General features: G+C 61.3%; 49 protein-coding genes (2 of these 49 only partly in view). 28 read left to right on the top strand and 21 right to left on the bottom strand.

The genetic code is table 11. From position 1 onward, the window contains the following. Both MRBLMA1_RS08765 and MRBLMA1_RS08760 read left to right on the top strand, forming a co-directional pair. Positions 1-279, top strand: partial view of a TetR/AcrR family transcriptional regulator gene (locus MRBLMA1_RS08765; RefSeq protein WP_363736161.1) — the 3' end only. Its footprint begins 369 nt before the window's first position; 279 of the gene's 648 nt are visible here — the last part of the coding sequence; its start codon lies off the left edge, out of view; it ends in the stop codon at positions 277-279. Between the two features lie 171 nt (positions 280-450). Next, positions 451-2,610: a TonB-dependent receptor gene (locus MRBLMA1_RS08760; RefSeq protein ID WP_363736159.1), complete on the top strand. Its 2,160-nt coding sequence runs from the start codon at positions 451-453 to the stop codon at positions 2,608-2,610. Positions 2,611-2,685: 75 nt separating this feature from the next. Here MRBLMA1_RS08760 and MRBLMA1_RS08755 read toward each other — a convergent pair whose 3' ends face one another. From MRBLMA1_RS08755 to MRBLMA1_RS08745, 3 genes are read right to left on the bottom strand one after another with little or no spacing between them, the layout of a single operon-like run. Next, positions 2,686-4,896, bottom strand: coding sequence for a molybdopterin-containing oxidoreductase family protein (locus tag MRBLMA1_RS08755; RefSeq protein WP_363736158.1), 2,211 nt, complete (start codon positions 4,894-4,896; stop codon positions 2,686-2,688). 8 nt (positions 4,897-4,904) lie between these two features. Beyond that, positions 4,905-5,876 carry a TauD/TfdA dioxygenase family protein gene (locus MRBLMA1_RS08750; protein WP_363736156.1) on the bottom strand — a complete coding sequence of 324 codons (972 nt, stop codon included), beginning with the start codon at positions 5,874-5,876 and terminating at the stop codon, positions 4,905-4,907. Then, positions 5,870-7,858: an FAD-dependent oxidoreductase gene (locus MRBLMA1_RS08745; RefSeq protein ID WP_363736154.1), complete on the bottom strand. Its 1,989-nt coding sequence runs from the start codon at positions 7,856-7,858 to the stop codon at positions 5,870-5,872. The genes MRBLMA1_RS08750 and MRBLMA1_RS08745 overlap by 7 nt, the downstream gene beginning before the upstream one ends. Before the next feature lie 104 nt (positions 7,859-7,962). Here MRBLMA1_RS08745 and MRBLMA1_RS08740 point away from each other — a divergent pair, with 104 nt between their 5' ends. After that, positions 7,963-8,862, top strand: coding sequence for a LysR family transcriptional regulator (locus MRBLMA1_RS08740; protein WP_363736153.1), 900 nt, complete (start codon positions 7,963-7,965; stop codon positions 8,860-8,862). Here the strand turns inward: MRBLMA1_RS08740 and MRBLMA1_RS08735 are convergent. Continuing rightward, on the bottom strand, positions 8,859-9,701 hold the full coding sequence (locus MRBLMA1_RS08735) for a LysR family transcriptional regulator (RefSeq protein ID WP_363736152.1): 843 nt from the start codon (positions 9,699-9,701) through the stop codon (positions 8,859-8,861). The genes MRBLMA1_RS08740 and MRBLMA1_RS08735 overlap by 4 nt on opposite strands. A gap of 85 nt (positions 9,702-9,786) precedes the next feature. Here MRBLMA1_RS08735 and MRBLMA1_RS08730 point away from each other — a divergent pair, with 85 nt between their 5' ends. From MRBLMA1_RS08730 to MRBLMA1_RS08720, 3 genes are all read left to right on the top strand, one after another. After that, the gene (locus MRBLMA1_RS08730) at positions 9,787-10,641 is read left to right on the top strand and encodes a sterol desaturase family protein (protein ID WP_363736151.1); all 855 of its coding nucleotides are present in this window, start codon (positions 9,787-9,789) and stop codon (positions 10,639-10,641) included. 156 nt (positions 10,642-10,797) lie between these two features. Further along, positions 10,798-12,072 (top strand): hypothetical protein, encoded by a 1,275-nt coding sequence (locus MRBLMA1_RS08725; protein WP_363736150.1) that lies wholly within the window; start codon positions 10,798-10,800, stop codon positions 12,070-12,072. Positions 12,073-12,476: 404 nt separating this feature from the next. After that, positions 12,477-15,050, top strand: coding sequence for a TonB-dependent receptor (locus tag MRBLMA1_RS08720; RefSeq protein WP_363736149.1), 2,574 nt, complete (start codon positions 12,477-12,479; stop codon positions 15,048-15,050). Positions 15,051-15,102: 52 nt separating this feature from the next. Here MRBLMA1_RS08720 and MRBLMA1_RS08715 read toward each other — a convergent pair whose 3' ends face one another. Continuing rightward, positions 15,103-15,924, bottom strand: a complete 822-nt coding sequence (locus MRBLMA1_RS08715) for a helix-turn-helix domain-containing protein (protein ID WP_363736148.1) — start codon at positions 15,922-15,924, stop codon at positions 15,103-15,105. Positions 15,925-16,356: 432 nt separating this feature from the next. Here MRBLMA1_RS08715 and MRBLMA1_RS08710 point away from each other — a divergent pair, with 432 nt between their 5' ends. The 6 genes from MRBLMA1_RS08710 to MRBLMA1_RS08685 all read left to right on the top strand — a co-directional run bounded on the left by MRBLMA1_RS08710 (position 16,357) and on the right by MRBLMA1_RS08685 (position 23,104). Next, positions 16,357-17,214, top strand: coding sequence for an SDR family NAD(P)-dependent oxidoreductase (locus tag MRBLMA1_RS08710; RefSeq protein ID WP_363736147.1), 858 nt, complete (start codon positions 16,357-16,359; stop codon positions 17,212-17,214). Further along, positions 17,211-17,642 carry a carboxymuconolactone decarboxylase family protein gene (locus tag MRBLMA1_RS08705; protein ID WP_363736146.1) on the top strand — a complete coding sequence of 144 codons (432 nt, stop codon included), beginning with the start codon at positions 17,211-17,213 and terminating at the stop codon, positions 17,640-17,642. The genes MRBLMA1_RS08710 and MRBLMA1_RS08705 overlap by 4 nt, the downstream gene beginning before the upstream one ends. Before the next feature lie 79 nt (positions 17,643-17,721). Continuing rightward, positions 17,722-20,046 (top strand): TonB-dependent receptor, encoded by a 2,325-nt coding sequence (locus tag MRBLMA1_RS08700; RefSeq protein ID WP_363736145.1) that lies wholly within the window; start codon positions 17,722-17,724, stop codon positions 20,044-20,046. 86 nt (positions 20,047-20,132) lie between these two features. After that, complete coding sequence (locus tag MRBLMA1_RS08695; protein WP_363736144.1) at positions 20,133-21,137, top strand: phytanoyl-CoA dioxygenase family protein; 1,005 nt, start codon at positions 20,133-20,135, stop codon at positions 21,135-21,137. A gap of 115 nt (positions 21,138-21,252) precedes the next feature. Continuing rightward, positions 21,253-21,900 (top strand): TetR/AcrR family transcriptional regulator, encoded by a 648-nt coding sequence (locus tag MRBLMA1_RS08690; RefSeq protein ID WP_363736143.1) that lies wholly within the window; start codon positions 21,253-21,255, stop codon positions 21,898-21,900. Between the two features lie 121 nt (positions 21,901-22,021). Then, positions 22,022-23,104 carry a phosphotransferase family protein gene (locus tag MRBLMA1_RS08685; protein ID WP_363736142.1) on the top strand — a complete coding sequence of 361 codons (1,083 nt, stop codon included), beginning with the start codon at positions 22,022-22,024 and terminating at the stop codon, positions 23,102-23,104. A gap of 92 nt (positions 23,105-23,196) precedes the next feature. On the opposite strand, the gene MRBLMA1_RS08680 is transcribed toward MRBLMA1_RS08685, so the two are convergent. Continuing rightward, complete coding sequence (locus MRBLMA1_RS08680; protein ID WP_363736141.1) at positions 23,197-24,135, bottom strand: SDR family NAD(P)-dependent oxidoreductase; 939 nt, start codon at positions 24,133-24,135, stop codon at positions 23,197-23,199. 139 nt (positions 24,136-24,274) lie between these two features. On the opposite strand from MRBLMA1_RS08680, the gene MRBLMA1_RS08675 reads away from it, so the two are divergent. Together MRBLMA1_RS08675 and MRBLMA1_RS08670 are read left to right on the top strand one after the other, a co-directional pair. After that, a complete protein-coding gene (locus MRBLMA1_RS08675; RefSeq protein WP_363736140.1) occupies positions 24,275-25,030 on the top strand; it encodes a tyrosine-protein phosphatase in 756 nt (251 codons plus the stop codon). Between the two features lie 12 nt (positions 25,031-25,042). Then, positions 25,043-25,945 (top strand): NADP-dependent oxidoreductase, encoded by a 903-nt coding sequence (locus tag MRBLMA1_RS08670; RefSeq protein WP_363736139.1) that lies wholly within the window; start codon positions 25,043-25,045, stop codon positions 25,943-25,945. Between the two features lie 35 nt (positions 25,946-25,980). Here MRBLMA1_RS08670 and MRBLMA1_RS08665 read toward each other — a convergent pair whose 3' ends face one another. Both MRBLMA1_RS08665 and MRBLMA1_RS08660 read right to left on the bottom strand, forming a co-directional pair. Beyond that, the gene (locus tag MRBLMA1_RS08665; RefSeq protein ID WP_363736137.1) at positions 25,981-26,772 is read right to left on the bottom strand and encodes an SDR family oxidoreductase; all 792 of its coding nucleotides are present in this window, start codon (positions 26,770-26,772) and stop codon (positions 25,981-25,983) included. Between the two features lie 205 nt (positions 26,773-26,977). Continuing rightward, on the bottom strand, positions 26,978-27,607 hold the full coding sequence (locus MRBLMA1_RS08660; RefSeq protein WP_363736136.1) for a TetR/AcrR family transcriptional regulator: 630 nt from the start codon (positions 27,605-27,607) through the stop codon (positions 26,978-26,980). Positions 27,608-27,691: 84 nt separating this feature from the next. Here MRBLMA1_RS08660 and MRBLMA1_RS08655 point away from each other — a divergent pair, with 84 nt between their 5' ends. The 3 genes from MRBLMA1_RS08655 (at position 27,692) to MRBLMA1_RS08645 (ending at position 30,241) form a co-directional block, all read left to right on the top strand. Beyond that, on the top strand, positions 27,692-28,306 hold the full coding sequence (locus MRBLMA1_RS08655; protein ID WP_363736135.1) for an EthD family reductase: 615 nt from the start codon (positions 27,692-27,694) through the stop codon (positions 28,304-28,306). A gap of 11 nt (positions 28,307-28,317) precedes the next feature. After that, the gene (locus MRBLMA1_RS08650) at positions 28,318-29,112 is read left to right on the top strand and encodes an SDR family NAD(P)-dependent oxidoreductase (protein ID WP_133651251.1); all 795 of its coding nucleotides are present in this window, start codon (positions 28,318-28,320) and stop codon (positions 29,110-29,112) included. 154 nt (positions 29,113-29,266) lie between these two features. Further along, positions 29,267-30,241 (top strand): SDR family NAD(P)-dependent oxidoreductase, encoded by a 975-nt coding sequence (locus MRBLMA1_RS08645; RefSeq protein WP_363736132.1) that lies wholly within the window; start codon positions 29,267-29,269, stop codon positions 30,239-30,241. Positions 30,242-30,386: 145 nt separating this feature from the next. On the opposite strand, the gene MRBLMA1_RS08640 is transcribed toward MRBLMA1_RS08645, so the two are convergent. The 6 genes from MRBLMA1_RS08640 to MRBLMA1_RS08615 form a co-directional block, all read right to left on the bottom strand. After that, on the bottom strand, positions 30,387-31,622 hold the full coding sequence (locus tag MRBLMA1_RS08640; RefSeq protein ID WP_363736131.1) for a cytochrome P450: 1,236 nt from the start codon (positions 31,620-31,622) through the stop codon (positions 30,387-30,389). A gap of 119 nt (positions 31,623-31,741) precedes the next feature. Then, a complete protein-coding gene (locus MRBLMA1_RS08635) occupies positions 31,742-32,059 on the bottom strand; it encodes a 2Fe-2S iron-sulfur cluster-binding protein (protein ID WP_363736130.1) in 318 nt (105 codons plus the stop codon). 22 nt (positions 32,060-32,081) lie between these two features. Continuing rightward, complete coding sequence (locus MRBLMA1_RS08630; protein WP_363736128.1) at positions 32,082-33,323, bottom strand: cytochrome P450; 1,242 nt, start codon at positions 33,321-33,323, stop codon at positions 32,082-32,084. Positions 33,324-33,377: 54 nt separating this feature from the next. Continuing rightward, positions 33,378-33,962: a TetR/AcrR family transcriptional regulator gene (locus MRBLMA1_RS08625; RefSeq protein WP_363736126.1), complete on the bottom strand. Its 585-nt coding sequence runs from the start codon at positions 33,960-33,962 to the stop codon at positions 33,378-33,380. 73 nt (positions 33,963-34,035) lie between these two features. After that, positions 34,036-35,631: a GMC family oxidoreductase gene (locus MRBLMA1_RS08620; protein WP_363736125.1), complete on the bottom strand. Its 1,596-nt coding sequence runs from the start codon at positions 35,629-35,631 to the stop codon at positions 34,036-34,038. Beyond that, a complete protein-coding gene (locus MRBLMA1_RS08615; RefSeq protein WP_363736124.1) occupies positions 35,631-36,764 on the bottom strand; it encodes a serine hydrolase domain-containing protein in 1,134 nt (377 codons plus the stop codon). The genes MRBLMA1_RS08620 and MRBLMA1_RS08615 overlap by 1 nt, the downstream gene beginning before the upstream one ends. Before the next feature lie 90 nt (positions 36,765-36,854). On the opposite strand from MRBLMA1_RS08615, the gene MRBLMA1_RS08610 reads away from it, so the two are divergent. Next, positions 36,855-37,604 (top strand): enoyl-CoA hydratase/isomerase family protein, encoded by a 750-nt coding sequence (locus MRBLMA1_RS08610; RefSeq protein WP_363736123.1) that lies wholly within the window; start codon positions 36,855-36,857, stop codon positions 37,602-37,604. Between the two features lie 24 nt (positions 37,605-37,628). On the opposite strand, the gene MRBLMA1_RS08605 is transcribed toward MRBLMA1_RS08610, so the two are convergent. Together MRBLMA1_RS08605 and MRBLMA1_RS08600 are read right to left on the bottom strand one after the other, a co-directional pair. Further along, the gene (locus MRBLMA1_RS08605; protein ID WP_363736122.1) at positions 37,629-38,402 is read right to left on the bottom strand and encodes an SDR family NAD(P)-dependent oxidoreductase; all 774 of its coding nucleotides are present in this window, start codon (positions 38,400-38,402) and stop codon (positions 37,629-37,631) included. A 77-nt stretch (positions 38,403-38,479) separates the two neighbouring features. Next, positions 38,480-39,757 carry an MFS transporter gene (locus tag MRBLMA1_RS08600; protein WP_363736121.1) on the bottom strand — a complete coding sequence of 426 codons (1,278 nt, stop codon included), beginning with the start codon at positions 39,755-39,757 and terminating at the stop codon, positions 38,480-38,482. A gap of 382 nt (positions 39,758-40,139) precedes the next feature. Between MRBLMA1_RS08600 and MRBLMA1_RS08595 the strand changes: the two genes are divergently transcribed. The 3 genes from MRBLMA1_RS08595 (at position 40,140) to MRBLMA1_RS08585 (ending at position 43,176) form a co-directional block, all read left to right on the top strand. Continuing rightward, a complete protein-coding gene (locus MRBLMA1_RS08595) occupies positions 40,140-40,853 on the top strand; it encodes a TetR/AcrR family transcriptional regulator (protein WP_363736879.1) in 714 nt (237 codons plus the stop codon). 573 nt (positions 40,854-41,426) lie between these two features. After that, positions 41,427-42,200, top strand: a complete 774-nt coding sequence (locus MRBLMA1_RS08590) for an SDR family oxidoreductase (RefSeq protein ID WP_363736119.1) — start codon at positions 41,427-41,429, stop codon at positions 42,198-42,200. Between the two features lie 115 nt (positions 42,201-42,315). Further along, a complete protein-coding gene (locus tag MRBLMA1_RS08585) occupies positions 42,316-43,176 on the top strand; it encodes a MaoC/PaaZ C-terminal domain-containing protein (protein ID WP_414714686.1) in 861 nt (286 codons plus the stop codon). 160 nt (positions 43,177-43,336) lie between these two features. Here MRBLMA1_RS08585 and MRBLMA1_RS08580 read toward each other — a convergent pair whose 3' ends face one another. The 5 genes from MRBLMA1_RS08580 to MRBLMA1_RS08560 all read right to left on the bottom strand — a co-directional run bounded on the left by MRBLMA1_RS08580 (position 43,337) and on the right by MRBLMA1_RS08560 (position 49,811). Next, entirely contained in the window at positions 43,337-45,532 is a 2,196-nt protein-coding gene (locus MRBLMA1_RS08580; RefSeq protein ID WP_363736115.1) for a molybdopterin-containing oxidoreductase family protein, read from the bottom strand. Positions 45,533-45,727: 195 nt separating this feature from the next. After that, positions 45,728-46,537 carry an SDR family NAD(P)-dependent oxidoreductase gene (locus MRBLMA1_RS08575; protein WP_363736114.1) on the bottom strand — a complete coding sequence of 270 codons (810 nt, stop codon included), beginning with the start codon at positions 46,535-46,537 and terminating at the stop codon, positions 45,728-45,730. A 118-nt stretch (positions 46,538-46,655) separates the two neighbouring features. Further along, positions 46,656-47,843 carry a CaiB/BaiF CoA transferase family protein gene (locus tag MRBLMA1_RS08570; RefSeq protein WP_363736113.1) on the bottom strand — a complete coding sequence of 396 codons (1,188 nt, stop codon included), beginning with the start codon at positions 47,841-47,843 and terminating at the stop codon, positions 46,656-46,658. Between the two features lie 128 nt (positions 47,844-47,971). Further along, a complete protein-coding gene (locus MRBLMA1_RS08565) occupies positions 47,972-48,775 on the bottom strand; it encodes a crotonase/enoyl-CoA hydratase family protein (RefSeq protein WP_363736112.1) in 804 nt (267 codons plus the stop codon). Between the two features lie 226 nt (positions 48,776-49,001). Next, entirely contained in the window at positions 49,002-49,811 is an 810-nt protein-coding gene (locus MRBLMA1_RS08560; protein ID WP_363736110.1) for an alpha/beta fold hydrolase, read from the bottom strand. Between the two features lie 663 nt (positions 49,812-50,474). On the opposite strand from MRBLMA1_RS08560, the gene MRBLMA1_RS08555 reads away from it, so the two are divergent. The 7 genes from MRBLMA1_RS08555 to MRBLMA1_RS08525 form a co-directional block, all read left to right on the top strand. Further along, the gene (locus tag MRBLMA1_RS08555) at positions 50,475-51,770 is read left to right on the top strand and encodes an aromatic ring-hydroxylating oxygenase subunit alpha (protein ID WP_363736108.1); all 1,296 of its coding nucleotides are present in this window, start codon (positions 50,475-50,477) and stop codon (positions 51,768-51,770) included. A 14-nt stretch (positions 51,771-51,784) separates the two neighbouring features. After that, complete coding sequence (locus tag MRBLMA1_RS08550) at positions 51,785-52,285, top strand: aromatic-ring-hydroxylating dioxygenase subunit beta (RefSeq protein WP_363736106.1); 501 nt, start codon at positions 51,785-51,787, stop codon at positions 52,283-52,285. Positions 52,286-52,373: 88 nt separating this feature from the next. Then, positions 52,374-53,528: an acyl-CoA dehydrogenase family protein gene (locus MRBLMA1_RS08545; RefSeq protein WP_363736104.1), complete on the top strand. Its 1,155-nt coding sequence runs from the start codon at positions 52,374-52,376 to the stop codon at positions 53,526-53,528. Positions 53,529-53,533: 5 nt separating this feature from the next. Then, on the top strand, positions 53,534-54,508 hold the full coding sequence (locus tag MRBLMA1_RS08540; protein WP_363736102.1) for an acyl-CoA dehydrogenase family protein: 975 nt from the start codon (positions 53,534-53,536) through the stop codon (positions 54,506-54,508). A 61-nt stretch (positions 54,509-54,569) separates the two neighbouring features. Then, positions 54,570-56,627, top strand: coding sequence for a 3-hydroxyacyl-CoA dehydrogenase NAD-binding domain-containing protein (locus MRBLMA1_RS08535; protein ID WP_363736100.1), 2,058 nt, complete (start codon positions 54,570-54,572; stop codon positions 56,625-56,627). After that, complete coding sequence (locus tag MRBLMA1_RS08530; RefSeq protein ID WP_363736098.1) at positions 56,617-57,045, top strand: YybH family protein; 429 nt, start codon at positions 56,617-56,619, stop codon at positions 57,043-57,045. Before MRBLMA1_RS08535 ends, MRBLMA1_RS08530 begins: the two co-directional genes overlap by 11 nt. A gap of 547 nt (positions 57,046-57,592) precedes the next feature. Beyond that, positions 57,593-57,671 carry the 5' end (the start) of a TonB-dependent receptor gene (locus MRBLMA1_RS08525; RefSeq protein WP_363736096.1) on the top strand. 2,348 nt of this gene lie beyond the right edge of the window, so the window shows 79 of its 2,427 coding nt (coding positions 1-79); the start codon lies at positions 57,593-57,595; its stop codon lies off the right edge, out of view.

Raw genomic sequence — 57,671 nt, 5'->3', positions numbered from 1 at the left:
ACCCTGCTCCAGATCGCCGTGGCGGAGGGGCGCGATTTTCCCCATCTCGGCGCGCAGCTTCTGGCCAATGCCTATATGGGTTTCCGGCCGATCAGCGATTATTTCGAGGAGTTGATGGCAAGGGGAATCTTGCGCCCGGGCGATCCGCAGGATGCCGCTTTCGACCTGCAGGGCCTCATCACCCATGGCTTCCGCGTGATGGTGGACGATATCGCCTTTGTCCGCCGCCCGGGCCGCGCCCGCGAAATTGCCGAACGGTTCCTGCGCGGCTGGGCCTGAGACGCCCGCCCGGTTTCGGCTGCACCGTCAGATCATACCCATGATGCATGCAGAGTTCATGTGATTTCTGCATGCAAAACCATTCCCTGCGGCATAGGCATTGTGCCAGCTTTCGGGGCGTTCGCCCTTGTGTCGACAATCCAGTCGACAATCCAGATGAGCGGGGAACCCATGACCAGATTCAGCCTGATCCTGCAATTGCTTGGCACCGGAACGGCCGTCATCGGCATCATCGGTGCCGCGTCCGCTCAAACCGACACAGCGCCTCAGACGGGGCAGGGGAGCGACGACATCATCGTTACGGCGCAGCGCCGGGCTGAACGGTTGCAGGATGTGCCCGTGGCGGTGACGGCGCAAAGCGCGGAACAGTTGCAGAGCGCCAATATCAGCAACGCGCGCGACCTGACGCTGGTGACGCCGGGCCTGCGGGTCGAGGCGAACGGCATCAACGCACAGCCGGCGTTGCGCGGCGTTTCGTCCACCCTGGGTTCCTCCAATGCGGAAAACAATGTCGCGACCTATGTCGACGGCGTCTATCAACCCAATATCACCGGCGCGTTCTTTTCCCTGCCGGATGTCGAGAATGTCCAGGTGCTCAAGGGGCCTCAGGGTTCGCTTTACGGCCGTAACGCAACCGGCGGTGTCATCCTTATCAACAGCAAGTCGCCGTCCTTCACGCCGCATATGGATCTGGGCCTGTCCTGGGCTCATTATGGCCATGGCAGTGAAGGCGAACTCAATGCCCAGGCGTTCGTCACTGGCCCGATCATCGACGATGTCCTCGCCGCCAGCCTGACGCTCAGCAGCCGGGAACTGGGCAGCTATGTCCGCAATATCGCGACGGGCCGAAACACGCCGGACAATCACAACCGCTTCCTGCGCGCGAAACTTCTGTTTCAGCCGACCGACCGGATACGTCTGGAAGGCAGCTTCAGCTATAATCGCGAAAAGAACGCCATCGACCTTGCCTATACCAGTTACAGGGGCGTGAACGCGTTTGCCGGGCTGCCGGGCGTGGTCATCGCTGACCAGCCGTGGCAGACCTCATCGGATATAGACAGCTATATCGATATCGACATGAAGACCTATTCCCTCAAGGCAGACTTTGAGACGGACATGGGCACTTTCACCAGCATGACGGGCTATATCGACTACAGCACGCCGATCCTGCAGGAGGCCGACTACAGCAACTTCGCGGGCGGCGTGTACGATATCTTCAGCTATTCGAAGTCCTTCTCGCAGGACGTCTATTTTACGTCCAAGCCGATCGGCCCCGTTTCGGTCATCGTCGGGCTCAACTATTATCGGCGGAAGGTGGGCGACGACCCTGCCTTCATCAACATTCCCGCCTTCGGCTATATCGACCGAATTTACGATCACAGCGTCAACAAGTCGCTTTCCGGCTTCTTCGAAGTGACCTGGAAACTGTCCGACAGGCTCAAGGTCATCGGTGGCGGCCGATATACCAGGGACAAGAATAATGGTTTCGCGAACGGCTTCAACAATGTGACGCCACAAGCCTTTCTGGGCGAGGTGAAGTCCAGGAAGTTCACGCCCCGCGCCGCGGTCATGTTCGACGTGACGGACAGCCTCAATCTCTATTACAACTATGCGCAGGGCTTCAAGGCGGGCCTGTTCAACGCCATCGCCCGCCAGGCGACGCCGGTTCGCCCGGAACTGTTGAAGTCGCATGAGGTGGGCGCAAAGTTCAAGTCGGGCGCCATGGCGCTTAACGTTGCGGGCTTCCATTATGATTACAAGAACCTGCAGGCGACGACGACCGTCGGCGGTGTCAGCACCCTGCAGAATGCCGGATCGGCGGAGATCTACGGCATCGACGCCGATGCGAGTTTGCGAGCCAGCGAAGACCTGACCCTGACCCTGGGCGCGGCCTGGCTGCATGCGAAATATAAGAGTTTTCCCAATGCCAGCCTGGTGGAAATGGCGACGGATCCCGATTTCGACGGCACGTTGGACGGCCGGGCAGACGTCAGTGGCCAGCGAATGATCCGCGCGCCCAGGTTCACGCTGAATGGCCTTGTCGATTATCATCATGACTTCGACGCCGGGCGCCTGGCCCTGTCGCTCAACGGCTATTATTCGACGAAGGTGCGCATGGCGCTGGAAAGCCGGGTGAGCCAGAAGGCTTATTTCACCGGCAATGCCCGTCTGGCCTTCACTCCCGCCGGTACCGGGCTGACATTGTCGGTGTTCACGCGCAACTTCACCAATGCGAAGGTGATCGGATCGACCTTCGTCAATCCCAGCGCGGACGCAGTCATCTATTCGCCGCCGCGGCAGATCGGCGTCGGCCTGAACTACAGCTTCTGACGGGCGCAAGGGGGCGCGCCTGCGGCAGGCGCGCTTTCCCCTGCCCGGATATGTCCCGGTGAACGCCGGCTGCGATCAAAGAGTCTGCACGTCGCCCACGAGCATTGCGGATTGCCGCGGCAATATCTGGACAGGAATGCCGCCCATGCGGGGCAGGCCGGTCACGGGATCATAGCCGTCTTCCACCGAAATCAGCCGCCCGGTGTTAGCACCCAGTGTCAACGGATCGTCGGATCCGGGATTGGCGCCGAAACCATGCGCCATGGATATGGTACCGCGTCGCAGGTTTGCCTCAGCCGCCACGGTGCCCTGGATTTCGCCATGCGGGGACCGGATCGTCACGCAATCACCCTCGCCAAGGGCCAGATCGGTCAGATCGTCGGGATGCATATAGGCGGGGTTCACCCCGCTGCCGGCCAGCCTGCCGATCCGCCGGCCGAAGCTGTTGAGGATATTGTTCGTGCGCCGGGGCAGCAGCCGGAACGGATAATCCGCTTCAATGGCGCGGCTATCCTCGGCCAGCAACTCAGCCAGTTCCTCCACCATGGGCCGGGCGGCCAGTTCAAGGCGGTCGTCATTGCCGGCGGCGCGGGGCAGCACGCGCTGGTCGCTTTCGAAAATCTGACCGTCGGGATATTGCTTCACCCGGTCGAGCGGAATGCGCGAACCCCGGCATGACAATTCGATCAGCTCGTCCGTGGTTGGTTTCGGGCCTGTGGGGTCGAGCGTGAAGGTCATGGGCGGCGCCTCGGCCTGCGGACCGTTGCCATAGCGCAGCGTGGCGTCGATGCGCGTGCCCATGCGTTCGGCCAGTCCCCAGAAAAATTCCCAGTCCTCCATGACGTCGCTGTCGGTGGGCGGCTTGATCAGCGCCGGGGTATAGGCGGCATAGGGGTCGGGGAAACCGCGCGTCGTTCCATAATATTTGACGCTCTCGGGCATATAGGTCGTCATCGGCGTTTCCAGCGTCAGCTTGGGCGCGATCACATAATGGGAAAGCTCGGCCGTGGCGGTCATCTCCGTATCCATGGTGACCAGCAGATCGAGCGCATTGAGCGCCGCGAAGGCGCGATTCTGGTCGGGCCAGGCCATCATCGGGTTTCCACCCGCCACGATCAGCGCCTTCACCTGACCCGGTCCGGGCAGCAGGATCTCATCGGCCAGCGCGGCGGCCGACAGGCCGCTGGCGCAGCCGCCCAGGCCCCGGACGCGCAGGCGCGGTTCGAAACCCCAGGCCTGGAAGGGCGCCCAGGGCTGGGCCCGCGCCTCATAGGCGGGCAGCAGAACATTGGGCTTGGCCAGCAAGTCGCCCTCCCGCGCCCAATGTCCGCAAAGGCTGGCAAGGCAAAGCGCGAGATATTCGGTCAGCGTGGAATGGGTCGCGAAACTGGGTCCGGTACCGCAACTCACCCCGGCATTGCGCGCGCCCGCGAATATGTGCGCCGCCGCAACCAGATCCGCTTCCGGAATATCCGCGCGCCGGGCGACATAGTCGGCGGTGAATGGCTCGACGGCTTCCCTCAACGCGGCGACGCCCTGCGTGTTGGCGGCAACGAATTCGCTGTCCTCCAGCCCTTCCGCCAGAATGATGCGGATCATTCCCGCCAATATGGCGGCATCCTCTCCCGGCCGGGCCTGCATGTGGATGTGGGCGCGCTTGGCCGTTTCGGTGACGCGCGGATCGATGACGATCAGCTTTGCCTGCGCCTTTTCCATGTCCTTCAGCACCCGTCCGGGATTTTGCCCCGGAAAGCCCGGAGATTTGCTGATCACCGGATTGATGCCGACCAGCAGCCAGGCATCGGCCGTATCGAAATGCGGTTGCCCGGCCTGCCACATGCCATGATGGGCGAGCGCGATCAGTATGCCCGGCTTGTCGATCGAACCCGCGGTGAAGAACATGGGCGATCCGATGCCGTTCAGCCATCCCGCAGCGATGGCCGTGGATGCAACGAAGGGGACCAGTCCCATCCCGACATACATGGCGACCGAACGGGGGCCATGCTCGGCAATGATCGCGTTCAGCCGTTCGGCGATCTCGTCCATCGCCTGTGCGGAGGGGATCGCGCCAAAACCCTCCGGGCCGCGCTTCAGGCTGTGGAGCAGGCGTTGCTCGCCATGATGCTGTTCGGGCAGGGCCCGCCCCTTGGGGCAGCTATAGCCGCCATAGAGCGGCGCGCGCGGATTGCCCGTGACCTTGGTCGCGCGGCCATTTTCAACGGTCACCTGGATCGGGCAATAGGCCGTGCACAGCCGGCAGATGCTCGGATGGACCTGTGCGCTCATATCGCCGTTCAGTCCACCAGCCGCTTCACTTCGCGATCCCGGTCTAGGGTTGGGTCGAGATAGCGTCCGACCTTGTAGTCGCCGGCTATGGTCGTGCGCCGGGCGGTCCGCTTGCAATCCAGCGGAACGCCGTTGGCGGAATGCACGATCCGCCAATTGTCCCAGACGACCATGTCATTTTCCTGCCATTTATGGAAATAGGCATGGGCCGGATCGCCCAGATGCAGCGCAAGTTCCGTCAGCAGCGCATCGCTTTCCGCCTTGTCCATGCCCAGCACATAGCGGGCATGCATGGGCGAGAGCTTCAGCACCTTCCTGCCCGTTTCCATCTGGGTGATCACCAGCGGATGGACGACCGGCGGGAAGTTGTACTTCGCTCCCGCCTTGACCGTCGCGCCGACGTTGAGCCGCTCTATGTCCTTGGGGAAGCCGAATTGGCCGGAACAGAAATCGGGGTTGAATTCGTAGACGACCTCCAGCCCCTCAATGCGTTTCTGCATGTCGGACGACAGCCGGTCATAGGCCTGAATGGCATCGATGAAGCCGGTTTCTCCCATGACGCGCGCCGGTTCGGTCATGCGCAGCACGGCGCCGCGCACGATGGTGGGCATGAAGCTCTGGTCCCAATGCCAGCCGAGCCAGCCCGCGCGATCGATGCCGTTCACGCGATAGAAGGGATTGGGGCGTCCTGACGGATCCTCCGGATCATAGGCCAGCGTCATCATGAACTGGTTGATGGGATCGTTCAGATCGGCCGTCGCGGCGGGCTCCATTTCTCCGAAAATGGCGCTGAGGCGCATCTGCGCCATGTCGTCATTGCGCATATCGCGGAAGAGCAGGATGCCGGCATCGATCCAGGCGTCGCGGATCGCCTTCCGCGTGCCTTCATCGATGTCGCGCGTCAGGTCCGCGCCGACTATTTCCAGGCCGAATGGCCCGTCCAGCGGGCGGCGTTCGATGGTGGTGGCTAGGTTCAGCATGCGATCGGCTCCGGTTGCAGGATGAGGCGGCGCAGATCCTGCACCGCACGATAGGCGTCGCGCACCGCTTCGCCGATCCGCGCGACCTGCGCGGAGTCGCCGATGCGGATCATCGGAATATCGAGACCGCCGAGAGCATCGGGCAGTTCGCTGTCGGGGACCAGGCCATGGGCAAGCAGGAGCGCCGCCGCCGGCTGATCGGTCAACCCGCCCGCAGCCGAAAGCGTGACATGCTCGCCATCGACGGCATGCAGCGTCGTATTGTCCAGGATACGGATGGATGCATTGCCGTGTAGCCTCTGCAACAGCGCAATACGATAGAGCGCCTCGGCATTGCGGGCGAGGAACTTGGCGTCGGACCGGGTCACAAGCAGGACATGATGCCCGCCCTGGGCCAGATATTCCGCTGTTTCCGTGCCCGTTTCACCTCCGCCATAAATGACGATCGGTCGCTCAGGGGTCGATGGCGGGACATCCGTTTCCCCCATCAGCACCTCATAGGCAGGCGCGGTCGGCAGATTGCCCCAGCCGGCGAGGTCGAGCGGCGCCAATCGCGAGCCGTTGGCGAGGATCAGGACGTCGGGCTGGTCCTTTTCAATCACGTCTCTGGTCACCTGCGTCCCGGTGCGCACGTCGATGGTGCTGCGCTCGACCCGGTTCAGCAGGAACTTGTGATACCAGAACAGCTTGTCCTTCCCAGGAGGCACGGCCGAAGTGATCAGGTTTCCGCCCAGACGCTGGCGTTTCTCATAGAGCGTGACGGCAAAGCCGACCTGGTCAAGCAACAGCGCCGCCGCCATGCCGCCTGGTCCCGCACCGATCACGGCCGCCTTCATGCCATTGGCGAAGCGATCCAGTTCCGGCTCGGTCTCCTTGCCGCAACGCGGGTTTTCCGCGCATGCGACCGATCGGCTTTGCGCCAGTTCGCGAATGCACCAGTTGCATGAGGTGCATGGCCGGATGTCGTCGACAAGGCCCCGCTGCGCCTTGATCGGCCACATCGGATCGGCCAGCAGCGCGCGGCCCAGCGACACGATGTCGGTGTCGCCATTGATAACCGCCTGTTCGCATTTGTCGGGCCAGCGCATCACGCCGGCGGTGATGACGGGCCGGCCGGTCGCCTCGCGGATGCGGCGGGCATAGGGCAGGCGGTCCCCTTCCTCGACGGACATTGGTTCCAATATGAGATGGGCGCTTTCCAGAAAGCCCCAGCTGATGTCGATCGCATCCACGCCAGCCTCGCAAAGGCGCGGCGCGATCTTCTCGCTGTCCTCGATGGTGATGCCGCCTTCGACGCCGTCGACCACGGACATGCGGTACATCAACGGCTTGTTTCCGATCTGCGCCTTCACCGCCTTGATGACCTCGGTCGGGAAGCGCAGCCGCCGTTCAAAGTCGCCGCCCCATTCATCCTCGCGATGATTCATCAACGGCGAAAGAAATTGCTGGAGCAGATAGCCGTGGGCGCCGTGCAGCATCACGCCGTCATAGCCCGCGAGCATCGCAAGCCGCGCCGTATTCGCATAGCGCCCGATGAGGTGATGGATCTCTGCATCCTCCAGCGGCCGGGGAACCGCGTTCATATAGATGCTGTTGAGAGGAATCGCGCTGGCTGAGACCGGCTGGCGTCCGATGACGCTTTCCTTGGTCTGCCGGCCGGCATGGGAGATCTGGATGACCGCCTTTGCGCCCGCCGCGTGGATGGCGGCGACCAGCCGGGCATGCCCTGCCTTGAACCTGTCATTGTCCAGGCGCAATTGCGGAACGTTGGAGCTGAATCCCGTCTCCGCGTCGACGCAGGTGAATTCAGTGATGATAAGGCCGGCGCCGCCGCGTGCGCGCTCGCTGTAATAGGCGATGATCGCGTCGTTCACGCCGCCGTCGGGTGCGCCCAGATGCGTTTCCATGGGTGCCATGGAAATACGGTTCTTGAGCGTCAGGTTGCCGATGCTGAACGGCTCGAACAAGCGTGGATAAGCCATGCATCCTCTCAATTGATGATTTGAATTGAATCCCTTTTACCATTGCGTTGTGATTGGATAATCACCACATTTCGAGACGCATTATACGATAATAAGAGATAATCATGGACAGGTTGACTGGCTTCGAGGTGTTCGTGGCAATCGTGGATTCGGGCAGCTTCAGCCGAGCGGCCGAGCGGCTTGCCCTTTCCCCCACCATGGTTTCGACCCATCTGGCCCGGCTTGAGGATAGGCTGGGTACGCGACTGATAAACCGGACCACCCGCCGCTTTGGCCTGACACCCCATGGTCATATGTTTCTGGAGCAGGCGCGCGCCATTCTGGAAGCGGTGGAGCAGGCCGAAAGCCTGGTGCAGATGCGCGACATGGGGCCAAGCGGGCGCGTTGCCCTGGATGCGCCCGGGGCGATCGGATTACGATTCGTCGTGCCCGCGCTGCCGCAATTGCGTGCCCTGCATCCTCGTATTGCCCTGGACCTCAGCGTTGGGGACCGCAGTATGATGTTTCGGCCAGAGGGGTTCGACATGCTCATCCGTGTCGGCGTGCCGGCGGAAGGAAAGGGCGAGGTCATCAATCTTGGGCACACGCGCTTCGTGCAGGTCGCCTCGCCCGATTATCTGGCGCGGCGCGGAGAGCCGGTCACGCCCGATGATCTGCATGATCATGATTGCGTCCTCTATGCGACGGTTGATCGGCCGGTGGGCCAGTGGCGCTTCGTGCGGGGGAAGGAGCGGCGATCGCTCCGCCCCGCCAGCGTCGCGACCTTCAACCATGGGGATGCGATCGCGGCTGCCGCTGTTGCCGGTGTGGGCATAGGGCAGACGCTGGAGATGCTGGTCGCGCCCGAACTGGCGTCGGGCCGCCTGAAGCCGGTGCTGACGGAATGGAACCGGGAAAGCGTGGATGTTCAGCTTTTCATTCCGCAGGACCGCGTGAAGCGCCAGGCCGTCCGCGCCGTCGCGCAATTCCTGCGGGACCAGGTCGACTGGTTGCATGCTTCCTAAGACTGCCGCCTCCGCAGGGCCGCGACGATCAGATCGATGGTCAGCAGTGCCTGGACAGATAATGTCCGCCGCGCAAGGGACGCCACGACCAGTTCCAGCGGTTGCGCGACAGGCAGGCCGTGGACCATTGCATATCGGTCATCCGCGAGGGATTCCGCTGTGATCCATATGGCATCGCTCGCCAGCGTGACCTGGCCTGCGATCTCGAAATTGTCGCAGCTGATCGTCGGCGCGTAGACCGGACTGGCGCCTGTCCCGCCGATGATGGGAAAGGCGGCGATTTCATCCTCATGCACCGTGCGGCCGGCAAGCGGATGGCCACGCCGCACCAATGCACCGAGCCGGATCTGGCCGATTCGACGAAAGCTGAGGTCAGGCCTGTCCTCGACAAGCAAATGCGCCAGAACGGCGAAGTCCAGTTCGCCGTCTTGGAGCAGCGACAGCAATTCCGCCACGTCCCCCAGTTTCGTGCGGACGCGCAGCGCGCCGTGTTCCTGAACGACATGCGACAGCATGTCTTCAAGCATCAGTGCCGCGGCGAGCGGGCCGAAGCCGCAGCGCACCTCCCCGCTCCCATGGTGGGAAAGCAAGGCCATGTTTCGTTCGAGTATCTCCATCTGGCGGAGCAAAGGCGCCGCGTCGGCCAGCAGCGCTTCGCCGGCGCGAGTCGGATGCACCCCGTCGCGTCCGCGGTCGAACAGTCGCACGCCCAGCTCCGCCTCTGCGGCCTGGATGCTCCGCGTCAGAGCCGACTGCGTGAGGCCCAGGCGATCAGCAGCGAGGCGATAATGCCGATCCTGCCCCAATGCGACGATATGGCGAAGCTTGCGGATATCCATGCATGATACTCATCAAAATTGCCATATCAATGAACTGGAAGCCCTTTCCGCGCCAGCGTAAAACTGACGGACAAGGAGAGGAACAATGTCCTATTACGGTCCAGTGCTTGCCGTGACGGCGATCATCCTGTTGACGGAAATCCTGACCGGCCGCCACCGCGGCATCTATCGCCGCGACGACATATTGGTGATCGGGCTATGCGCGCTGCTCAATCCGCTGGTCACGCGGTCCCTGGCCGGGCTGCTGATCGCCGGTGCGGCAGCGCTGTTGCTGCCGCAGGGAAAAGGCGCCCTCGCGCATCTACCGCTGCTGCCATCCTATCTCGTTCTGTTCCTGCTCGTGGAGTTCGCCTTTTATTGGGGTCACAGATGGGCGCATGAAGGGCAACGACGTCCCGCGCTTCGCTGGCTCTGGAAGATTCACAGGACGCACCACGCCGGCCGGTACATGAATGTGCTCGTGACCCAGCGCGTCAATCTCTTCTGGTCCTTTGTCGTGCCGACCGCCTGGATCACCGGTTTCGCCGTCTATCTGGGGCAGGGGGTTGCGGCCGGGCTCGTCATCCTCACCATTTTCTGGTGGAACCTCATCACCCACAGTCATTTTCGCTGGGATGATGCGATCCGGCGCCATCCCCGTTTCGGCAGCCTGTTTCGCGCGGTGGAACATCTGCTGATCAGCCCCGGCATGCATCACACTCATCACGGCTATGGCAAGGATGGCGCTTCCTACCGCAACTATGCCGTGACTTTCGCCTTTCTCGACTGGATGTTCGGGACGCTCCACATCCCGGATGGGCGCCCCTGGCGCTATGGCATTCCGGGCGCGCAGCCGCATTGGGCCGAGGAAATTTTCTATCCGCTCGTACGCATCCCCGGCAAGGCGCAGGATGAGGGGAAAGCCCAGCCCCCTGATCCCACGGAAACGGCAGTGGCCTGAGAGACCGTTCACGATTTGGTGCCAAGCTTGCCAAAATAATTTACTGGGTGCATCATATCCTCGATAAAAGGCCAGTATTGATCAATATAGAGAACAATCGTTCGATTATTGGATGATGGCGGAGGACGCTGCCGGCCTACTTGGGAGAAGGATGCGATGCCCCTTGATATCGGCGATTACTTCCTGTCCGCGATCAATCCGGTCGCCAATGTCGACCAGCGCGATCTTGAACGATTGGCGATCCGGCTGTTCGAGCGGCCGGACGTAAAGGCTGCCCGCGATCGCGCGGAAATCATGTGGCGACGCGTCACGGACAGGCTCATGCCCGCCGACCAGATGGCGCTGTTCGATGATCATGTCGCCGATTACTGTTTCAAATGTACGTTGGTCGCTGCGAATGCCGATGCCAATTACCCCCGTGTGCTCAGGGTGTATAGCGAGGGTGCCCAATGGCTCGGTCATAAGGTGCCGGGTGCCAAATGGGGAGGAGACAATCCCAACAACGCCTACCGTATCATTCCTGTTGCGGCAGGCGGGCGCTATGAAGTGACGGGGCAACGGCAAGTTGACCCCTCGACTTATGTCACGTTCCAGCTTGTCGGCAACAGCACGACGTCGGCCACCCTGGCATCTCTCGAACAACTCGACATGGAAATCGGCGAAGATGGCCGTTATGTCCTGACCCTCGACGATAATTCGGCGGAGGGGCGGCGGAACCATCTTCAGATAGTGCCGGGAACGCTCTATCTTTTTATCCGCGATTCCATGGGTGACTGGGCGCGACAGCATCCCGACGCGCTGCGGGTGCGCCGGCTCGATCCGCCGACCCGCGTGCCGCTGACGGAGGATGAACTGGCGACCAGAGCTATTCGCAACATCCTTTCCGACGTCTTCTACGCCTATTACGCCCAGCGCCTCTTCTTCAACGGGCCGCAGATGATGACGCCGCCCGAGGGCGCTGGATCGGTGGGCGGCCTGGTAACCCAGCAAGGCAGTCTGGGCCATTTCACGCTGCGCGACGATGAAGCGGTGATCATCACCGCCAATGCGGCGGGTGCGACCTATCGTGACATCGTGCTGCATGACCTTTGGTTGCGCAGCCTGCCCAATCGCGACCGCCAGATCAGCCTGACCAATGCCCAGATGGCGCCGGATGCAGATGGACGCTTCACCTATGTGCTCTCCATCGCGGATCCCGGCGTGCATAATTGGCTCGACCCATGCGGTCTTCACGACGTGCTGATCCTGCATCGCTGGCAAGGTTTTCCTGATCCCGACGCGGGATCGCCGGCAATAGAGAGCCGCAAGGTAGCGCTCGCGGGCCTGGTGGATGCCTTGCCGCGCGGCGTTGTCAGGATAACGCCAGAAGAGCGGGCGGCGCAGATCGCGCGCCGACAGGCGGCCTTCGATCGCCGATTTGCCGCCGATTGATCAGCCAGCCGTCTTCATCGTCCAGCCTTATCGCAAGCATCACAAATACGATCAAAATTCATCTACTTGCATGTAATATGCGCAGAGATTAGCTTTGCATTGATCTGGCGGAACATAGGCCAGGCAGGGGACAGAGGCTCGACTGCCGACATCAAAGCCGGGAAAACCGGCGGATGTCCTGTCCGGAGGGGAGGGACGATGCGATTTGCGCGACGCCTGAACATTTTGACGGATTTGATCCGTTTGCGCGGATGCCCTCGGGCTGTGAGCGCATTACCCTCATCACATCGTGACGTGATCAGGCCGTGGGCACCGGTTGTGCCATTGCGTGCATCCTGCCGCTCATCGGGAAGAAGGGTCCCATTCGCCTGCACATAAGACAAAATCATGGGGAGAGAGACGTGATGAAGAAGCAGATATTTTTCGCGAGTGTGGCACTTTCCGCACTGTCCATGCCGTCGCTGGCTTCCGCGCAGGAGCCCGCGCAGCGGCCTGCCGCCGGAGATGCGGACATCGTCGTCACCGCCACCCGGCGTGAGCAGAGGCTCCAGGAAGTCCCGCTGGCGGTTACGGCGCTGAGCGGTGAAACGCTGCGAAGCCGGGGTATCGAAAATCTGAATGATCTCGGCCCCGGCAAGATCGCCGGTCTTACTTCCTATCCCCTCAACGGTACGGAAACCGGCGTGGCGCTTCAGATGCGCGGCTATGGCACGTCCGACGCATCGCAGGGCACGCAGGATAATGCGGTCGCCTTCTACATCGACGGCATCAACATACCCCGCGCCCAGGGCGGCGCTCTCGACCTAATCACACCCGAACGCATCGAAGTGCTGCGCGGCCCGCAGGGGCAGCTGTTCGGCCGCAATGCGGAGGCAGGCGTGGTGCAGATCGTTTCCCGTCGACCAAGCGGCGTGCTGGGAGGGGATTTCCGCGCCGGCATCGGCAATTTCGATGCCTATGAGCTCAAGGGACGGCTCGATCTTCCTGAACTGGCCGGATTCCGTATCCAATTGTCGGGTATGTATCGGAAAAGAGGCGGCTATTTTCAGAACGTAAAGAGCAGCCTTCTGGAAAATATCACGCCTGTTTCAAGTCCATATTCTTCCTTCCATTGGAAGACCGGCGATTATGACAATGATTTTCGTCAGCTCAAGACTTATGGCGGCCGCATAGCGGTTGAGAGGGATTTTGGCGATCTCAACATATTCTATGCCTATGACAATGTCTGGGCAAAGGATGACCAGGCTTTCCCGCAGATCCTGGTATCGCCCAATACCGGCACGATAGAAAATCCCAATGGCGGCATCACTGTTCCGCCAAGCGGTCCCGCCACCATATTCACCACCGACGGCGGACGATATCAGCAATTTCCCCTGGATCTGGATAAATATCCCGACAGCGCGCCCTTTGCGATCCCCTCTCTCTACTTCATCACCAAGAATCGCGGACATGTGCTGAACCTGACCTACGGCGCCAGCGATAATCTGACGCTGAAATCAATCACCGGTCTGCGCCGATCCATCAACTATGGCGGCGCGGTCACCTCTCTTGGCACTTCGCCTGTCCAGGCATGGGCCAGCAATTACCTGGATTCCAAGGTTTTCAGCCAGGAACTTCAGGCCATCTACACGACCACAAACTTCAACATCACGGTCGGCGGCATCTATTTCCACGAAGACGTGCGGGATGAACGGGATTCCGGTTTCTCGACCAACTGCCCGGCGGGCATACCCGGCGCACCCTGCACCCCCGGCGGCGGCCCCAGCCGCGCGCCCTATTATAGCCCGTTCGCGCCCAATGGGGGCTTTATCCGCCAGTTCTCCAAGACGAACGCCTATGCCGCCTATGGTCAGGCAAGCTGGACTCCCCCGGTTCTGGAGGAGCGGCTGGAGCTCACCGCAGGCCTTCGCTACAGCGACGACACCAAGAGGGCCCGGCGCGATATCTTCAACGGCGTCATCCTGCCGACCGAGCTTCGCAACGAGGCGAAGGAAAAGCGCGTCGATCCGGCATTTACGGCCAAGCTCAAGTTGACCGAGGACATAAACACCTATGTTCGTTATGCTTCGGGCTTCCGTGACGGCGGCGCCAACGTCCGGTCGCAGACATTCACCGCCTATGACACCGAAGTGCTGAAGTCCTGGGAAGTTGGCATCAAGTCGCAATGGTTCGACCGGCGCGTCACGCTCAACATCGCGGCGTTCAAATACAAGGTCGATGACCAGCAACAGTCCATTCAGACCAGCCCCGCCACCAATCCCAGCATATCGGACACGTTCAATGTTTCGGTTCCTTACAAGGCAAAGGGCCTGGAGGTCGAGTTGAGCGCCAGGATCGTGCCCGGCCTCACCATATCGGGCAACTATACCTATGTGGACAGCAACAAGCGTTTGATCGGTATCGATCCGAGGACGCTGACAACGTTCAAGCCCAATGGGACGTCCATTTTGGCATCCGGCCCATGCACGGCGGCGCCGGCGGGCAATTGCGCGGGTGCATTGGTTGTATCGCCCGCGGACATCGCCGCCCATCCCGGTGCGTCCTTCCTTCAGTTGCTGGGTGTAGGCGCGGCGAAACATGCCGGTTCCGTCTCCGTGGACTTCAGCCGGCCGCTGGATCCGGGCGTCTTCAACATCCACTTCGACTGGACGCGCAGTTCCAACATGACCTGCTGCGCGCCCTACAGGTTGCTGACGGTGGTCAACTCGACCGGCACCGCGGCTTCGCCAGCACCACGCTACAATCCCGGCGTGTTCACGAACCGTATCAACATGCGCGCGGGCATTTCCGAAATCCCGCTCGCCAACGGGGTGAAGGGCGAACTGGCCTTCTGGGTCAAGAACCTGCTGAACCATGTCGATCTGGGCCAGCTGTTCCCGGCGGGCAACGGGCTCACCGCGTCGCAGCCCTATCCGCAGGCGGCGACATATCTGCAACCACCCCGGACGATGGGCGGCGAATTCCGCATCCAGTTCTGAAATCTCGGGGGAACGGCGGTCTGCCGTTCCCCTATTCTCGCGCTGATATATCTCAGTCGATCGGCATGATATCCAACGCAGTGGGCCGGGATCCGTCGGCGGAGTCATATGGTGAGGAAACCATGTCTGTGCGGTTGCGGACGAACGCACGATAATGACTTGCACTCATGCCGGCATGTTGGCGGAATGCCTGTTGGAAGGATTTGAGATCATTATATCCGATCAGTGTTGCGATCTGCGACACGGGTCGATTGGTGTCGCGTAGCTGCGATTGCGCGCTGCGCATGCGGACCAGTCGCAAGTAGTTGCTCGGCGTCATGCCGAGTCTGGAGCGGAACCGACGGATCAGGGTCTGCGGGCTGACCGCCAGATGCGCGGCAAGCGCACCGATATGCAGCCCGCGGGACGCTCGTTCGGAAAGCCATAATTGCGCCGCAGCCACCAGTGGATCGTCCGACAGACCGGGCCGATCCGACTCCATGCCCATCGCATCCGCCAGCGTGCCAGCCATGTTTGGTGATAGCAGCCGGCCGATCTGACGCGTGAGCAGGCTCATTTCATGCGCCATGCCGCGTGCCATCACGATGCGATCGACTTCTGCAATCGGTTCGCTCGTGTTGACGCGCACATGCGGATAGCGCCGACGAAATTCGGCGGCGGCGCCTCTCGTCACCGGAACAGGGCCGCTTCCAACCAACCCTGCCTCGACCAGCAACTCTATGCCCCGCCCCGTCGCGGAGAGATGCGCGCCACCTGCATATTGGCTGCGAAGCCAGTCCATGACCGGCTGGAGCTTGGCGAGATGATCCGGCGTCGTTTCTTCCGAACAATAGAAGTCAGGCACATGGATGTAGAGATGGGGTAATGCGTCCAACCCATCTTCCACTTGCAGCAGCCCCCCTCCCAAGACCTGAACAGGCATTGGACTTGGTCCCAGCAATTTAGCACGTGTGTGCATGCCGATATCATCACGTGTCCGAAACTGATCCGCGACGCGAAGTCGCATTTGCCCGAACAGATCAAGGAACAGACCGATGCTGGCGAGGCATGCGCCGTCAAATCCGATCACTGCAACATCGCGGGCCATGAGGGATGATAATTTAACCCCCCCATGATGTCAAAATCACCCCTGACGCCAGAGCGTGGAGCATCGCATGATGCATGTATATAGAAGCGGCTGCACAGGTAGCTGTCGGGAGAGTTTGGCATGATCCGGCAAATGACAGGGCGCGCAACGGGCGCGCCTGAGACGGTATTCTCTTATCTTCCATTCAGCGCGCGGTCGGGTCGGGAAGGGGCCTGATCCATGCCGGAACCCACCGAATTCTACGCTCGCCTGAGAGGGCGTTCGGCCATGGTCACGGGCGCGGGTACACAGGGCGACGGGGTCGGGACCGGGCGCGCCATCGCCATGCTCCTCGCGGCGGAGGGCGCGCATGTGGCGCTGATCGACCGCGACAGGGACAGTGTCGAGGAAACGCGTCGTCGCATCGTTGCGGCCGGCGGCAAGGCGTTCACTCTGACAGGCGACGTCGCCGTCAATGCTGATTGCCGTCATTTCGTGGAACAGACCGTCGCCGAAACGGGGCGGCTGGATATATTGGTCAACAATGTCGGCATTTCCGATCCCGTCGCGCTGGATGCTGTGGATGAGAGCGCCTGGACGCGCGTCATCGACGTAAATCTCAAAAGCGCGATGCTGATGATCCGTCATGCCGTGCCCGCCATGAAGGACACAGGTGGGGGATCGATCATCAACATTTCCTCGATCGCCGGGATGCGCGCCCATGGTTCGATAGCCTATGGTCCATCGAAGGCGGCCATGGCGCAACTTTCCGCGGAGATCGCGGTCTTGCACGGCCGCGACGGCATTCGCGCCAACACGGTCGCGCCAGGCCACATCATGACCCCGCACGCGATGCATGTGTTGCCGCAAGGGCTGCGCGCGCTGCGTCGTGCCATAGCGCCGCTCGGCATCGAGGGGGACGCCTGGGACGTCGCCCGGGCCGTCGCTTTCCTTGCCAGCGAGGATGCGCGCTTCATCACCGGGATTCTGCTGCCCGTGGACGGCGGCGTGACCCAGATCGGACCCATCTCCGCCCATTTCCTGGCCGAAGCCGAACTGGCGACGGCGAACCATGAGACTGAAGGACAGCATCAATGAACCAGCTGGATGAAAAGCAGAAATCGGGCGTGGATTTCATAACGGGCGTCATGGGCGATCGCTTTGGCGGCGCCTTCAACGAAGCAGCGACGTCGAACCGTTTCGGATCGGATATCACGCGCATGGCGGCGGCCTGGGCGTTTCACGACGCGTGGCGGCATGAAGGCATTACCCGCAAGGAAAAGAGCATCGCCGTCATTTCCGCGCTGATTGCCTCGCGCCAGGCGCTGGAACTGAAAAATCATGTGAAGATCGGTCTGGCCAACGGCCTGACGGTGGAGGAGCTGGAAGGGCTGCTGGTGCAATTGACGCCCTATGTGGGGTTTCCATGCATTGCCTCTGCCCAGACGGCGGTGATCACCGCCATGCGAGAGGCGAATATATTGCCAGAGGATGTGCCGACATCGGAAGAGCGGGGTCTGCTGTGATGAGGCAGCGATCGGGAGCCGCCTATGCCGGGCCGGTTTCACGACGAGAGTGAACATCGATACTACAGGGGAGGTTATCATGAAAATTTCGAGTTTCTGGATGTCGTCTTGCGCCTGTCTGCTTGCGACGGTGCCATCATTTGCATCGGCTCAGGCCGTACCCGAACAGGAACCGCAACATGCGCAGTCCGCTTTTTCGAGCGACGATATCGTCGTGACCGCGCGGCGGCGTGAGGAAAGGTTGCAGGATGTGCCGCTTTCGGTCAGCGCGGTGTCCGGCGCCGCGCTTGAACGCGCCAATATCGCAAATGTCGCCGGCCTGAGCCGCGTAGTTCCCAGTCTGGTGTCCGTCCCTGGCCAGGGAGGCAGCCGGTCGCTGCCGAGTTTCGCGATCCGCGGCCTCAGCCAGCAGGAACTCACCCTGCTCGCGGACCAGTCGGTTTCCACCTATATGGGCGATATCGTGCTCGCCCGTACGCAGGGGGTCAATGGCGCCCTCTTCGATATCGGATCGGTGGAAGTGCTGCGGGGGCCGCAGGGCACGCTGTTCGGCCGCAACACGACCGGCGGCGCGATCATTATCCGGCCGAACCGCCCGACCGACAATTTCGAAGGCCGCGTGGGCGTCACTTACGGCAATCTGGACAGCTTCATCGTGGAAGGCATGCTGAACGTACCATTGTCGCCCAATATATTGGTGCGCGTCGCCGGGCAGCGCCAGCGGGACGATGGCTTCGTCTATGACGAGATATTGGGACGCAACGTCAACGACACCGCTCAGGAGGGCGCGCGGGCATCCGTGTTGATGAAGAATGACAGCGGCGTTGAATCGCTGACCGTCTATAATTATTTCCATGAAGATGACGGCGGCACGGCGAGCTTCATTGCCAAGGTCCGGCCCACCGGGTCACTGAACGGCGCTGCTGTCCGCGCGGCGCGCGGCTATCGTCCGCTCGAGCAGTTGCTGGCTGAGCAGCAGGCGCGCGGACCCTATCGGATCGCCAATGGATCAAACACCTTCACCAAGGTGGAAACGCACGACATCGCGAACACCACGACCATTCCGCTCAACGACATGCTGACGGTCAAGAACATCGTCGGTTATCGCCACGTCAAAGACAATATCTTCGACGACATGGACGGCACGATGAATTCGCTGCACCCGCAGCAGCGTATAGACCGGACCTCTCAGTTTTCGGAGGAGCTGCAGCTGCTGGGCGAAACCGGGAATTTCAACTGGATCACGGGCCTTTATTATTTCTGGGAAAAGGGCCGAAACCAGGGCCTTTCCACCGTAGGCAGCGTCGATCCGGGACTGGTCGAACCGCAGGATATCTTCGGTTACCCCAAGGCCGCCTTCAGCAATACCGACGTGGCCGCCCGCAACCGCAGCTACGCTGCGTTCGCGCAAGGCACCTACCGCTTCACCGACAGCCTCAGCCTGACGGCCGGCCTGCGCTACAATCGCGACAAGCGGGAAGCCACGATCCGCAACCGCACGGCCACGGCATGTCGTTTCACCCGTGACCTGGACAATAATCCGGCGACGCCGGAAACCGCAGTGCCGCTTTCCCAGTGCGAACTGAACGTGAGCGACAGCTTCTCCGAAGTGACCTATAATCTCAGCCTGGAATATAAGGTCGCGCAGGACAAGTTGATCTATCTCGCGCATCGGCATGGCTACCGCACTGGCGGCTTTGGCGCACGCGCCTCGACCGAGGCCGGCCTGCGCCGGACTTTCCGGCCGGAAACCGTGGACGATGTCGAATTGGGCGTGAAGGCCGACTGGCGCATGGGCGACATGTTCCTGCGTACCAATCTGGCCGCCTATTACGCCAAGTATAACGATATCCAGCGGCTGCTGTCCGACCCGACGGTCCTGCCGCCCACCACAGTCACCACCAATGCGGGCAAGGCGCGCATCTGGGGTGTCGAGGCGGACATATTGTTCCGTCCGGTTTCGATGCTGGAGTTGTCGGCCAATTATGCCTATACCAACGCGAAGTTCACCGAATTCATCTATCCTGACGGCAGCGATCACAGCAACGATCCCTTCGCCCGTGCTCCTCGCAATGTCTATACGCTGGGGGCGCGGCTGATTGCGCCGCTGGACAGTTCCCAGGGGGACGCGTCCGTCGGCATCAGCTATTATCATACTGACGATTATATCGGTAACGACACGTACGTACCCGGCTATACGGATGCCGATGGCTATAATCTGGTGAATCTCGACGCAAGCTGGAACCGGGTGATGGGGTCAGGCTTCGACCTCGCGCTTTATGTCAACAATCTGACAAAGACGAAGTACGAGTTCCTGCTTATCAACCTCGACAGCTTGGGTTACACCAGTCACACGCCCGGTCTACCCAGGACTTATGGGGTGACACTGCGTTACCATTTCTGACACGGGAGGCGGCTGTCATGCATCGTTCCCGATCAGCGGAACGGATGCGGGCAGCCCCACTCACCGACTTTGATAGGAAGACCGACATGGCCGACATGATTACTTCCAGCTCTCCGGATACGCAGCCCATGCGTGAGCTGAAAACCGCCAATCATCTGCTGGGGGATCGTGCCGCACTTGATGCCGCTTGGGAAAGGGATGGCTACTGGTTCTTCCGCGATGTGCTGGACAAGGGTGCCGTCGGCCGGTTGCGCGCGGTCTATCTCGACGTCCTGCGCGATCTGGGCGTGGTCGACCCCGATCGCGACGATGCAGCCGTGTATAATGGCGCGCCGCTCGACAATTTCCCGATCCGTAATGACGGGACGCCGGCGACCGATCCGCTGCTCGCGCGCTATCCACGGGATCAGTTCGTCGCTGAACCCGCGATCCGCGCCTTTTTTGAGGAATTGTTCGGTGAAGAGGTCTTCTGGGTGCCCAACACCGAATATCACGCTTTGCCTCCCGGCACAGGCCGTCCCGGCTCGCGCTTCAATTTCGTCCATTGCGACGGACCCAATAACAAGGGGTTGCCGCTGAAGATCTGCTGGATGCCGCTCGCCCCCATCGATGAGGAAACCGGCGGTCTGGCAGTGGCGGAGGGTCTGCATCGGCCGCGGATGAATGATTTTCCCCGGCCCCCGCAGGGCATAGGCGATGATGTGATCCCGACCGATGCCTGGCGCCGCGCCCTTTACCAGCCCGGCGATCTGCTGGTTTTCAGTCTGGAAACGCCGCATAGCGGGCTGGCCAATCGGTCGGATCGCTTTTTCCGCCTGTCGATGGACATTCGCGGCATGCCGAAATCGGGCAATATCCCCACTGTGGGCACGATAGCTGCGCTCGATTCCTGCGCCATCACCGTTGAAACGCAAACGGGCGAGCAGCGCGTCTTCCGCATCGATGAGGACAGTTTCTGCCGGATCGCCCGTGGCAGGCTGACCGGCATGCCATTGACGCTGGAGGAAATTCCCCAGCTGATGAAGATCGGTGATCCCGTCTATGTGGCATCCGACCATGGCACCGCCATGTTTGTTCGCCCGCAGCACTGATTGGCCGGCCTACGGGCTTGTGATGCATTGCCAGCCCTGCGGGAAAGCCATTGCCGGAATGGGATCAATCCTCTCTACCTGAGCCTGAACCGGCGACAGGCAGGGAAAGAAGCGCATGGAGGTGATGGCAAGCGATCCTTTGGCGGCGGGCACCAAGGAAGATGCGATCGCACCGTCCGCCGCGCCGCAGAAGCGGGACAGTTCGACCTCTGACGCGTGCTCTCGCATTCTGGAGGCCGCAGCGCATCTGTTCCGGCGCGACGGATTTTCCGGCACATCGATGGACGCCATCGCTGCCTTGGCGCGCATGTCGAAACGGACCCTTTATGCCAACTTTCCGGACAAGCGCGCCGTGCTGCAGGCGGTGCTTGAGCAGTTCATTGCCGGCCGCTTCGCCATGATCGAGAGGATCGGTCGCACGGCCGGGAACAATGAGGCGATATTGACCAGCATGGTCGGCAGTCTCAATGCGATGGCGACGGATGAGGATGCGTTGACCATGTACCGGCTTCTTCTGGCCGAAGCCGCGAACCTGTCGACCCTTGTCCTTGCTGCACATCGGAACAGCCTGGCGCAGGCAGAGGCGCTGTTGCGCCAGCCGCTGCTCAATTGCGGCGTGCGCGATCCGGACATGACCGCGCGCGTCCTCTATGATCTCGCCGTGCTGGCACCGATGCATCGCCGGCTGGTGGGTTCGGGCAATCTGCACATGGACGTGGCCGCCATGACCCGGATGGTTCTTCAGGGCATGAAGGGGATGTGAGACAGACCCTCGCGCAAATTGTCCACCGCCGGGCGCGCCTGTCGCTGGCGCCTGATGCATCGCCGATCTCGGGCGCTGGATGGGCGAACATGGTCGGGAAACTATATAAGGAGGAGGCTGCATGAACGAACCCTGGTTGCCGCTCGTCGCGGAGGATGTCACCGCGCAATGGCTGAGCGATGCGTTGGCGCTGGGCTATCCCGGGACGCGGGTGGAGCAGCTCGACGTCAACGAAATTCTGTGGGGCACCGGCACCAAGATGATGGTGACCGCCACCTACAATGACGCGGGCAAGGCGCATGGCCTTCCTCCGGCGCTGTGCATCAAGGCGGGCCTTGCCGAGCATCGGGAACTGGTGAAATTCTGCTATCAGACGGAGGCGCGCTTTTTCGCTGAGTTGGCGCCGCGCTTGACGCTGGGATTGCCCAAAATCCTCTACGCAGTGGCGAACGCCGACCAGGGAATGGTGGTCATGGAGGATCTGAGGCCGGCAGGTGCCCATATCTGCCGCGTCCAGCAGCCGCTGACCCGTGATCAGGCGGCATCGTTCCTTGACGATATGGCGGCATTGCACGCCCGCTGGTGGGACAGTCCGGCGCTGGAGGATGATGGCGAACTGGGCTGGCTGATGCGTCATGATCCCTTGCCGGATGAAGCTTGGGGAGATTTTGGCCGTGGCCAGCTCCAGCCAGAGACATGGGCGCATTATATGGGACTGCCCCGGTCGCTGGGAATTCCGGCGGCGTGCCGTGATCGGGAGAAGGTCCATGCCGCGCTGTTGGAACTGCGGCGCTTCGGCGACCAGGGGCCGCGTTGCGTCATTCATGGCGACGCGCATCTGGGCAATATGTATCTCACCCGCGAACATAAACCGGGCTTTCTTGATTGGCAGACCACCCGTCGGGGTCACTGGGCGCATGATGTGACCTATTTCTACATCTCCGCGCTGGACCCCCTGGATCGACGGGCATGGGAAAGGGATCTGGTGGCGGGCTATCTTGCCGCGCTTGGCCGCTACGGCGTCCCCAATCCGCCGTCGGAGGAGGAGGCCTGGCGCGCCATCCGCGCCCATATCGTCTATGGCCTGTTTTACTGGATGGTGAATCCCGTCGAATGGCAGGCGGAGGAGAACAACGCCGCCACCGCCCCACGCTTCGGCTGGGCCGCGGTCGACCATGCCGCCCCGCCAGTGGGTCCGCTATAGAGCGATTTCCAAGCGATCGGAACCGATCGCTGATCAAGAACCCGCTTTGGAACATGGGAGTTCAGTCCGGTTGCGGACTGAACTCCTGCAGGTCAGGACGGATCCTGCGACTTCACGAACCGGTTCTGGATCGACCCGAACAGATAGTCGCGGTTCGCCTGTTCGTCGAATGCATCCAGCGTCCAACCGCCGGGATGGATGCTGGTGCGGATCGCTTCCGGTTCAGGGATCAGCGCCACTTCATCGCCCTGGATGTAGAAGTCCCTTCCGCTGACATGCGCCGCGGCATCGGTGCACAGCCACACAACCAGCGCCGCGACATGGGCGGGCAGGGCGGTCATGCGCGGCTGAGCCATCGGCTTGTTCCACAGCAGCGGAATGCCGAGTCGCGCTGATTCGGCAATGGTCTGATCGATTTCGGGCGTATGCGTGCCCGTCAGGTGCGACACCGGCCGGATCAGGTTCGCGCGAATGCCGTATTCGCCCAGATCGCGCGCAATGGTGCGGGTAAAGCCCAGAAGCCCCTCCTTGGCCGCGGAATAATTGGCCATGCCCCAATGGCCAAAGCCCGACGGCGAGCCGGTATTGACGATCACGCCGGACCGCTGCGCGATCATATGGGCCGCCGCGACCCGGCAGGTGTAGAAGCTGGACGTCAGGCTGACGTCCATGCAGAGATTCCAGTCCTGGTCCGTCATCCGGTCGATCCGGGCCGGGCGGACGATCCCGGCATTGTTGACGAGAATGTCTATCCGGCCGAAGGCGTCGAGCGCCGCCTGCACCGCCGCCTCCCCGCCTTCGCGAGTCGCGACGCTGGAACATTGGCCCACCGCGTCGCCGCCGGCGTCGCGGATCTCCTGCGCCACGGCCTCGGCGAGCGATGCGTCGCCCTTCTCCGTGCCGTAGGGGCCGCCACCCAGATCGTTCACCACCACCTTCGCGCCCTGCTCCGCCAGCAGCATCGCTTCGGCCCGGCCGATATTGCGGCCTGCACCAGTGACGACGGCGACTTTGCCCTTCAGTCTCTCCATATTCCTGCTCCCGTTGAATGTGCCGGAAGATTAGCCGCTCGCTTCCTCGGACCCTAATCACCGACGTGATGATTGCGCCCCGCGCGCTTCCCGATGAAGCCCGGATTCGCCACAAGATCAGCGGCAAGGGAGCGCCTCTATGATCCTTACATGTGCCCCAAATTTCCGCGATCTCGGCGGGCAACCAGCCGCAGAGGGCAGGCGGGTTCGTCATGGCCGGCTGTACCGTTCCGAAGCCATACCGACGCTCGCGCCGCAGGAGGCGGAAAGGCTCGCCACGCTGGGCATCCGGACCGTGTGCGACCTGCGGAGCGAAGCCGAAAGGGCGCATGCGGCTGGCCATTGGCCCAGCAGCAGCGCGACGGTGTTGCCGATGGACGTCGTCGCTGATTTCCGCGCCGATGCCGATCCGCTGGCCGCCATGCGTGAAAATCCGGGGGAGGCGGGCGCCGTCGCCCTGATGATCGATACCTATGAGGCATTGCCGGCCGCTTGCGCTCCGCATCTCGCCCTGTTGTTCGATCACCTCGCCCAGGGGGAGACGCCCCTGCTGGTCCATTGCACGGCGGGCAAAGACCGCACCGGCTTTGTCGTTGCGATGCTGCTGCACGCGCTCGGCGTACCGGAAGACGCGATCATGGCGGACTATCTGCGCAGCGGCGACTGCCCCAATCCGGCTGTCGTGGCGGCGACGCGCCGGATCATGAAGGCGGCACTGGGCAAGGAGGTTCAGGAAAGCGCGTTGATCGCGCTGGCCGGGGTGCGGCCCTCCTATCTTGCGGCAAGTCACGCCCGGATCAGCCGAGATCATGGGTCTGTCGCCCATTATCTGCGCGAGGCGGCGGGCTTGAATGAAGAAAGGCAGGCGCGGCTGATCGCGACCCTGACCGAGTGAGGAGATGAGAGGGTGAAAGCAATCGTCATCAACCGTCATGGCGGGCCGGAAGTCCTGGAACCTGCCGATCTGCCGGTGCCGCAGCCCCAACCGGGACAGGTGCTGGTGCGCATCGCGGCGGCGGCTGTCAATCCGGCGGATGGAAAATGGCGGAGCGGCATGTTCAAGGATTTCGCGCCCGTCGGCTTTCCTCATATTCTGGGTTACGACATTGCGGGCGAAGTCGTGGGCGGAGAGGGTTTTGCACTCGGCGACCGCGTCTTCGGCATGCTCGATCCCTTTCTGAAGGGCGGCTATGCCGAGCAGGTGGCTGTCGCCGCCGACCATCTCGCCCTGGTGCCGGATGCACTCGACCTGCCCACCGCCGCTGCAATCCCAACCGCTGGCCTTACCGGCTTGCAGATGGTCGAGAGGGGCTTGAACCTCCAAGCAGGACAGAGAGTTCTGCTGACCGGGGCGCTGGGCTCTGTCGGCCGTTTTGCCCTGTTCGCGGCGAAGGAGCGTGGCGCGGACGTGATCGCTGCCGTCCGTCCGGCCCATGTGAAGCAAGTCCGCGCTTTGGGCGCTGACGACGTCATCGTGCTGGGGGAAGAGGATTGGACCGGCGCGCCCTTCGATCATGTCATAGACACGGTCGGTGGCGCGGCGGTCGGTGCGCTCTGCCGACATCTGAAAGCCGGCGGCCGCGTCCTGACCGCCGCCACGACGCCGATCCCTACCGATGAATTGTCCGTCGCACCCGAATTTTTCGCCGTGCAGCCCGATGGGGCGGATGCCGCCCGTCTGGCCGCCGCCGTTGCGACAGGCAGGATTGCCGTACCCATCGCCCGGATTTTGCCGCTCGATCAGGCGACGGAAGCGCATCGGCTGGTGGAAGCGGGCGGATTGAACGGCAAAATCATTCTCACGACCTGAAAATCCGGCGGGCGCTGCCGGTCGTCAGCGCGGGATCACCCCTCTGCCAGTGCCGCCAGCGCCGCCGCTTTTTGCGCGAGCGCGCCGCGCATATCCTCGCCCACGGGCAGGCGCAAAGGCAGCGCGTCGCTTTCCAGCGCCGACAAAATCGCCTCCGCGACTTTTTCAGGCGGGTTCGCCGCCTGAGCATAATAGCCGTCGAGCACGGCTTTGCCTTGTCCGGACAGCATATCATAATCGGCCAGGCGGACCTTCGCCTCGCGGGTGCCGTGGCTGATGAAGCGGGTGGCGATCGCGCCTGGTTCGACCAGCATGGCGCGGATGCCGAAAGCCGCGACCTCCAGCGCCAGCGTCTCGGTCAAGCCTTCCAGCGCAAATTTGCTGGCGCAATAAGCGCCAAGCCCCGGCGTACCAATCAGACCGCAGCCCGAAGATATCTGGATGATAACGCCCGATCGACGGGACCGAAAATGCGGTAGCAGCGCCTGGGTCAGCGCCCATGGTCCGAAGAAATTGACCTCGAAGAGACCGCGCGCCTCCTCCAGGTCGACTTCTTCAACGGCACCGAACAGGCTTTGGCCGGCATTGTTGACCAATATGTCCACGGGGCCGGCCGCCAGCGCCTCCTTCGCAAGCCTTGCGACCTGCACGGCATCGCCCATGTCAGCGACGATAGCGGTGGTCCGGCCCGCGCCCGAACTCTCAAATGCGGTCAACGCGTCCCGGTTGCGGGCGACGCCGATCACATGGTCGCCCCGCGCCAGTACAGCTTTGGCCAGGGCTGCGCCGATACCGCTCGAAATGCCCGTGATCAGCCAGCGTTTCATGCCCGTCTCCTTGATCGTCCGTATCGTGCGGCGCGCATGCGGCGCTGCCCGGCAGCGGGATGGCCTGCGTCCCCTGAGCAGTCTTCGCTCCGTTGTCGTCCGGCGTTCCATAAATATCCGCGATCGGCAATTGTGGGGGCGAGACGCGGCCGCAAGACAGCATATTCGTGATGCCCGCCCTGGCGGCCAATGCGCCGATGCTCCTTCACGCTTCAATCCCCCGCAGGAACAGGGCGACCACGCCGTTCACCCATTGCCGGCGGAAAGCGGCATCCGCAAAGTCGTCGGTCAACAGAAATCGCAGTCCGCCATTGGCAAGGTTGATGAAATGCTGCGCCAATCGCGCGGGATCGTCGATTCTGTATCCTGCCTCGCGCAGAGTGTGGAGATATTCGGTAATCGGCGCCACCGTATCGCCGATATGGCCGTGCAGCCGGCGGGCGATATCAGGAAAGCTGTCCTTTGCCGCGATGGCCAGCCGAAGCACGGCGATCCGCTCCGCGTCCGCCACCTCGCTGGTGATGCGCAGGGCAAAATCCGTCAGCACATCGACGGGCCGTCGTCCCTCGGTCGCGATAATCCGTACATCGCTGCGCATGGATGCGACGCTGTGGAGCGCGACGGCTTCGAACAAGGCGGCCTTGTTGCCGAACCGGGCATAGATGGTCGCCTTGCTGACACGGGCGGCGGCGGCGATATGATCCATGCTCGCACCTGCATAGCCGCGCAGCAGAAAGGCGCGGGCGGCCGCATCGATCAGTTCAGCCTCGCGCAGGGGCACATCCGCATTGGTGGGCCTGCCTCGGCGTGGCTTCTCGATGGCATTTTGCGGCACGCTTGCTCCGGGATAATAAAACTGTACCGTTTATTTCTAATCGGTGCGATTCGTACGCGCAAGACCAGTTGAGGAGAGGAAAAGATGAAGCGCGTCATTCTTTTGCGCGGTCCGCGGTCGACCATGGCGGCATCCCCGTCCGAATGGGCTGGGGCGCAACCTTGGGCCGGAATGGCCGAGCGGATCGTGGTTCATGTGGGGCAGCATACCCCAAGTGAGGAAGGCGGTCCGCCATCGCCGCCGGTTTATGATGCGGTGATCGAACTTTGGACCGACGCCGCCTTCGATGTGGACAGCCTGCGTTCGGATTGGGAACAGGTGGAAGTGCGTTCGTCGACGCAGGTCGTCGGCAAGGCCGCGACGGAAGCTCCGGCAGTCGGCGTCACGCCGGGCCTTTCGCAGCTTTCCTTCATCCGCGCCCTTGCCGATTTGTCGCGGCAGGAGGTGGAACGGCACTGGGACGAGCATATTCCGCTCGCCTGCGAGATCCATGTCGGCATGAACCGCTATGTGCAGGATCGCCTGTCGCCGGCCGATCCGTGGTTCGGCATGGCGCACCTTCATTTCCCCAGCGAAGCCGCGTTGCGCGGCGGCCTGTTCAGGACGCCGGAGGATATTGCCGTGATCGGGGCTGATGTCGCCGAATTCGTCAGCGATTACGCGACCATGCTCGCCATAGAGCATGTCGTTAAAGCATAGGAGAGACAGAAATGGACCTTGGACTGGCAGGGAAGCGCGCGCTGGTAACGGGCAGCAGTTCGGGAATCGGCGCGGGGATAGCGCGCATGCTGTCGGCGGAAGGCTGCACCGTCGTGGTGCATGGCCGCGATGCCGGAAAGGCGCAGTCGGTAGCGGACTCCATTGGCGGCGACACCCGGGTGGCTGTCGGCGATCTCTCCACCAATGCGGGTGCGGACGCGGTTGTCGAGACCGCGGGGGAGATCGACATTCTGGTCAATAATGCGGGAGGTGCCGTGGGGACATCGGCCATGCATTGGACGGAGGTGGATGAGGCAGGCTGGGAGGGCACCTACCAGCTTAACGCCATTGCCGCGGCGCGCATGATCCGTCGCCTTCTGCCGGGGATGCAGGCGAGGGGATGGGGTCGCATCATCAACGTCGCCAGCGCGGCAGCCACGCAGCCCATAGCGCTTGGCCCGGATTATGGCGCGGCAAAGGCTGCCATGCTGAACATGACGGTCAGCCTGGCGAAATCGCTGGGCCCTTGCGGCGTCACGGCGAACAGCGTCAGCCCCGGCATGATCCTCACTCCGGCGGTCGAGGCCTGGCTCGGCAATCTCAAGCGCAACATGGGCTGGGGCGACATATCGCTGGAGGAAGCGGAAGCCCGCGCCGCGCGCGAGTTGACGCCCATACCCGTCGGCCGCATCGGCCGGGTGGAGGAAATCGCGCATGTGGTCTGCATGATCGCCAGCCCGAACGCGGGTTATATGACCGGGGCCAATGTGCGGATGGACGGCGGGCAGGTGCAGAGCGTGAATTGAGCCTGGCGGCCATTTCATCGAATAGCCGATCTTTCGTCCTCGCGCTGGCGCCCTTCGGGCGAATGGATAGGATCGAACCCGCTGCCGCCATGGATGATGGCCCGTTCGCGCGGAACGAGTGCGGGGCGAATGAGAGCTGAGGAAGAGGATGAGCATGACCGATTTGCGTTTCGACGGCCGCGTGGCGATCATCACCGGCGCAGGCAATGGCCTGGGCAAGGATTATGCGCTGGAACTTGCCCGGCGCGGTGCGAAGGTCGTCATCAACGATCTGGGAGGCAGCGGATCGGGGCAGGGGCAATCGCATAATGCCGCGGACCTGGTCGTTCAGGAAATCCGCGACCAGGGCGGGGAAGCCGTCGCCAATTATGACAGCGTATCGACCCGCCAGGGGGGAGCGGCCATTGTCCAGGCCGCTCTGGACGCGTTCGGCAAGGTCGACATCTGCATCAACAATGCCGGGTTCCTGCGCAATGGCCGTTTCGAGGATCTGACCGACGAGCAGATCGACGCCATCATCGACGTGCATCTGAAGGGCGCCATCTATGTGGCCCAGCCGGCCTATCGCGCAATGCGCCAGAACGGCTATGGACGCTTCCTTTTCACCGGTTCCGCCTCGGCGATGTTCGGCCATGCTTGGCAGGCCAACTACGCCGCGGCAAAGGGTGGCCTGATGGGTCTCAGCCATATCGTCGCGATAGAGGGTTCGGCCTATGGCATCACGTCGAACCTCCTGCTGCCTACCGCCCAATCCCGGCTGGCAGCGGAAATGGATGCCGGTTTCATGGAAATACCGGCCTTTGCCGACGCGGTTAAGGGCGCTGACTATGCCGCCAGCCAAGGCCGCATCGAAGTGCCGTTCAATACGCCTCTTGCCGTGTATCTCGTCAGCGAAAAATGCACCTCTACCCACGGCATCTATTCGCAGAACAGCGGCCGCTACGCAAAGGTCCGCATCTGCGCTGCTGACGGCTGGGTCGCGCCCTTGGGAACCACCCCCCCCAGCGTTGAAGATATTGCAGCGCATTGGGACAGCATCACGGACGGCGCGATCGCTCATGAACCGTTGACCGTCTATGATGAATTCACCGCCGTCGCCAAGGCGGCGCGTCGCCAGGGCCTGATCTGACCCGCTTTTGACGCGCCCCGCAGGGCGCGTCATTCGCCTTGTTCAAATGTTGGAGGGCGCGCGCGCGACGAGCGCGCGTCTTTTGCTATCAGGGTATTTTGCGCCATTCGCCAACCAGCATGTCAGCGGTGGATGGCGGGGCGGCTCAGGGCCAGCACAGATCCAGGCGCAGGACGCCGTTCACTAACCCCGTGGCCAGAACGGGCTTCGTTCCCGGCTTGATCCGGAAGTCCGGGACGCGGCTCAACCATTCCTGAAGGAAGATGCGGATTTCCCGTCGCGCCAATACCGCCCCGGGGCAGGCATGGGCGCCATTTCCGAACGCCGCATGCACCGGCTTTTCCCGGTTGAAATCAACGACCAACGGATTTTCGTTGATGCGGTCGTCCAGGCCCACCCAAAGATTGCCAGGCAATATTCGATCACCGGCGTGGAACTCCACGCCTTTATAATCAAAATTCTCGGCGATCACGCGGCATGTATTGGCAAGGCCATGCCGGCGAATCATCTCTTCTATGGCATGCTTGACGAAATCCTCGTCATCCAGCCTCTGGACCAATTGCTTGCGGTGTCCCGGATTCATCGCAAGGAAACGCGCAATGAAACCGATCATGCCTGCTACAGTGTCGAGCCCGCCGAACAATACCAATGTCGCATAGCTGACGGCCTCATCCTCCGAAATCCGCCCATCGCCAACATTGACATTGACCAGCTTGCTCAGCAGATCCTCGCCCGGATTGTCGCGGCGGGCACGGATCTTGTCCAGCAGATATCCGCCCATTTCCTGCTGCGCCCGCAGCCTTATCTCGGCCGTGTGACCGCGCACCGAACGTTCCGCAATCGGCAAAAGCTGATGTTTGTCGGATAATGGCAGCTCGACCAGTTCCAGGAACACGTGGATCGGCAAAACCTTGGCGAAATCCTCGATAAATTCGCATTCGCCCTGCGGCAGGACGCGCTCTATCGCTTGCACCGCCACGTCGCGCACCGTGCTTTCCAGTTCTGAAACAACTGCCGGCATCAATGACTGCATCAGGGGGCGGCGGTATCGGGCGTGTTCCGGTGGGTCCATCTCCAACGGAATCTGACGCGGCGTACCCTCCGGCATGGGAGGCAGGACGATATGCTTGTGCGAAAAATGATGATAGTCGCGCTGCATCGCGACGATGTCGTCACCCCGCGTCGCAACCCAGTGACCGCCATTATAGGGCGTCCAGAAAATATCGGGGTTGGCCTGCTGCACCGCTGCATAAGCGGCTTGAACGTCCTCGGCCGAACCAGGGACGTCGTAGATGTTGAAATCGCGTACCAATTCGGGCGGCACATGGTCCGGGCGCGGAGCCAACTCGATTTCGGGCATGATTGTCACGTCAGCGCTCATAGTCGTCCTCTCTGAAACTGTTTCGACCCTGCGGACGAGCGGAGCAAGAACATGCCCGTGGGCAGATAAGGATTTCACACATGCGATGGAGTTCGCCGTCCATTAACGTCCACTGCCCTTCAATCCTCCGGCGCTATCGCAACCCGCAGGCCGTCCAGTTCGCTCGTGAGCGGGATCTGGCATGACAGCCGTGAATATTCATCGCGATGGTCTGAACTGTCGAGGAGGTCGCTCTCATCCTCGCTGATGGGGGGCAGAAGGCCGGCAAAGGCGGGATCGACCTTCACATGGCAGGTGGCGCAGGAACAGCAGCCGCCGCACAGCGCCAACATTTCATCGACGCCGGCGTCCCGGATTGCCTCCATCAGGGAAAGCCCCGTAGCGGCGGCAATTTCCCGTTCCGTGCCATCGCGCGTCGTTACGATCAGATTTGGCATGATAATTCCTTTGGGACGAAGTTCAGTCGCCGAAGCGGACATGGAGATGCCTGGGCACACGCATCATGGTGCCGCGTATTTCCGGTCGCGGCTTGTCGGGATCGAAGTGCAGATTGGGTAGATTATCGAGCACCGCATGGAGCGCGCGGGTCATCTCCACGCGCGCAAGATGCTGTCCCACGCATATATGCGGCCCGCGGGAAAAGGAAAAATGCGCCTTGCGTTCGCGAAATATGTCGAACCTGTCCGGGTCGGGGAATATTGCAGGGTCGCGATTGGCCGCGCCAGCCACCACGTCGAGCAACGACCCGGCCGGGATTTCCATGCCGCCCAGAACGACGTCCTGCTTCGCCATGCGGAGCTGAACAGCCACGGGACCGTCCCAGCGCAGCGCTTCCTCGATTGCGAAAGGAATGAGTTTGCGATCCGTCCGGATAGCGTCGAGCTGGTCGGGATGTTCCAGCAGCGCGGTCAGCAGCACGCTGGTGCCGCGATAGGTCGTGTCGCCCGCCGCGTTCATCAGCTGCCGCAGGAAGGAAATCAGCACCAGAGGCGGCAGATAATCGCCATCCACTTCGGTATTGGCGAGCAGACTGACGAGATCCTCACCGGGATTGCGCCGCCGTTCCTCAACCAGGGCGGTGAAATATTCCCCCAGCTTGCGTGACGCCTCCTGCGCCTTGTCGATGTGCATGTAATCGGTCTGGCCGATCGCCAGGCGCTGGAAGGTCCGGACGTCGGACGCCGGCAGATCCAGTTGCCGGTAGATCACCTCGAAAGGATAGAGCAGCGTGAATTGTTCGACCAGATCGGCGCGACCCTTGCCCACGAACTTGTCCATCAACTTGTGGACAACGGGGTCCACGATGGTTTCGCCCCATAATTTCACATATTGAGGCAGAAAGATCTTCTGGAAGATTTTGCGCCAGCGGCCATGTTCGGGGTTATCCATGACGCTGATGCTGCCATGGCCGAAGGTTTCGCCGATGTTGAACTTGTAGCCATGGTTGGAGAAGCGATCCGTGTCGGTGAGAACGGTCAATATCTCGTCGGAACCGACAATGGTGAACATCTTGCGATCGGGATAGGTGGCGGACTGCAGACCCATTTTAGGGCGGTAATCGCCCTCCAGCACCGGCGCCTGTGCGCGCCATTGCGCGATCTGGGGATAGGGATCGAGCATATCTCCGAAATTGATGTCGTCCGCACTGAACGGATCATAGCTCGGATCGTCATATTCCTGGATTCTGACGGCGGCTTCCATGATTGGAATCTCTCCTATGTAGTATATGCTACATAATTTGACCCGCGTGCGCTGTCAATCAAGTGGTGGTCCCACCAGCGATTGCGCGATCAGCTGCTCCAGCACGTCCAGCACGGCCCCGCGTCCGGGAGGGTCGGGAAACAGGGCGTCTCGCAAGATCACGCTGGCAGCGATCATGCCGAAGCCCAGCCGAACGCCGATGCTGAGGTCGAAGGGCGGATCGATCCCGGCGAGTGCATAGCGTTTCCTGACCTGATCGACGGACTGTTCGAAGAAGGGGGCAAGCCCGCGCAACCCCGGCGGCGCATCCTCGCCGCTGGCTGGCGTTCCTGCGAGCAGGGCTCGGAACATTGCCTCGTTCCCCTCGAACAGCTCATAGACCTGCCGGGTAAAACGGCGCGTTTCCGCCTGTTTGGGATAGGGGGCGGTGGGATCGGGATGCAGTTCGACGAAATCCGCCATCAGCACGTGGAACGGCGCGATGACCACTTCATTGAACAGTCCGGCCTTGTCGCCATAATAGCGGAACAGCAACGTCTCGCTGACGTCTGCCAGGCGGGCGATTTCGCGTGTTGCCGTGCCGCCATAGCCGCGTTCGGCGAATAATTGCCGCGCGGCATCGCAGATGCGCTGGACCACGTCCTCGCGCGTGCGCCGCCGCCGGCGTACCCGCCCCCCATCCTCGGCGGAGGCAGCTTCGTCTGTCAGGATTTTAGCGATTGCGTCCCTCCAGGATAATGTCGGCCGCGTTCCATGCCGCCGCCATGATCGGACCGTTGGTATTGGCCGAAACCATCGTGGGCATGATCGATCCGTCCATGACGCGCAAGCCGTCCACGCCCTTGACGCGCAGTTTTTCGTCCAGCACCGCATCGTGGAAATCGCCCATGCGGCAGGTTCCGCAGGCATGATAGCCGGCCTGTCCGATCTGGCGGAAGGCGGAGAGGATTTCATCGTCGGTCTGAAGCGAACGGGTCGGCTCGCGTTCGCACGCGATCATCGGGGCAATGGCGGGACGGGACATCCAGTCGCGCAGATAGCGATGCATCGCGACCGTGACGGCGCAATCATAAGGATCGGTCAGATAGCCCGCCCGGATCTTCGCCGGAGCCGTCGGGTCGGCCGCCGTGATACTGACCGCCCCCTCGCTGCGCGAGCGCAGGGGATAGCCGAACAGGGTGACGCTGTGCGCCGCATCCGCGACCATATTTCCCTTGGCGTCCGGCGCAGCGACAGCGGGCGATAGCAATATTTCTATATCGGGGGTTTCCGATTCCGGCAGCACGGTCGCAAAGGCGCCGACATTGCCATAGCCCGCCGCCATCGGCCCGGTGCGCGTGAGATAATAGCGCAGCACATTGCCGACGAGTTTCAGGCCGGCCAGGTCCTTGTTGTGGCTGTGCGGAACGGCAAGGTCATAGACCATCGAAAGCAGCCGATGCTCCAGCATATGTTCGCCGACCCCGGGGCTATCGGCAACAACCGGGATGCCGAGTCCGCGCAAATGCTCGGCGGCGCCGACGCCTGACCGCTGGAGGATTTGCGGCGACATCAGCGCGCCAGCGCTGACGATGACCTCACGCCCGCTGGCGAAGTCCTGAACAACCCCGTTCACATTGGCGCGGACGCCGGTTGCGCGCTGCCCCGTGAAGAGGATCTTGTCTACCACCGCGCCCGTGACGATGCGCAGATTCGCCCTGCCGCGGGCTCGCTTGAGGAAAGTCTGGGCGGAACTCTGTCGTTTTCCCTTCCAGATGGTGCGCGGTGTGTACCCCACGCCAGCTCGGCCCGAACGGTTGAGATCGGCAACCCGCGGTACGCCCATCTGCTCGCCCGCCGCGATAAAGGCCTCGGTCAGGGGATCGCGCATGGGTTCGACCGAGATTTTCAACGGCCCTTCGCCGCCACGCACCCCGTCGCTGCCCAGTTCATGCCCCTCCATTGCCCGGAAGGCGGCGCCGATCCTGTCCCATCCCCAACCTTTTGCGCCCAGCGCCTCCCACCCGTCATAATCTTCGGGCTGGCCGCGAAAATACATCATGCCGTTGACGGAAGAGGAGCCGCCCAGCATCTTGCCGCGTATCCAGGTTTCGGCCGGAACGCTGTCATGTCCTTCGGTCTGGAAATACCAGACATGCCTTGGGTCGGTGTAGAGCTTCGCGGCGCCCCTGGGCATGTGGATGAAGGGGTTTCGATCCTCGGGTCCCGCTTCCAGCAGCAGCACGCTGTTCGCCGGATTTTCCGACAGACGGTCGGCCAGCACGCAGCCGGCGGAGCCACCGCCCACGATAATATAGTCGTGTGTCATCACAGCGCCGCCCGGATGACATCACCAATGATGGTGCGGCTGTCTTCCGCGATATTGATCGTGTCGAACATCCGATTGTGGCAGATGCCGACCGCCAGCTTCAGGTCGGGGTCGGCCCAGCCGATATTGCCGCCCATGCCCGGATGGCAGAGCGCCCGCATGTTCCGAGGGGCTGAGACGGGCGGGTTTTCCGCGCCGCCCAACCAGAATCCGGACCAGGCGATGGGAACGACCATGCCGAAGAAGACGGGGTCCGCATCCTCGAAATGCGGGCGTGGCGCGGCGAAACTGGCGACGCGCTCCTCGGACAGGAGGCGGACGCCGTTGAATTGCCCGCCATTGGCCAACATCGCCCAGAAACGGGCGTTGCTCCGCGCACTGAAAATGCCGCCCACAGCCGGAATGCAGGCGCGGCGCACATAGGGGCGTTCGAAGGGGTCGGGCATCAGGTCGACGATCAGCGGTTGCGCCTCCCGCATCATATTGTTGTCGGGCGCGACATAGACGGCGGCGGCATCCAGCTTCGCGATGCGCGGTTCGACGGCATCGGCAATGCCCAGCCAAAGATCGGTGGCGCCCAGCGGGTCCGCTATCTCTTCCTTGATGAACTGACCGAAGGGGCGGCGTTTGGGATCGGTCCGGCGCACTACTTCGCCCACCATCCAGCCAAAGGTCATCGACTGGTAGGAAGAACGGCTACCGGCAGGATAGACACCTTCCATCTCCGCGATGCGGCGGCACATCCAGTCCCAATTGGTCATCAGTTCGGGCGTCACGTCCGGTGGCATGCGCAGCACGCCCGAAACATGGGAAAGGACGTGGCGAATGGTGACGTCGCCCTTTCCGGCCTGCGCGAATTCCGGCCAATAGGTCGCGACGGGCGCGTCATAGTCGACCAGGCCGCGTTCGACCTGGATATGCAGGGCGGTGGCGCTCACCGCCTTAGACACGGAATAGACGTTGAACAGTGTGTCGCCGTCGACGGGCCGGCCGGTGGCGGCATCGGCGAGGCCCGACCAGCAATCGACAATCTGTTCCTCGCCCAGCCACGCGTTGACCTGAATCCCGATTTCCTTGCCTTCCGCGACAAGCCGGTCGAGCGTGTCCTGAACCGCGTCGTTGACCTTCGTCATCCTTCCATTCGCCTTTCCTGCTTGCCACGGCGTCGACGCCGGCTATCAAGTGTGTGCTTGATAGCACGGAAAAGGACGAGGGGAAGAGAGATGGCAGAGCAGTTCGACAATATCACGATGACGCAGGATGACGGCATTGTGGAACTGCGTATCCATCACCATGGGGGGCCGGCCAAATGGGCGCTATGGGGTGGACTGCACAAGGAACTGGGCATCGCTTTCGCGCAAATCGCGGCTGATCCCGACGCTCGCCTGCTGTTGATCACCGGAACGGGCGACACCTTCTGCGCTGAGTTCGACATGGACTGCGACATGCCGCCGATGAATGGCGCGACATGGGACGTGATCTTCCGGGAGGGCAGGGCGCTGCTCAACAATCTGCTGGCGATCGAGATTCCTGTGGTGGCCGCCGTCAATGGCCCCGCCTTCATCCATGCTGAAATCGCCCTGCTTGCCGATGTCGTGCTGGCGGCCGAGGGCGCTGCCTTCGCCGACAAGCCGCACGCGCTGGCCGGCGTGGTGCCTGGCGATGGCGTGCAGAGCATCTGGCCGATGCTGCTGGGGCCGAACCGTGGACGGTATTTCCTGATGACGGGACAGGAGATCGGCGCAACCGAAGCCCTGGCCCTTGGACTGGTCGGCGAGGTACTGGCACCTGATGCGCTGATGCCGCGCGCGCGCGAGATCGCCCGCACCATAGTCGCGCGTCCCGCCCTGGCCAATCGCTATACCCGCATCCTTCTGACGCGGGATATCAAGGCGCGACTGGCCAGGGAGCTTGACCAGGGGCTGGCGATGGAGGGGCTGGCGATCCTTGCCGGGTTGCAGGAAAAGGCCTGACGGCGTTCGGACGGTGCCGATGGGTCAGGAGACGCTGTAGCCCCCGTCCACCGTCAGATGATGGCCAGTGATGTAGCTTGCTGCATCGCTGGCTAGGAACAGGATAGCTCGTGCCTGTTCTACTGGATCGGACATTCTGCCGAGTGGAATGCGTCCCGGAGCCGTCATGGGTCCGCGCATCGGCATATCGCTTCCCATCCTTTTCGCGCCACCGCTTGCGGTGCCGCCGGGCTGCACCGAATTGACGCGGATCCTGTGTTCGGCGAATTCGACGGCGGCTGCGCGGGTCATCGCGTCGACGCCGGCCTTGGCGGAATCATAATGGGTGTTGTTGAAGATCGTCGGATGATCCGCGCTTACGGACGACACGTTGACGATGGAGCCGCCGCTGCCCTGATCGCGCATGATCCTGATGGCTTCGCGCATCATCAGGAACGTGCCGCGCGTGGTGACCGCATGCATGATATCCCATTCAGAGGCAGGCATCGTCATGGTATCCGCCTTGCGCCGATAGGCTGCGACATTGGCCAATATGTCCAGCCTGCCCAATAGCCTCTTCGCTTCACCGAACGTGGCGATGACCTGCGCTTCGTCCGCAATATCGCAGACCGCATAGGGCGACTGGCTTGCTTTGGCGGCTTCGCGAACGGCTGCCTCGTCGATGTCGACGAACAGGACGCGGGCGCCAACCTGCGTGAACAGCGTGGCAGTGGCCTGGCCGATACCGGACCCCGCCCCGGTGACAATGGCCAATTTGCCTTGAAGCCCGAAGACGGAAAGAGGCGTAGGATCGGACATGATGTTCTCCGATAGATGATGATGCTGTGCTACCCGCGGCTGAAGGCAACAAAATAGAGCGGCACGTCGGCTCGCATTCAGTCCTTATGCTGAGGATAGCGGCCCATCATGAGATAAACGCAGCCCGCCGCCATGAAACTGGCAGCGATGACCAGCAGGGCCGCGTCATAATTGCCGTGCCGGTCAAACGCGGTTCCCAGCATCGATGCGCCCAGTGCGCCGGAAAAAGCGATGAAGAACACAGCCATTCCATAGATGGTGGAGAAGGAGCGGATGCCGAAATAGCGCGCCACCATATAAGCCACCACGTCGATTTCCGCACCCAGGCCGAAGCCGATCAGCAATATGGCTAATCCCGCCATCGGTCCTTCGATCGCGCCGTGCCACGCCAGCAGGCATGTTCCGATCGCCGAACCGCAGGCGAAGAGGAAAGCGATGCCCGGCGCCCAGAACCGATCGACCAGGCTGCCGGTGATGATCGCGCCGGCAAAACTGGCAATTCCGGCCATGCCCACCAGCGCGGCGGCGCTGCCTGCCTCCACGCCCTTGCTGATGAGGAGCGGTTGCAGTTGCGTCATGATCGCGGTGGCAGGGGCGTAGCCCAGGCCAGCGCCCAGGCAAAGTAGCCATACGCGCCGTTCCCGCAGCAAATGCAGCCAGGTTGGAAGATCGGCATCCATGTGTCGATGCTGAACGTTTGCGGGCGTGCGTGAACGACCTATCCAGAACCAGGCGGCAGGCAATGCGACCACCAGCACGAGCAGCGCTTCGGTCATATAGCCAGCGCGCCAGCCATAACGCGCGATGATGGCGAAGAGGATGGTCGGTAAAGCTGCGCTGGCGAGCGCCAGGCCGCTGCGCGCGATTGCGAGCGAAACGCCGCGCGAACGTACGAAGGATTGACTGACGACGCGGGAGCAGGTGAGTCCGCTCGCCGACAGGCCAATGACGCCGGCTAGCACGCTGAGCAGGTAGAACAGCGCCAGGGAGCCGTTCATCGATGCCAGGCCCAGATAGATGAGGATGGAAAGGGCCATGCCGCCCAGCATGATCCGGCGTGGTCCGAACCTGTCTATTGCGCGACCTATGAAGGGCGCAGCGAAGGCCACCATCAGCGATGAATAATGCGCAAAGGCGATCTGGCCGCGCGACCAGCCAAATGCTTCCTGCAGGGGCAGGACGAACAGGCTGGACAGCGATTGATATGCGCCATGAGACAAGCCGATCACCAGGAACGCAGCAAGGCCGACCCGCCAGTTCCGCCGCCATTCGTCCGCAGCAGATTGCCAGCCATGATCGGCGTCTTGCGCGCTGGCCTGACCTGCGTCGGGAAGGTCCTGCGCCTTTTCCATCATGACAGCGCCTCTCTTGCTATGGTTTTGAGGGCTGTGAGTGGCAGCGGTTCCATGATGCGTCAATAAGAGGTCATGGGTCATCACATTCGCAATGCGGAGCATAGGGAAGGCATGGTTCACGCCGCACCGTTTTATCACGCGCGCTGACGGCTGGTCCGCAGGCAGGACGTCAAGAGGCTCGCGCGCCATGAGCTGGAAATCCGGTCAGGAAGCCGAGACATGATCGAGCGATGATGTACGCCGCTGCTTTCGTGCAGAGGATGGGGCGCAACGCAAAATTAATGCCGTTTTGTCATTCCATTTTACTCGGAGCTCGGCTAATCGCTATATCGCGCGCAAGCGCGTTTTTCTGACCCGCGCCCAAACAATGGTTCATGTGAAGATGCCACGTTCGACTAAAGTAGCCCAGGATGTGCTCGACGAGCGTACGGACACGCGAAAAAACATAAAGGTTGCGGCACGCCGGCTGTTTGCCGAGCATGGCCTGGAAGCAGTCACGGTTCGTGAGATCGTCGCGGCGGCGGGTGCGAAGAATGGCGGCTCGCTCAACTATTATTTCAAGTCGAAAGAGGGACTCGTCCTTGAACTGATCAACGAGATTTTCAATGATCTGAGCGTCGTCTGGTTCGAGCGCATTTCCGAACTGGATCGAAAAGGTGGTCCGACCAGCGTTCGTGAAGTCGTGGATATCATCGTTCGCGCGCCAAATCCCGATATCTACACGGACCCTTCGCCCACCGCGATCCGATTTCTTGCCAGCGTGATGTTTGTGCGCCGCAAGGACGTCGCATCCTATCTGGATAGAATGAATATCCTGGTGTACCGGCGGCTGCTGCAACTGATCAGTGGCCTTTGCCAGCACATTCCGGCGCCGGTATTGCGTCAACGGCTGATCTTCTTCGCGTGGTATACTCTCTCGGTCGAGGCAGCGCGTGAGGCCTGGCTGGCCAGCCGCCGGCGTAGCGATTTGTGGACGGAGACCGATCCGCAGCTCAACCTTGTCGAAACCGCGACAGCTCTGATCGAGGCGGGCATTCCGCAGGCTGCTCCAGATCCTGCACCGCCAAAAAGAGGCAGGACCAAGCGGAGCGACTAGACGGGGTCGCCGCAGTCGGCGCATATATCAAGATGCATGACGCTGATGCATCAGCATACTGGTAACAATCGGGGCGTGGCACGCGGGTTTACCAACTGCTGATGAGTCAAGCTCATCGCACCTTGATATAGGGGCGATCGCGACGCACGGGGCACGGGTTGCTGGTGCTCCAAGAGGAAGCGGCAGCACGTAACGATTTCAACAGGCGGCGCCTGAAAGCACGTTCACTCAACGGCGGGATTTGACGTAACGCAACGCGCCCAAGCTTGTGCTTGTGCTCGATCTTTGCATTGGGTGCACGTGTGTCGTGCGCAGGGAATGGATGATCTCTATTTTGTCGCAGGCCTGACCCTTGCTGTGGGCGGAACGCCTTTTCGCAACAATCAACCAGAGTTCCGCGGCATGCATTCTGCGCTGCGTTGCTATGCGCCATCAGCGCCATGCCATCCCCGCCAACAAGAGTCTGCATCTTGCCAATTAGAACAAATGAACTACCATGGGGTGGCAGGTTTCCTTGCGGGACTCCTTTGTCCCTGATCATCGCTTCCCATTATAGAAATTGAGAGGATCGACATGTCCGACTTGTTTGCGTTGACAAATAAGCATGTGCTCATCACTGGCGGCGCTCAAGGTCTGGGGCACATGATCGCTCAGGAATTTCTGCGGCGCGGCGCGAGCGTCACGATCACCTCGCGCAAGGCGGAGGTCAGTCAACAGGCTGTAGAGGAACTCAGCGCATTCGGTCATTGCACCGGCCTGGTCGCCGATCTGTCTCACTCCGACGGCGCCGTGGCGCTTGCCGATCAGGTCAAGGCGAAGGGTGAGCCTTTGCATGTGCTGATCAACAACGCGGGCAAGAGCGCCGGAGGCCCGATCGAAACACTGGCTGACCAGAGCTGGCCCGACCTCATGTCGATCAATGTCCAATCGCCTTTCACGCTCATCCGCGAATTGCTGCCGCTGTTGCGCGACGCAGCGACGCCCGATGACCCGGCCCGGATCGTCAACCTGGGTTCGTTCGCGGGTCATGCCTTGCCATTGCGACCGACCTTTTCCTATTCGGCGAGCAAGGCTGCGGTGCATCATCTGACGCGGATGTTGGCGGCGGAACTGGCCGCATCGCATATCGCGGTCAACGCGATCGCGCCGGGATATTTTTCGACGCGAATGACGGCCGCCATCGACAGGGCGCATATGGCAGAGATGCCCGAACTGATACCCTTGGGCCGATTGGGCCAGCCCGACGACATTGCCGGTGCCTGCGTCTATCTGTGTTCCAGGGCCGGGGCGTACCTGACTGGGGTTCTCCTTCCGGTCGACGGCGGGCTCAGCCGTGCTCGCAGATAGCGGTAAAAGGGGCGAGGCATGCCAGGCGCAAACTGGTGGCATCTGTCCGTCCGTTTCGCTTGCGCGATCCCGCTTGCCAAGAGCGATCACTGTCTTTCAGGAGGGGTAGGGCCTGATGATCATGGATTACCACAGGCTGATGGGCATGGCGCCTATCGTCATGGAGCAGCGCTATTCGGCCAAGGAGAGCTGCATCTACGCCCTGGGCGTTGGCTGCGGCCTGGACCCGTCCGACGATTGGACGCGTCGGCACCTTGGACCGCTTCCGCCGGGACGTGCCCTGCCAGCGATGGCCATCGTGCTTGCCGCTCCACGGCCTCATGCGATGGGACTTGGAGCGACGCTTTCGGGAATGCTGCACGGCAGTCAAGGGATGCTTTTGCATGCGCCGCTGCCGGTCGAAGGGGCGGTCAGGAGCGAAACGCGCGTGAGCGGCGTGTTCGATCGCGGAGAGGGCCGCGGTTGCGTGATCGCTATGACCCGCGAATTATATGATGCGCAGACGCAAACCCATTATGCATCCATGCAGATGACCTTTGTTTGCCGGTCCGATCAGGTTGCCGGTGCCCCGCCCTATGCAAAAGCGGAACCGGTCAGCGTCAAGGAGCGCGCGCCAGATCTGGTCGTCAATGTGCCGACATCGCCGCAGGCCGCCCAGATATTTGCGCTCACCGGGGACCAGAATCCTCTTCACCTGATACCCGAAGCGGCAGTGCAGGCTGGATTTCCGCAGCCGATCCTGCACGGCGTGGCAACATATGGACTGTGCGCGGCCTTTGCGGAAAAGACGTTGTGCAGCGAAGGCGGCCGGCTTGTCGGAATTTCGGGCAGGTTCAGCGCCCCGGTTTTCCCCGGCGACACCATCCAGTTGGCATTCTGGAGAGAGACAGACGGCGCTCATATCGAGGCCCGCGTGCCGAAGCGAGACGCATGCGTGTTTGCTGATGGCCGCGTTGTGATCCGGGCGGGTGCGTGAGATTTCCTTGGCGGTGCATTGGGCGAGATGATCCATGGCCCAGCGTTGCCAGCATAGAGCAGGGTTCGATGTGGACCTGGAGCCGTAAGGACCCTTGGCGCCGCCGCGGACCAGGACGTGAATGAATGGCAAACGGCTTATCGTCGCCGCGCGGCGCGTGTCATGCCGCGGCTTTGGCTTTTTGCGGCGATGGTTCGAAACGGACGGGGACCGACGACATGTGCGGCATCGCGTTGATGCTCTCGAAATGCGTATCGGTGTCGATCAGAGCATTGACGCAGCTTCCGTCAACCATGACGTCTTCTTTTCCCGGCGTGCCGCCCCAGCATTGGCTCAACGCCACCACTCCAGACCGCATCGTATCATCGCATTTGAGGATTGCCTGGGTTCGGCCATGGGCTGAAATGATTTCGACCAACTGGCCATCCGCCAATCCCAACTGCTCCAGATCTTCGCTGTTGAGATAGGCCGGATTATATTTGTTGCGCTTTCTTACCGTCGGCATGAGGACGCCATAGCTGTTGTAGAGATCGCGCATGCGTCGCGACGACAATAAATGGGTGAATTCGCGATCGGGCCCGGCACGGTGCTGCGCTACGGGTTCGGCTCGATAACGGTGCAGTTCGTCGAGCACGTCGGCCGGCATGACGTCGAATCTTGCATTATGACCCTGGCGAGGCGGTTTGACGACGGCATCCGTGATCGGGAACTGATGCCCGTGCGGATAGGCGCGCAACTCGTCAAGCGAAGTCTGACTGCGCTCGAGCAGGATCTCTATCAGATCCTCCGTGGAAGGGGGCTGATCGCTATCCATGGAGCGGATGCCGGCAAAATTGATCGTGACGCCCAGCCGCCGGGCCAGCGCCCAGAACACATACCAGTCATCGACGACCTCGGCGTCTTTCGGAGGCGCGACGATCGCCGGCGTGAACTGGGCCCACGCGCCTGGATAGAATTTGAGCGCCGGATGTCCCGGCGACATATCCGGTCGCTCATATTGAAGCTTTGCTGGCAGGACGTAGTCGGCAAGCTGGGTCGTGGGGGTGTGCCATGTGTCGATCGCGACGAGCATGTCGAGGGAGCGCAACGCGCTATAGGCTTTGTCGCGATCCGGTAGCGATGTCATCGGGTTGGCGCCATCGACGATCAGGGTGCGGATCTGGTCCGGCCCGGCTGTCAATATTTCGTCCGTCAGCGTACCCGATACGCGTTCGCCGAAGAAATTACCTGCGCCGCGAATGCGGCTGGCGGGATGCTTTTCCCACGGACGCGATGCGGGAACGACTTCCGCGTACATGTCCCTGGCAGGATTGAGCATGTCGACAGAGGTGACTTTTTGACCCGCCCGAGGAAAACGGCCGCAGATCACGTTCAGCAACTGGACCATGTGAACGGCCAGATTCGAATATTGCGACATGTTGGGGCCGGTACCGGTCATGGCGGGGCCGCGCTTGTTCTGGCATGCGAACATGTCCGCGATCGCCCACAGCGCCCCCGGTTCCAATCCAGCCCGTGCTTCCACAATGTGTGGTGTAAACGGATCGACCGCGTCGCGAAGCGCCGCCAAGCGTTCCTCGCCGACATATTGCCGGCAAAATTCTGCATCATGCCAACCTTCTGCGAGGATCAGTCGGATCAGGCCCGATGCGATGGCGGCGTCCTCACCCGGATAGGGTTGAAAGGAAAGGTCCGATTGCGCAGCCGTTTCCGTGCGCCGTGGATCCACCACGACCAGCTTCAAACCGCGTTGCCGCGCGCGCTTCAGCCGCTTGATCGGATCGACTCCCAATACCGACATGGTGGAATGCGCGATGAACGGATTCACCCCGAACAGCAACAGCACATCCATGTCATCGAGATCGACCGCACCGGCGCCCCATGTGCCTGTTCGGCCCGCCGCGACCATCTTCCCGGACTGATCGATCGTGATCGTCGTGAAATATTGCTCCGATCCTATTGCGTGCAGGAAATGGCGGTTCATGCCGACTGCGGACTGGTTCATCATGGAACCGTTGCCTGCGAACAGCGCAATCGCATTGGGCCCGGACTGACCCATCAAATCGGCAATACGGACCGCGATCTCGTCGAGCGCCTGCTCGATCCCGATCTCGCGGAAGCTGCCATCGGGTTGCCGTTTTAGCGGGCGCCGGATGCGTTGCGGATCGCGGTGCGCAAGACCGGACTGGAGCCCCTTGAAGCATGCATAGCCGGATGACAGTTCATTCTGGTCGTCACCTACGATACGGATGATATGCCCTTTTTCATCGACCGTCAGGCGGACGCCGCAGCCGGCAGTGCAGATTCGGCAGAACGAGGCATATTCGCCTGGCCCATGCGTCAAGGAGAGCGCTTCCATCGTCGGGCATCCTCATATTGCACCGATCCTGCATGGGACTCGGCCTGTGCATAATCTGTCGTGATTTCCGCTGTAAAACAAGTGATCTAATCGCCCAGCCCAGCCGATCGCCTTGTTTAACGGATGCTCGTCATGATCGGGCGTTCGGGCATCGCACCGCAATGAGCGACGCCAGGCGCCGCCGATAGTCGGGGTTCAACCGTCCGTTGGATTCCACGCCCAATAACGGGCGACAGCACCGCCATCGATCCGCAAATCCGTTCCGGTGATCATCGCTGCATCGTCTGAAGCGAGGAAGACCGCTGCAGCCCCATAATGGCTGGGCTTGGGTAAACGCTTCATGGGAATTCTTCTGGCGAACATCGCTGTGATCTCGGTGTAATCCGGCAGCGGGCCAAGGTCCATTTTCCATCGCTCGGCGCGCTCCACCATTTCGCCCGTCTCGGTTGCCGTAGGCGTCAGGCTGACCACCCGGATGCCATGAGCGGCAAGTTCCATCGCGGTCGCCTGCGTGAAGTTCAACATGCCGGCCTTGGCCGTCGTATAGGCGATATTCCCCGGCTGGCCTTGATGGCCTGCTGTCGAGATCACGTTGATGACGACACCGGTCCGACGCGGCATCATTTCGGCCGTGGCATATTTCGTAAAGAGGAACGCGCCGTCGAGGATGACCGAGTTCTGCTTGCGCCATTCAGCATAGGGCATGTCGGCAATGGATTTTTGATTGAAGAAGGCGGCGTTATTCACAAGAATGTCGATCTGACCGAAAGCGGCTACGGCTCGCTGTACGGCGGCGCGGACTTCGTCCTCGTTCGTCACGTCGGCGGTGATGCCGATCGCGCGACCACCTGCAGCGATGATCGCCGCGGCACAACAGTCCGCATTTTCGCTCTTTGCATCCACGGCCACGATCGCGGCACCGGCGCCGGCGAGCGCCTCGACGATCCCGCCGCCGATGTTGGGGCTGGTCCCCGTGACGATCGCCACTTTCCCTTCCAGCTTCATGGCCTACTCCCGATATTGCCGTCGTTCGATATATAGTAAATCGATCGTATTATGTTCATGCAGACGGGCCGATGTGCGATTGAGCTTCTGCATGGTGATTGCGCAAGTTGTGGATCGGTCAACGCACGACTCCTGCTTCGCGCAGGCGGGCAATGCCGTCATCGTCAAACCCGACTTCACGAAGAACCTGATCTGTGTGCTCGCCCGGACGGGGGGCGGTACCCTTTACGACCGCTGGGCTTTCGGAAAAGTCCACCGGATAAGAGGCGGCGCGAACAGGGCCATATTCGTCGGTGTCATATTCCTTTACGCATTCCAGGTAGCGAGCCTGCTCGTCCTCGAGGAATTCATCGACGGATTTGACCTTGGCGATGGGCAAGCCATGCTCGATCGCCAGCGCTTCCAGTTCGTCGGAAGTGATTTTGATCGAGCCCTTTTCCAATTCCTGCCAGACGGCACCAATATTTCGGACCCGCATGATAGGGTTCGTAAAGCGTTCATCCTCCAGCAGATGCGGAACGCCGAGAACGCGGCAAATCAGTTCGAACTGGGCATCGGTTTGGAAATAGCCCATGAACGTGCCATCGGCGCTTCTGATAGGCCGCATCGCGTTGATGTGCGGCGATTGCTGGTCGCCATTGACGAAACAGTGATTGTACAAATTGTCCACGAGATTGAGGAAGCCGAAGGTCTTCATCAAAGGTACCGAGACAAACTGGCCTTTGCCTCCGTTTTTCTCGCGACGATACAGGGCTGTCGTTATCGCGCTGGCGGCCGCCGTGGCGGCGAACTTGTCGACGAAGAAGGAACGGAGAGGCATGGGTGGCCCCTCCGGATTTTGAAGATACATGGCGCCGGTAATTGCCTGGATCACCTGGTCGTAGGCGGGGCGATCGGCATAGGGGCCGTCCAGACCGAAGCCGCTGATGAGAACGTAGATAATGCCGGGATTTAACATCCGGAGACTTTCATAATCGAGCTTCAGGCGCTTCATTGCCTCCGGCCGGGAATTCACCAGGAAGACATCGCAATCCTTGGCCAGGGACCGCGCGATCTCGTGCCCTTCCTCGCTCCTCAGATCGAGTTGTATGCTTCGTTTATGACGATTGACCGCGAAGAAGCGCGAGCACATTCCCTTATATTGCGGTTCGACATTCCGATAGGGATCCCCGCGGAAATCCTCCATCTTGATGACGGACGCGCCCAAATCGGCAAGCATGGTTCCCGCCAAAGGGCCGGCCACCATTTGAGAGATCTCCAGGACCTTGATGCCTGAAAGCGGCCCCTCGTCGACTCCGTCAGCCATGTTGCGTGCCTTTCACCTTTATTTTTTCCCTGTCAGGCGACGAGTGGCCCGACGATAACGACGCTGCCATCATCGATCGCCAGATGGCAGCCGATGACGCGCGGACAAGAAAATCCGTTCACCGACCCTCAAACATTCCTGAATGACGGCTTCCGCTTCTCAAGCAGCGCATCCAGGGCCTCTCGATGATCCTCGGTCTCATGGATAATGGACTGGAACGCCCCCGCCATTTCCAGATGGTGGTCCAGTGACAGCTGACTGCTGTCGCGGATAAGGCGCTTCGTGATGCGCAGTGTTCGACCGGGATTGGCGTCGATACGCGATGCCAGGGCGCGGGCGGCGCTCATCAGTTCGCTATCTTCGACCACGCGCGAGACGAGGCCGATGCGTTCGGCCTCCTGAGCGTCGATCATATCGCCTGTGAAAGCCAGTTCGCTGGCCCTGGAAATACCGATTATCCTGGGAAGGAACCATGCGCCACCATCGCCGGGGATGATGCCCACCTTGATGAAGGATTCTGCGAATCGTGCAGACTGTGCTGCGATCCGCATGTCGCACATGCATGCCAGGTCAAGGCCCGCACCGATTGCGGGGCCGTTGATCGCCGCAATGACCGCCACCTCCAGCCCATTGAACATCTTTGCGACGAGATGGATGGTGTTGCGATAGCTGTCGCGGGTGTCGATGACCGTTTTCATCGGAGCAAAGCCGGAACGGTCACGCATCTTCTTGATGTCGCCGCCAGCGCAGAAAGCCGGGCCAGCCCCCGTCAGAATGACGACGTTTGCGGATGGGTCACGTTCGATCGCCTTGAGCTGATCGACGAATTCGGCGCAGATCTCGGGCGTCGAGAGTGCATTGCGCGTTTCGGGCCGATTCATTGTCAGGGTAACGACGCCGCCGCTTTTTTCGTAAAGCAGAAAATCTTCCATTGAAGCCTCTTGGTCCCGGGGGCCATGATCGAAATTGCATGCACCCGCCCATTGGTTACGCGGTCCGGCGAATGAAAAGCTGAGGTGCCAATCCCAGGTAACTGGCGAGCGATTCACGGCCCATGACCCGTGGCAGCGTTCGCATCGGACACATGAAAGGGATCAAGGTCACACGCGTCGTAAGGGAGCCCGCCAGAAGCGCACTCCCTTAGGTAACAGATGGGCGTTAATTGCGGTCGAAGAACCACGCCACCAGCTTGTTGAAATCGTCGGGCTTCTCCCACTGTACCCAGTGGCCGCAATTAGGCAGGAGGTGGAGCGACGCGTTGGGGAATGCCTTGATGATGCCCGGCGCCATGTCGACGGGGCAGACCCGGTCCTCGAGACCCCACATCACCAGGATTTCATTCTTCACGCTGCCCAGATCCTCGCGCCACATTTCCCCGAACGAACGGGCGAACGGCTTGAACCGATTCGGATTCGACGCCGCCTTGACGCGTTCATCAAGCAATTCGTCGGTGATGAACGAGCTGTCATTCACGAGTAGTTCGATCACGCCGCGCATTTGCTCGCGCGTAGGATTGTCGCTGGCGTTGACGACCCCCATCCGGCGCATGCCCTCTGTCGGCATCGGCGTGAAGACGGGTTGGAAGCCACCCGGCCCCATGAGGACCGCCTTGTTGATGCGGTGCGAGGAATGCAGCAATGCGCCCACGGTCGTCATGCCGCCCAGCGAATTGCCGACGCAATCGACCTTGTCGAGGCCCAGCGCATCCAGGAAATGGATCAGGAATTCTCCAAGGGCCTTGTAGATTTCATGGAAGCCAAGCTTGTCCTCGCTGTCGCCATAGCCCGGCAGATCGGGGATGATCAGTCTGCGGCTCTTCGACAGTTCGTCGACATTGCGGCGATAGTTGCTGATGCCGCTGGCGCCAGGGCCGCCACCTTGTAGCAGGATTGTCGGCTTGCCTTCGCCTATGTCCACATAAGCGATGCGGGCACCGTCCACCTGAACGAACTTCTTTTCAAATTCCATGATAAGCTCCTACTTTTATCCCTGTTATCTTGCGCGCTACGGATTACTGTGCCTGACCGAACTTTCGTGACTGACGAATCGGCCGATCGTCGGCAACTGCGCCAGCGGCAGTGATGCGGAGACATAGTCGGGGCACGGGGTTGCAAACCCCAGTCTCTCGTCATGTCGAGATGCTTCGACTAAGCTGGAATGCCCTTGCGAGCCTTCAAGATCCTCCGCCTCCATTCGATAGGTCGTATGTTTTATCCGAGGGCACTTTCTCTTGTAGGTCACCAAATGACAAGTGTTTTTTTGAAATCTATTTCCGATGCATAATCGCGCGCCCTGCCGCCTTGCGCGCGCTCTGCCTCCATTGGCATGTGAGAGACGGCCGATTTCTGGTTGCCTCTGTGCGAAAGCTGTTTTCAGGGTCGATATGTTCTGCCTGCGGTCCGCCGCGCCAGCGTGCATGGGAATGCGATGATCCGATCTGTCGGTTACGGCTCGCTATCGGGTCGTTTGACGAGCGATCTTCCGGCGGAGGGATTGACGAACAGTTCAACAGGGTTCAAGAAAGGCACAGAAAGAACAAGCGTTCTAGAAATGGTTTCGATCGGGCGGTATGCGATTGTTCTGGCAGTGCCGCAAAGCGTGAGGCCGCAGCGGTGATAGTTGGAGAGGAATATGTCGGGTGTTGTGAAACCTGATGAGCACAATGGCCGCTGGATCGTGGACGATCCGGCCGCGGGTGTCTTCAAGGTCAACCGTAACGCATTTACCAGCCAGGAAGTGCTGGAACTGGAGCGGGAGCGAATCTTCGATCGTGCATGGCTCTATCTGGGTCATGCTTCGGAACTTGCGAAGCCCAATGACTTCCTGACCCGGAGCGTCGCCGGGCGGGAGCTGATTTTCAATCGCAACCGCAAGGGCGAGTTTCAGGCCTTCTTCAATACCTGTCCGCATCGTGGGGCGCAGGTCGTTCGCGAACCAACAGGTAATGCGATCAGCTTCAAATGCTTTTATCACGGCTGGGCGTTCAACAATAACGGGAAGTTCGCGACCAGGTCCACTCCCGGTACCTATCCTGAATCGTTCAACTGTGCGGGCGACGTCGATCTGCCGAAGGTACCAAGGCTCGAATCCCATCGTGGCTTCTTCTTCATCAACTATGATGTCGACGCCGAGCCGCTGGCGGATTTCCTGGGCGATGCCATCCAGATCCTCGACATCGTGTCCGACCATTCGCCCAATGGGATGGAGATTGTTGGCGGAACGCACGAATATTCTATCCGGGCCAACTGGAAGCTGCTGCTCGAGAACAGTTATGACGGCTATCACGCGGCAGAGACTCATGAGACCTATTTCGATTATCTGATGGCCGAGCTGGGTCCGGAAACGCTCGCCGACATCAAGACCCTTCAGGAGATCAACCGGGCGCACACGTTCCCGAAAGGCCATGCTTTCACGGAAGCAAGGGCACCTTGGGGCCGGCCGGTCGCCCGATCGATTCCCACCTGGGGGGAAGAGGGGAAGGCGCAGGAAGCCGCGATGGTGGCTGAGTTGAACGAGCGGGTCGGCCCCGAACTTGCGTTGCGCATCGCGGATCGCGACAGAAATGCGGGGTTTTTCCCCAATCTGGTCATCAACGATATCATGGCGATCACGGTGCGCACCTTTTATCCGGTCCAGCCCGATCTGATGCTGGTCCGTTCCTGGGCGCTCGCGCCAGTCGGGGAAGCGCCGGAGGCGCGCCATCGCCGTCTTAACAATTTTCTCGAATTTCTCGGGCCGGGCGGTTTTGCCACGCCGGACGATGTCGAGGCGCTGGAATGCGCGCAACGTGGCTACGCCTCGGCAAAGTTTGCGCCCTGGAATGATATCTCCCGCGGAATGTTGCGTGATCAACCGCGCGCCGACGACGAGTCGCAGATGCGAACCTTCTGGCGCGAGTGGAACCGTCGCATCCAGGGTGGGCGATGATCATGGGGGATGTTATGGCAGATGCGGTTCAGCGGCCGCGCACGCGTGCGGATTATGAGGACTTTCTTTATCGGGAAGCCGCGCTTCTCGACCAATGGCGGCTTGAGGAGTGGTTTGCGCTCTTTGCGCCGGATGCGACATATGAGGTGCCGACATTCGGCAAGGGGCTCGACGCCCGACCGGACAGCAGCCTGTTCTATATTGCGGATGATCATGCACGGCTGCGCCACCGGGTCGACCGTCTGCTGAAGATGACCGCGTATGCCGAGTGGCCGCGCTCGGCCCATGTTCGGATGATCGGTAACGTCCGGATCGAAGGGGGCGACGAAAGCGGCACGCAGGTGATGTGCAGCTTTGTCACCTATCGCTCGAAAAACAATATAACCGATACCTATATCGGCCATGCTGCCTACACATTCGTCGATGAAGGCGAGGATCTTTTGATCCGGGCCAAGCGGATCATGCTTGGCATGAACAGTCTTCAGCCCCACGGCAAGATCAGCATCATTCTTTGACGCGACCGTGGTACGTCCTTTCAGTGTGTCGGATGAGTTGTTCTGACACCTGTTCGGACTGGCAGCGGGACGCGATGGAACCGGCCTTATGACGACCATTCTGGACGCCTTTCCGCTAACCGCGGTGCCGCCTGAGGCCGAGGCGCTGCGCGCGCCGATCAAGGAATTTCTTGCCGACGCGCTGGCGAATATGCCCCCGCACCGACGTGCGCGGACATGGACGGGTTTCGATGCGAATTTTAGTCGCGCACTGGCGCAGCGTGGCTGGCTGGGCCTGACCTTGCCGAAGGAATATGGCGGCGCGGGAAAGGATAGCTTCAGCCGCTTCGTCCTGGTCGAGGAGCTGCTGGCGGCAGGCGCGCCGATCGCGGCGCACTGGATCGCCGATCGCCAGAGCGGGCCGCTCCTGATCAAGTTCGGCAGCGAAGCGCAGCGCCAGACTTTTCTGCCGCGCATCTGCCGTGGCGAAATATTCTTCTGCATCGGCATGAGCGAACCAAATGCGGGGTCGGACCTTGCCAGCGTGCGAACCCGGGCGGTGAAAGAACCCGGTGGATGGCGCCTGAACGGATCGAAGATCTGGACGACCTACGCGCATGAATCGCAGTACATGATCGCGCTGGTACGTACGTCCGGCACGCCGGAAGACCGCCAGAAGGGGCTCTCGCAGTTCATCATCGATCTGTCGCAGCCGGGCGTCTCTGTGCGTCCGATCAAGCTGGGGACTGGAGAAAGCGATTTCAGCGAAGTGCATTTCGAGGATGTTCTGCTGTCCGACGACGCGTTGGTCGGTCTCGAAGGAAATGGTTGGACGCAGGTCAACGCGGAACTGGCGTTCGAGCGCAGCGGCCCCGAACGCATCTATTCCAGCCTGGTTCTTCTTGACTTGTGGGCATCGATGCTGGGCGCGGATGCAGACCCCGCAGACATAGCCTTGTTGGGCAGTCTGATTTCCCGGCTGGCGGTGCTCCGCGCCATGTCGGTCGCGATCACGGGCCAGCTGGCGATCGGCGAATCGCCGCTCATCGAGGCCGCCCTGTTCAAGGATGCCGGAACGGAGTTGGAGCAGCTTATCCCGAACGTCATCGCCGACGCCATCGCATCGACGCCGGAGCGAACGGTCGATCCGGAATTGCTGCGAACGCTCGCGGTTCTGCTTCAGCTGAATCATGTTTTCTCGCTCCGCGGCGGCACGCGGGAAATTCTGCGGGGAATGATTGCGCGGGGGCTGGGACTGCGATGATGGATATGGACATTCTGGTTGAGCCGTTCCGGCGGATGCTCGCGGACCTGTCCACGCCCGCGCAGGTGCGTGCCGTTCAGGCGAGCGGCGACATTTCGCAAATCTGGCAGGAAATCGAGCGATCAGGCTTCCTGGACGCATTGCTGCCGGAAGATGTGGGCGGCAGCGCGCTGACATTGGCGGATATCTTCCCGCTTGTTGCCGAGTGCGGTGCCTTTTGTCTGCCCGTACCCTTTGCGGAGACGGTCGTCGCCCGAGCGCTGCTTCACGCGCGTGGAGTAGCCGCGCCGGAAGGGGCAATAATCGTCTTGGCGCCGCCCTCGCCGATTGTTCCGCTTGCAGCCGTCGCGACACATGTCCTGGCAATGCGGGAGGCGGCGATCATTCTTCTGCCCAGGCAGGTGATCCAGCCGGATCCGTTTGACGCGCTGGGCGGGCAGGTGACGACGGAATCTGATCCGATCGCCACGATCGAGGCCGGCGGCATTGACCTCGAAGTGATTGCTGCCGGTCTCACCGCGGCGAAGATGGCGGGGGCGATGCGCAGGCTGCTCGATCTCTCACTGCAATATGCCGAGCAGCGGCAGCAGTTCGGGCGCTCGCTCGGGAAGTTCCAGGCGATCCAGCAACAATTGGCTATAATGGCGGAACAGGTGGTTTCCGCGAAGGTCGCGGCCAATCTGGGAATGAGCGGCGCACATTTCGATCCGCTCAAGGTGGCTCTTGCCAAGTGCCGCACCAGCGAGGCCTCGCATCAGGTCAGTGCCATCGCTCACGCCGTTCACGGTGCAATCGGGGTGACAGAGGAATATGATCTCCAGTTGCTGACCAGGCGCGTCAAGCAGTGGCAGCTTGCATTCGGCTCTGAAAGATACTGGGCCACGCGGGTCGGTGCGGCGCGGATTTCACAATGCGGCGGCACGAGCGCGGACTTTGTCCGTACTCACTTGCAGGCAGATGGCGCTGCAATGGCTGCGTAGGGAGCGGTTGTTCACCCGCCCTGTGCCTTGCGTCCTGTGTCGAATTTCGTGAGGAGCTTACATGCAGATCAATGAGGTGACGACCCTGACCCGGGAAGGTGACGTGGCCGTCATCACCGTCGACTCGCCTCCGGTCAACGCGCTCGGTGCGCCGGTGCGGGCAGGTATTGCGGCTGCAATGCGCCAGGCTGTCGCTGATGTGGCCGTGGCTGCCATTGTTCTGCTGTGCACCGGCCGTACCTTTTTTGCGGGCGCCGACATCAGAGAGTTCGGCAAACCTCCGATCCAGCCCCTCTTGCCTGAAGTGCAGTCGATCATCGAGAATGCGACCAAGCCGATCGTGGCCGCGATCCATGGCACCGCACTCGGCGGTGGGCTGGAGCTCGCGCTCGTGGCACATTACCGCGTCGCAGTGCCGACGGCAAAACTTGGCCTGCCCGAGGTCAAGATCGGCCTGCTGCCGGGGGCGGGCGGCACGCAGCGGCTGCCACGAGTGGCTGGGGTCGAACGTGCCCTCCAGATGATCACTTCTGGCGACCCAATTACGGCCGACGTTGCCGCCGAGATCGGACTGGTCGATGCTCTGATACCGGGGGACGACCTGCGCGGTGAAGCGATTGCGTTTGCACGCGGCAAGATCGGTGCGCCGCTGGTGAAAATTCGCGACCGGCCATTGGAGGCCGAGGCTGGCATTTTTGACGCCTTCCGAAAGGCCAATCATCGGACGTTCCGAAATCTGGAAGCGCCAGAGGCGATCATCCGCGCAATCGAGGCGGCGGCCACCCTTCCGTTCGACGATGCGCTGGTGCGAGAGCGCGAGCTGTGCAATGGATTGATCAGCGGCCAGCAATCTGCCGCGCTCCGCTACCTATTCTTCGCGGAACGGCAGGCGGCCAAGATAGACGGACTGACGACCGACGGATCGACGTTGCCGATCAGGAAAGTGGGTGTGGTCGGCGCCGGCACCATGGGCGGTGGCATCGCGATGAACTTCGCCAATGTCGGCATCCCCGTGATCCTCGTTGACTCGTGGCAGGAGTCGCTGGATCGCGGTCTCGCCACGGTCCGCCGCAACTATGAGACGAGCGCGAAGAAGGGCCGGCTTACTACTGAGCAGGTGGAAAAGCGGATGGGGCTGCTATCCGGTTCGCTTGATCTGCAGGCGCTTGCCGATTGCGACCTCGTGATCGAGGCGGTGTTCGAGCAGATGACGGTCAAACAGGAGGTAATGAGCCAGCTCGACGCGGTCGTGAAGCCTCGCGCAATCCTTGCCACCAATACCTCCTATCTCGACATTGATGCGATCGCGTCCGCTACGAGCCGGCCGGAGTGGGTGGTGGGTCTCCATTTCTTTTCACCCGCCAACGTCATGCGGCTGGTGGAGATTGTGCGCGGCGAAAAGACTGGCGCCGAGGTGCTTCTCCCCGCCATCGATCTCGCTCGGCGGATCGGCAAGGTGGGCGTGGTCGTCAACAATGGATATGGCTTCGTCGGCAACCGGATGCTCGCGGCTCGCCATGTGCAGGCCGACTCGCTCGTCGCGGAAGGGGCGATGCCGTGGGACGTCGATCGGGTCATTCAGGAATTCGGCTTTGCCATGGGGCCTTTTGCGATGCGCGACCTTGCCGGCCTTGATGTAGGCTGGCAACGCGAAACATCGGCCTCATCGACGCTGCGCGAAGTGTTGAACGAGGCCGGTCGCCATGGCCAGAAGAGCGGCGGCGGCTATTACGACTATGATGCCGATCGTCGTGCCACGCCGTCACCCGCCGCCGAGCGGGCGGCGATCGATTTCTCGCGAAAACAGGGCATAAGCCGCCGCGCGGTCGATGACGCGGAGATATTCGATCGCTGCCTGCTGGCAATGGTGAACGAGGGCGCGAAGATTCTTGACGAAGGCATCGCGCAGCGAGCCTCTGACATCGATACGGTATGGATCAATGGCTATGGCTGGCCGCGATACCGCGGTGGGCCAATGTTCTGGGCCGATGAGCAGGGTCTGCCGCAAATCCTCGCCAAGCTGCAGGCATTTGAGGCAAGGCATGGGGCAGCACTTGCACCATCGCCGCTGATCGAGCGATTGATCGTCGGGAATAAGGGCTTCACCGATGTGCGCTGAAGCTTCTCTTCCGGTTAATCCCGATGTCGACGCTGAGGCGATAGTCAAGCAAATGGCCGCAGATTGGGCAAGACTTGGCCTCGGGGGAGATCGCGCCGGATTGATCGATCTCTACACGCAGGACGCGATTTTCTTCGGGTCGCTGCCGGAGATGTACATCGGCCAGCGGGGCGTGGCAGAATATTTCGAGCTTGCACCGCTGTCGTCATTGAAAACGATCAGTTTCGATTGGCAGGAATTCAGAGTCATTACGCCATCGGTTATAAGTGCCGGCGGCCTGGCCTATTTCGGCCTGGAGCTAGAAGGGGAGCTGGTTCGCTGGCGCTTCGGCATAAGTTGGGTACTCGTCGGATCCAACGCGAAATGGCAAATCGCATCACATCATGCGTCGCGCCGGGAGCTGCCCACGCAAGAATGATCACCTCGACGGCTTGCTGATAACGCTTTGGCGCATGCGGCGCTTGATACGGTATGTGACCTGACCCGCTGTCCGACAATCGCGCAATATAGGACAAATGAACTAGATATGATGATCTGTCCCGGTCATGTCCTAAATGTGGCTTGTTACCTTAAGGTGTGAACCTGCTGGGACGGGAGATGGATTTGGTTTGCCTGATCAGCTGATGGATGAGCAGAAGCCTGACAAGGTCTATGGAGCAGCCGCAGCGACACTCGCCGAAAGAGGCGCGCCTCACTTTCAAAAAGGCCTGTCCGCCTCCGTGGGCATACCGAATCCAGCGCATGCGCCCCTTTTCAACGGAGATGGGAAAACAAAACTCCTCGCCAATGTCTAATACACTTGTTCTTATGATAATGTGTGCGTATCGTGGATTTGGATTTGACCGGGCGTTATCTTTTTGGACCGGTTTGAAGGTTCAAGCCGGCGGTCGCTTTCGATGTGATTCGATCATGATCGCGAACGACAAGTTCGACGACAGGACGATAAATTAATGGGGAGAGGACTTTTGAAAGGAAAGATCGGAATCGTCAGCTTGGAAATATTGGCGCTTTCACTGCTCGCGGCGCCTGCCTTTGCAGAGACGG

The sequence above is a fragment of the Sphingobium sp. LMA1-1-1.1 genome (assembly GCF_040676365.1).
Taxonomy (GTDB): domain Bacteria; phylum Pseudomonadota; class Alphaproteobacteria; order Sphingomonadales; family Sphingomonadaceae; genus Sphingobium.
Note: the sequence above shows the minus strand (reverse complement) of the source record. Positions and strands in the feature narration are given on the sequence as shown.

Bases quoted from the DNA above. Each gene is read 5' to 3' on its own strand.
- MRBLMA1_RS08760 (WP_363736159.1), top strand. From the start codon at position 451: ATGACCAGATTCAGCCTGATCCTGCAATTGCTTGGCACCGGAACGGCC.
- MRBLMA1_RS08755 (WP_363736158.1), bottom strand. From the start codon at position 4,896: ATGAGCGCACAGGTCCATCCGAGCATCTGCCGGCTGTGCACGGCCTAT.
- MRBLMA1_RS08750 (WP_363736156.1), bottom strand. From the start codon at position 5,876: ATGCTGAACCTAGCCACCACCATCGAACGCCGCCCGCTGGACGGGCCA.
- MRBLMA1_RS08745 (WP_363736154.1), bottom strand. From the start codon at position 7,858: ATGGCTTATCCACGCTTGTTCGAGCCGTTCAGCATCGGCAACCTGACG.
- MRBLMA1_RS08740 (WP_363736153.1), top strand. From the start codon at position 7,963: ATGGACAGGTTGACTGGCTTCGAGGTGTTCGTGGCAATCGTGGATTCG.
- MRBLMA1_RS08735 (WP_363736152.1), bottom strand. From the start codon at position 9,701: ATGGATATCCGCAAGCTTCGCCATATCGTCGCATTGGGGCAGGATCGG.
- MRBLMA1_RS08730 (WP_363736151.1), top strand. From the start codon at position 9,787: ATGTCCTATTACGGTCCAGTGCTTGCCGTGACGGCGATCATCCTGTTG.
- MRBLMA1_RS08725 (WP_363736150.1), top strand. From the start codon at position 10,798: ATGCCCCTTGATATCGGCGATTACTTCCTGTCCGCGATCAATCCGGTC.
- MRBLMA1_RS08720 (WP_363736149.1), top strand. From the start codon at position 12,477: ATGAAGAAGCAGATATTTTTCGCGAGTGTGGCACTTTCCGCACTGTCC.
- MRBLMA1_RS08710 (WP_363736147.1), top strand. From the start codon at position 16,357: ATGCCGGAACCCACCGAATTCTACGCTCGCCTGAGAGGGCGTTCGGCC.
- MRBLMA1_RS08705 (WP_363736146.1), top strand. From the start codon at position 17,211: ATGAACCAGCTGGATGAAAAGCAGAAATCGGGCGTGGATTTCATAACG.
- MRBLMA1_RS08700 (WP_363736145.1), top strand. From the start codon at position 17,722: ATGAAAATTTCGAGTTTCTGGATGTCGTCTTGCGCCTGTCTGCTTGCG.
- MRBLMA1_RS08695 (WP_363736144.1), top strand. From the start codon at position 20,133: ATGGCCGACATGATTACTTCCAGCTCTCCGGATACGCAGCCCATGCGT.
- MRBLMA1_RS08690 (WP_363736143.1), top strand. From the start codon at position 21,253: ATGGAGGTGATGGCAAGCGATCCTTTGGCGGCGGGCACCAAGGAAGAT.
- MRBLMA1_RS08685 (WP_363736142.1), top strand. From the start codon at position 22,022: ATGAACGAACCCTGGTTGCCGCTCGTCGCGGAGGATGTCACCGCGCAA.
- MRBLMA1_RS08680 (WP_363736141.1), bottom strand. From the start codon at position 24,135: ATGGAGAGACTGAAGGGCAAAGTCGCCGTCGTCACTGGTGCAGGCCGC.
- MRBLMA1_RS08675 (WP_363736140.1), top strand. From the start codon at position 24,275: ATGATCCTTACATGTGCCCCAAATTTCCGCGATCTCGGCGGGCAACCA.
- MRBLMA1_RS08665 (WP_363736137.1), bottom strand. From the start codon at position 26,772: ATGAAACGCTGGCTGATCACGGGCATTTCGAGCGGTATCGGCGCAGCC.
- MRBLMA1_RS08655 (WP_363736135.1), top strand. From the start codon at position 27,692: ATGAAGCGCGTCATTCTTTTGCGCGGTCCGCGGTCGACCATGGCGGCA.
- MRBLMA1_RS08650 (WP_133651251.1), top strand. From the start codon at position 28,318: ATGGACCTTGGACTGGCAGGGAAGCGCGCGCTGGTAACGGGCAGCAGT.
- MRBLMA1_RS08645 (WP_363736132.1), top strand. From the start codon at position 29,267: ATGACCGATTTGCGTTTCGACGGCCGCGTGGCGATCATCACCGGCGCA.
- MRBLMA1_RS08640 (WP_363736131.1), bottom strand. From the start codon at position 31,622: ATGAGCGCTGACGTGACAATCATGCCCGAAATCGAGTTGGCTCCGCGC.
- MRBLMA1_RS08635 (WP_363736130.1), bottom strand. From the start codon at position 32,059: ATGCCAAATCTGATCGTAACGACGCGCGATGGCACGGAACGGGAAATT.
- MRBLMA1_RS08630 (WP_363736128.1), bottom strand. From the start codon at position 33,323: ATGGAAGCCGCCGTCAGAATCCAGGAATATGACGATCCGAGCTATGAT.
- MRBLMA1_RS08620 (WP_363736125.1), bottom strand. From the start codon at position 35,631: ATGACACACGACTATATTATCGTGGGCGGTGGCTCCGCCGGCTGCGTG.
- MRBLMA1_RS08615 (WP_363736124.1), bottom strand. From the start codon at position 36,764: ATGACGAAGGTCAACGACGCGGTTCAGGACACGCTCGACCGGCTTGTC.
- MRBLMA1_RS08610 (WP_363736123.1), top strand. From the start codon at position 36,855: ATGGCAGAGCAGTTCGACAATATCACGATGACGCAGGATGACGGCATT.
- MRBLMA1_RS08605 (WP_363736122.1), bottom strand. From the start codon at position 38,402: ATGTCCGATCCTACGCCTCTTTCCGTCTTCGGGCTTCAAGGCAAATTG.
- MRBLMA1_RS08600 (WP_363736121.1), bottom strand. From the start codon at position 39,757: ATGATGGAAAAGGCGCAGGACCTTCCCGACGCAGGTCAGGCCAGCGCG.
- MRBLMA1_RS08595 (WP_363736879.1), top strand. From the start codon at position 40,140: ATGCCACGTTCGACTAAAGTAGCCCAGGATGTGCTCGACGAGCGTACG.
- MRBLMA1_RS08590 (WP_363736119.1), top strand. From the start codon at position 41,427: ATGTCCGACTTGTTTGCGTTGACAAATAAGCATGTGCTCATCACTGGC.
- MRBLMA1_RS08585 (WP_414714686.1), top strand. From the start codon at position 42,316: ATGATCATGGATTACCACAGGCTGATGGGCATGGCGCCTATCGTCATG.
- MRBLMA1_RS08580 (WP_363736115.1), bottom strand. From the start codon at position 45,532: ATGGAAGCGCTCTCCTTGACGCATGGGCCAGGCGAATATGCCTCGTTC.
- MRBLMA1_RS08575 (WP_363736114.1), bottom strand. From the start codon at position 46,537: ATGAAGCTGGAAGGGAAAGTGGCGATCGTCACGGGGACCAGCCCCAAC.
- MRBLMA1_RS08570 (WP_363736113.1), bottom strand. From the start codon at position 47,843: ATGGCTGACGGAGTCGACGAGGGGCCGCTTTCAGGCATCAAGGTCCTG.
- MRBLMA1_RS08565 (WP_363736112.1), bottom strand. From the start codon at position 48,775: ATGGAAGATTTTCTGCTTTACGAAAAAAGCGGCGGCGTCGTTACCCTG.
- MRBLMA1_RS08560 (WP_363736110.1), bottom strand. From the start codon at position 49,811: ATGGAATTTGAAAAGAAGTTCGTTCAGGTGGACGGTGCCCGCATCGCT.
- MRBLMA1_RS08555 (WP_363736108.1), top strand. From the start codon at position 50,475: ATGTCGGGTGTTGTGAAACCTGATGAGCACAATGGCCGCTGGATCGTG.
- MRBLMA1_RS08550 (WP_363736106.1), top strand. From the start codon at position 51,785: ATGGCAGATGCGGTTCAGCGGCCGCGCACGCGTGCGGATTATGAGGAC.
- MRBLMA1_RS08545 (WP_363736104.1), top strand. From the start codon at position 52,374: ATGACGACCATTCTGGACGCCTTTCCGCTAACCGCGGTGCCGCCTGAG.
- MRBLMA1_RS08540 (WP_363736102.1), top strand. From the start codon at position 53,534: ATGGACATTCTGGTTGAGCCGTTCCGGCGGATGCTCGCGGACCTGTCC.
- MRBLMA1_RS08535 (WP_363736100.1), top strand. From the start codon at position 54,570: ATGCAGATCAATGAGGTGACGACCCTGACCCGGGAAGGTGACGTGGCC.
- MRBLMA1_RS08530 (WP_363736098.1), top strand. From the start codon at position 56,617: ATGTGCGCTGAAGCTTCTCTTCCGGTTAATCCCGATGTCGACGCTGAG.